The organism is Streptomyces sp. NPDC023541 (assembly GCF_055559995.1).
This window is the reverse complement of record NZ_JBVHJO010000004.1, coordinates 453723-507738: the sequence shown is the minus strand read 5'-3', so window position 1 is coordinate 507738 and position 54016 is coordinate 453723. Positions and strand designations below refer to the sequence as shown.

General features: G+C 71.2%; 56 protein-coding genes and 1 riboswitch. Of the genes, 30 read left to right on the top strand and 26 right to left on the bottom strand.

Annotation, left to right across the window (positions count from 1 at the left end):
- Positions 1–145: 145 nt before the first annotated feature.
- The 6 genes from ACZ3X1_RS12820 (at position 146) to def (ending at position 5966) form a co-directional block, all read left to right on the top strand.
- Positions 146–790: a sigma-70 family RNA polymerase sigma factor gene (locus ACZ3X1_RS12820; protein ID WP_030032333.1), complete on the top strand. Its 645-nt coding sequence runs from the start codon at positions 146–148 to the stop codon at positions 788–790.
- Positions 787–1092, top strand: coding sequence for a mycothiol system anti-sigma-R factor (gene rsrA / locus ACZ3X1_RS12815; RefSeq protein ID WP_030771481.1), 306 nt, complete (start codon positions 787–789; stop codon positions 1090–1092). The genes ACZ3X1_RS12820 and rsrA overlap by 4 nt, the downstream gene beginning before the upstream one ends.
- 199 nt (positions 1093–1291) lie before the next feature.
- A complete protein-coding gene (locus tag ACZ3X1_RS12810) occupies positions 1292–2860 on the top strand; it encodes an HD-GYP domain-containing protein (RefSeq protein ID WP_467279247.1) in 1569 nt (522 codons plus the stop codon).
- Positions 2857–4116: an HD-GYP domain-containing protein gene (locus tag ACZ3X1_RS12805; protein ID WP_362626222.1), complete on the top strand. Its 1260-nt coding sequence runs from the start codon at positions 2857–2859 to the stop codon at positions 4114–4116. The genes ACZ3X1_RS12810 and ACZ3X1_RS12805 overlap by 4 nt, the downstream gene beginning before the upstream one ends.
- Before the next feature lie 120 nt (positions 4117–4236).
- The gene (locus ACZ3X1_RS12800) at positions 4237–5238 is read left to right on the top strand and encodes a tetratricopeptide repeat protein (protein ID WP_326478279.1); all 1002 of its coding nucleotides are present in this window, start codon (positions 4237–4239) and stop codon (positions 5236–5238) included.
- 83 nt (positions 5239–5321) lie between these two features.
- Positions 5322–5966 (top strand): peptide deformylase, encoded by a 645-nt coding sequence (def, locus tag ACZ3X1_RS12795; RefSeq protein WP_356815410.1) that lies wholly within the window; start codon positions 5322–5324, stop codon positions 5964–5966.
- Here the strand turns inward: def and ACZ3X1_RS12790 are convergent.
- The gene (locus ACZ3X1_RS12790) at positions 5963–6934 is read right to left on the bottom strand and encodes a helix-turn-helix domain-containing protein (protein ID WP_467279239.1); all 972 of its coding nucleotides are present in this window, start codon (positions 6932–6934) and stop codon (positions 5963–5965) included. The two genes, def and ACZ3X1_RS12790, sit on opposite strands and share 4 nt — an antisense overlap.
- A gap of 81 nt (positions 6935–7015) precedes the next feature.
- Between ACZ3X1_RS12790 and ACZ3X1_RS12785 the strand changes: the two genes are divergently transcribed.
- Entirely contained in the window at positions 7016–7243 is a 228-nt protein-coding gene (locus ACZ3X1_RS12785; RefSeq protein ID WP_467279235.1) for a hypothetical protein, read from the top strand.
- Between the two features lie 86 nt (positions 7244–7329).
- On the opposite strand, the gene ACZ3X1_RS12780 is transcribed toward ACZ3X1_RS12785, so the two are convergent.
- From ACZ3X1_RS12780 to ACZ3X1_RS12770, 3 genes are all read right to left on the bottom strand, one after another.
- Positions 7330–8346 carry a ribonucleotide-diphosphate reductase subunit beta gene (locus ACZ3X1_RS12780; protein ID WP_356815413.1) on the bottom strand — a complete coding sequence of 339 codons (1017 nt, stop codon included), beginning with the start codon at positions 8344–8346 and terminating at the stop codon, positions 7330–7332.
- The gene (locus ACZ3X1_RS12775; RefSeq protein WP_467279231.1) at positions 8346–10727 is read right to left on the bottom strand and encodes a ribonucleoside-diphosphate reductase subunit alpha; all 2382 of its coding nucleotides are present in this window, start codon (positions 10725–10727) and stop codon (positions 8346–8348) included. Before ACZ3X1_RS12775 ends, ACZ3X1_RS12780 begins: the two co-directional genes overlap by 1 nt.
- A gap of 135 nt (positions 10728–10862) precedes the next feature.
- Positions 10863–10984: riboswitch (cobalamin riboswitch) on the bottom strand.
- 51 nt (positions 10985–11035) lie between these two features.
- Complete coding sequence (locus tag ACZ3X1_RS12770) at positions 11036–11533, bottom strand: GNAT family N-acetyltransferase (RefSeq protein ID WP_467279229.1); 498 nt, start codon at positions 11531–11533, stop codon at positions 11036–11038.
- A gap of 78 nt (positions 11534–11611) precedes the next feature.
- Here ACZ3X1_RS12770 and ACZ3X1_RS12765 point away from each other — a divergent pair, with 78 nt between their 5' ends.
- Positions 11612–12199, top strand: coding sequence for a Uma2 family endonuclease (locus ACZ3X1_RS12765; RefSeq protein WP_467279225.1), 588 nt, complete (start codon positions 11612–11614; stop codon positions 12197–12199).
- Positions 12200–12248: 49 nt separating this feature from the next.
- On the opposite strand, the gene ACZ3X1_RS12760 is transcribed toward ACZ3X1_RS12765, so the two are convergent.
- From ACZ3X1_RS12760 to ACZ3X1_RS12750, 3 genes are all read right to left on the bottom strand, one after another.
- A complete protein-coding gene (locus ACZ3X1_RS12760; protein ID WP_030016682.1) occupies positions 12249–12446 on the bottom strand; it encodes a CstA-like transporter-associated (seleno)protein in 198 nt (65 codons plus the stop codon).
- Positions 12443–14665 carry a carbon starvation CstA family protein gene (locus ACZ3X1_RS12755; RefSeq protein ID WP_467279223.1) on the bottom strand — a complete coding sequence of 741 codons (2223 nt, stop codon included), beginning with the start codon at positions 14663–14665 and terminating at the stop codon, positions 12443–12445. Before ACZ3X1_RS12755 ends, ACZ3X1_RS12760 begins: the two co-directional genes overlap by 4 nt.
- Before the next feature lie 129 nt (positions 14666–14794).
- Entirely contained in the window at positions 14795–15559 is a 765-nt protein-coding gene (locus ACZ3X1_RS12750; protein WP_356815421.1) for a GntR family transcriptional regulator, read from the bottom strand.
- A gap of 289 nt (positions 15560–15848) precedes the next feature.
- Between ACZ3X1_RS12750 and ACZ3X1_RS12745 the strand changes: the two genes are divergently transcribed.
- The 4 genes from ACZ3X1_RS12745 to ACZ3X1_RS12730 all read left to right on the top strand — a co-directional run bounded on the left by ACZ3X1_RS12745 (position 15849) and on the right by ACZ3X1_RS12730 (position 20679).
- Positions 15849–17129 (top strand): extracellular solute-binding protein, encoded by a 1281-nt coding sequence (locus ACZ3X1_RS12745; RefSeq protein ID WP_467279219.1) that lies wholly within the window; start codon positions 15849–15851, stop codon positions 17127–17129.
- 127 nt (positions 17130–17256) lie between these two features.
- Positions 17257–18282: a carbohydrate ABC transporter permease gene (locus tag ACZ3X1_RS12740; RefSeq protein WP_362626200.1), complete on the top strand. Its 1026-nt coding sequence runs from the start codon at positions 17257–17259 to the stop codon at positions 18280–18282.
- Positions 18279–19169, top strand: coding sequence for a carbohydrate ABC transporter permease (locus tag ACZ3X1_RS12735; protein ID WP_390077734.1), 891 nt, complete (start codon positions 18279–18281; stop codon positions 19167–19169). The genes ACZ3X1_RS12740 and ACZ3X1_RS12735 overlap by 4 nt, the downstream gene beginning before the upstream one ends.
- Before the next feature lie 7 nt (positions 19170–19176).
- Entirely contained in the window at positions 19177–20679 is a 1503-nt protein-coding gene (locus tag ACZ3X1_RS12730; protein WP_467279213.1) for a glycoside hydrolase family 3 protein, read from the top strand.
- Positions 20680–20790: 111 nt separating this feature from the next.
- Here ACZ3X1_RS12730 and nagB read toward each other — a convergent pair whose 3' ends face one another.
- A complete protein-coding gene (gene nagB, locus ACZ3X1_RS12725) occupies positions 20791–21576 on the bottom strand; it encodes a glucosamine-6-phosphate deaminase (RefSeq protein WP_467279210.1) in 786 nt (261 codons plus the stop codon).
- Between the two features lie 258 nt (positions 21577–21834).
- Here nagB and ACZ3X1_RS12720 point away from each other — a divergent pair, with 258 nt between their 5' ends.
- The gene (locus ACZ3X1_RS12720) at positions 21835–22716 is read left to right on the top strand and encodes a leishmanolysin-related zinc metalloendopeptidase (protein WP_356815192.1); all 882 of its coding nucleotides are present in this window, start codon (positions 21835–21837) and stop codon (positions 22714–22716) included.
- Positions 22717–22719: 3 nt separating this feature from the next.
- Here ACZ3X1_RS12720 and ACZ3X1_RS12715 read toward each other — a convergent pair whose 3' ends face one another.
- Positions 22720–23481, bottom strand: a complete 762-nt coding sequence (locus ACZ3X1_RS12715; protein ID WP_362626188.1) for an SDR family oxidoreductase — start codon at positions 23479–23481, stop codon at positions 22720–22722.
- 83 nt (positions 23482–23564) lie between these two features.
- On the opposite strand from ACZ3X1_RS12715, the gene ACZ3X1_RS12710 reads away from it, so the two are divergent.
- Positions 23565–24155 (top strand): TetR/AcrR family transcriptional regulator, encoded by a 591-nt coding sequence (locus tag ACZ3X1_RS12710; protein ID WP_467279206.1) that lies wholly within the window; start codon positions 23565–23567, stop codon positions 24153–24155.
- 358 nt (positions 24156–24513) lie between these two features.
- Positions 24514–25983, top strand: coding sequence for a sensor histidine kinase (locus ACZ3X1_RS12705; RefSeq protein ID WP_356815194.1), 1470 nt, complete (start codon positions 24514–24516; stop codon positions 25981–25983).
- Between the two features lie 171 nt (positions 25984–26154).
- Here the strand turns inward: ACZ3X1_RS12705 and ACZ3X1_RS12700 are convergent, their stop codons facing one another.
- Together ACZ3X1_RS12700 and ACZ3X1_RS12695 are read right to left on the bottom strand one after the other, a co-directional pair.
- Positions 26155–26412: a WhiB family transcriptional regulator gene (locus tag ACZ3X1_RS12700; protein WP_003953983.1), complete on the bottom strand. Its 258-nt coding sequence runs from the start codon at positions 26410–26412 to the stop codon at positions 26155–26157.
- A gap of 324 nt (positions 26413–26736) precedes the next feature.
- Entirely contained in the window at positions 26737–27702 is a 966-nt protein-coding gene (locus ACZ3X1_RS12695) for a diacylglycerol/lipid kinase family protein (RefSeq protein ID WP_362626607.1), read from the bottom strand.
- Positions 27703–27786: 84 nt separating this feature from the next.
- Between ACZ3X1_RS12695 and ACZ3X1_RS12690 the strand changes: the two genes are divergently transcribed.
- On the top strand, positions 27787–28233 hold the full coding sequence (locus tag ACZ3X1_RS12690) for a hypothetical protein (RefSeq protein ID WP_356815189.1): 447 nt from the start codon (positions 27787–27789) through the stop codon (positions 28231–28233).
- A 24-nt stretch (positions 28234–28257) separates the two neighbouring features.
- Here ACZ3X1_RS12690 and ACZ3X1_RS12685 read toward each other — a convergent pair whose 3' ends face one another.
- From ACZ3X1_RS12685 to ACZ3X1_RS12675, 3 genes are all read right to left on the bottom strand, one after another.
- Positions 28258–29262, bottom strand: coding sequence for an RNA polymerase sigma factor SigF (locus ACZ3X1_RS12685; protein ID WP_356815188.1), 1005 nt, complete (start codon positions 29260–29262; stop codon positions 28258–28260).
- 17 nt (positions 29263–29279) lie between these two features.
- Positions 29280–29693, bottom strand: coding sequence for an ATP-binding protein (locus tag ACZ3X1_RS12680; RefSeq protein WP_030012703.1), 414 nt, complete (start codon positions 29691–29693; stop codon positions 29280–29282).
- A gap of 205 nt (positions 29694–29898) precedes the next feature.
- The gene (locus ACZ3X1_RS12675) at positions 29899–30159 is read right to left on the bottom strand and encodes a UBP-type zinc finger domain-containing protein (protein WP_356815187.1); all 261 of its coding nucleotides are present in this window, start codon (positions 30157–30159) and stop codon (positions 29899–29901) included.
- A gap of 55 nt (positions 30160–30214) precedes the next feature.
- Here ACZ3X1_RS12675 and ACZ3X1_RS12670 point away from each other — a divergent pair, with 55 nt between their 5' ends.
- Positions 30215–31795: a Na+/H+ antiporter gene (locus ACZ3X1_RS12670; protein WP_356815186.1), complete on the top strand. Its 1581-nt coding sequence runs from the start codon at positions 30215–30217 to the stop codon at positions 31793–31795.
- A gap of 49 nt (positions 31796–31844) precedes the next feature.
- Here the strand turns inward: ACZ3X1_RS12670 and ACZ3X1_RS12665 are convergent, their stop codons facing one another.
- The 4 genes from ACZ3X1_RS12665 to ACZ3X1_RS12650 form a co-directional block, all read right to left on the bottom strand.
- A complete protein-coding gene (locus ACZ3X1_RS12665) occupies positions 31845–32738 on the bottom strand; it encodes a 1-aminocyclopropane-1-carboxylate deaminase/D-cysteine desulfhydrase (protein WP_356815185.1) in 894 nt (297 codons plus the stop codon).
- A 37-nt stretch (positions 32739–32775) separates the two neighbouring features.
- On the bottom strand, positions 32776–33366 hold the full coding sequence (locus ACZ3X1_RS12660; protein WP_356815184.1) for an N-acetylmuramoyl-L-alanine amidase: 591 nt from the start codon (positions 33364–33366) through the stop codon (positions 32776–32778).
- Between the two features lie 128 nt (positions 33367–33494).
- On the bottom strand, positions 33495–34691 hold the full coding sequence (locus tag ACZ3X1_RS12655; RefSeq protein ID WP_467279198.1) for a globin domain-containing protein: 1197 nt from the start codon (positions 34689–34691) through the stop codon (positions 33495–33497).
- Between the two features lie 162 nt (positions 34692–34853).
- A complete protein-coding gene (locus ACZ3X1_RS12650; protein ID WP_467279196.1) occupies positions 34854–35309 on the bottom strand; it encodes an RrF2 family transcriptional regulator in 456 nt (151 codons plus the stop codon).
- A gap of 236 nt (positions 35310–35545) precedes the next feature.
- Here ACZ3X1_RS12650 and ACZ3X1_RS12645 point away from each other — a divergent pair, with 236 nt between their 5' ends.
- The 5 genes from ACZ3X1_RS12645 (at position 35546) to ACZ3X1_RS12625 (ending at position 39674) form a co-directional block, all read left to right on the top strand.
- Positions 35546–36952 (top strand): family 2B encapsulin nanocompartment shell protein, encoded by a 1407-nt coding sequence (locus ACZ3X1_RS12645; protein WP_467279193.1) that lies wholly within the window; start codon positions 35546–35548, stop codon positions 36950–36952.
- Positions 36943–38001, top strand: a complete 1059-nt coding sequence (locus ACZ3X1_RS12640) for a family 2 encapsulin nanocompartment cargo protein polyprenyl transferase (protein ID WP_390077886.1) — start codon at positions 36943–36945, stop codon at positions 37999–38001. The genes ACZ3X1_RS12645 and ACZ3X1_RS12640 overlap by 10 nt, the downstream gene beginning before the upstream one ends.
- A gap of 140 nt (positions 38002–38141) precedes the next feature.
- Positions 38142–38735 (top strand): GNAT family N-acetyltransferase, encoded by a 594-nt coding sequence (locus ACZ3X1_RS12635; RefSeq protein ID WP_356815179.1) that lies wholly within the window; start codon positions 38142–38144, stop codon positions 38733–38735.
- Positions 38736–38836: 101 nt separating this feature from the next.
- Positions 38837–39421, top strand: coding sequence for a dihydrofolate reductase family protein (locus tag ACZ3X1_RS12630; RefSeq protein WP_356815178.1), 585 nt, complete (start codon positions 38837–38839; stop codon positions 39419–39421).
- 37 nt (positions 39422–39458) lie between these two features.
- A complete protein-coding gene (locus tag ACZ3X1_RS12625; protein WP_362626161.1) occupies positions 39459–39674 on the top strand; it encodes a hypothetical protein in 216 nt (71 codons plus the stop codon).
- A gap of 1 nt (position 39675) precedes the next feature.
- On the opposite strand, the gene snpA is transcribed toward ACZ3X1_RS12625, so the two are convergent.
- Complete coding sequence (gene snpA / locus ACZ3X1_RS12620) at positions 39676–40344, bottom strand: snapalysin (RefSeq protein ID WP_356815176.1); 669 nt, start codon at positions 40342–40344, stop codon at positions 39676–39678.
- A gap of 210 nt (positions 40345–40554) precedes the next feature.
- On the opposite strand from snpA, the gene ACZ3X1_RS12615 reads away from it, so the two are divergent.
- On the top strand, positions 40555–41490 hold the full coding sequence (locus ACZ3X1_RS12615) for a LysR family transcriptional regulator (protein WP_356815175.1): 936 nt from the start codon (positions 40555–40557) through the stop codon (positions 41488–41490).
- Positions 41491–41593: 103 nt separating this feature from the next.
- Here ACZ3X1_RS12615 and ACZ3X1_RS12610 read toward each other — a convergent pair whose 3' ends face one another.
- Positions 41594–42427: a hypothetical protein gene (locus ACZ3X1_RS12610; protein ID WP_467279181.1), complete on the bottom strand. Its 834-nt coding sequence runs from the start codon at positions 42425–42427 to the stop codon at positions 41594–41596.
- A gap of 160 nt (positions 42428–42587) precedes the next feature.
- Between ACZ3X1_RS12610 and ACZ3X1_RS12605 the strand changes: the two genes are divergently transcribed.
- Positions 42588–43529, top strand: coding sequence for a DUF4097 family beta strand repeat-containing protein (locus ACZ3X1_RS12605; protein WP_467279177.1), 942 nt, complete (start codon positions 42588–42590; stop codon positions 43527–43529).
- A 1-nt stretch (position 43530) separates the two neighbouring features.
- On the top strand, positions 43531–44412 hold the full coding sequence (locus tag ACZ3X1_RS12600) for a PadR family transcriptional regulator (protein WP_467279173.1): 882 nt from the start codon (positions 43531–43533) through the stop codon (positions 44410–44412).
- 230 nt (positions 44413–44642) lie between these two features.
- Here the strand turns inward: ACZ3X1_RS12600 and ACZ3X1_RS12595 are convergent, their stop codons facing one another.
- The 4 genes from ACZ3X1_RS12595 to ACZ3X1_RS12580 form a co-directional block, all read right to left on the bottom strand.
- Complete coding sequence (locus ACZ3X1_RS12595) at positions 44643–45215, bottom strand: Clp protease N-terminal domain-containing protein (RefSeq protein ID WP_467279170.1); 573 nt, start codon at positions 45213–45215, stop codon at positions 44643–44645.
- Positions 45215–45424, bottom strand: coding sequence for a helix-turn-helix domain-containing protein (locus ACZ3X1_RS12590; protein ID WP_030013034.1), 210 nt, complete (start codon positions 45422–45424; stop codon positions 45215–45217). Before ACZ3X1_RS12590 ends, ACZ3X1_RS12595 begins: the two co-directional genes overlap by 1 nt.
- 67 nt (positions 45425–45491) lie before the next feature.
- Entirely contained in the window at positions 45492–46454 is a 963-nt protein-coding gene (locus ACZ3X1_RS12585; protein WP_467279165.1) for a zinc-binding dehydrogenase, read from the bottom strand.
- A 470-nt stretch (positions 46455–46924) separates the two neighbouring features.
- Complete coding sequence (locus tag ACZ3X1_RS12580; protein WP_356815819.1) at positions 46925–48127, bottom strand: NAD(P)-dependent malic enzyme; 1203 nt, start codon at positions 48125–48127, stop codon at positions 46925–46927.
- A 526-nt stretch (positions 48128–48653) separates the two neighbouring features.
- Here ACZ3X1_RS12580 and ACZ3X1_RS12575 point away from each other — a divergent pair.
- From ACZ3X1_RS12575 to ACZ3X1_RS12565, 3 genes are read left to right on the top strand one after another with little or no spacing between them, the layout of a single operon-like run.
- The gene (locus ACZ3X1_RS12575; protein ID WP_467279160.1) at positions 48654–49616 is read left to right on the top strand and encodes an ABC transporter substrate-binding protein; all 963 of its coding nucleotides are present in this window, start codon (positions 48654–48656) and stop codon (positions 49614–49616) included.
- Positions 49617–49655: 39 nt separating this feature from the next.
- The gene (locus ACZ3X1_RS12570) at positions 49656–50597 is read left to right on the top strand and encodes an amino acid ABC transporter permease (RefSeq protein ID WP_467279158.1); all 942 of its coding nucleotides are present in this window, start codon (positions 49656–49658) and stop codon (positions 50595–50597) included.
- A complete protein-coding gene (locus ACZ3X1_RS12565) occupies positions 50597–51358 on the top strand; it encodes an amino acid ABC transporter ATP-binding protein (RefSeq protein WP_356815816.1) in 762 nt (253 codons plus the stop codon). The genes ACZ3X1_RS12570 and ACZ3X1_RS12565 overlap by 1 nt, the downstream gene beginning before the upstream one ends.
- 106 nt (positions 51359–51464) lie before the next feature.
- On the opposite strand, the gene ACZ3X1_RS12560 is transcribed toward ACZ3X1_RS12565, so the two are convergent.
- The gene (locus ACZ3X1_RS12560; RefSeq protein ID WP_467279155.1) at positions 51465–52283 is read right to left on the bottom strand and encodes a class I SAM-dependent methyltransferase; all 819 of its coding nucleotides are present in this window, start codon (positions 52281–52283) and stop codon (positions 51465–51467) included.
- An 82-nt stretch (positions 52284–52365) separates the two neighbouring features.
- Between ACZ3X1_RS12560 and ACZ3X1_RS12555 the strand changes: the two genes are divergently transcribed.
- On the top strand, positions 52366–52995 hold the full coding sequence (locus tag ACZ3X1_RS12555) for a CGNR zinc finger domain-containing protein (RefSeq protein ID WP_356815815.1): 630 nt from the start codon (positions 52366–52368) through the stop codon (positions 52993–52995).
- Here the strand turns inward: ACZ3X1_RS12555 and sodX are convergent.
- Entirely contained in the window at positions 52899–53321 is a 423-nt protein-coding gene (gene sodX / locus ACZ3X1_RS12550; RefSeq protein WP_356815814.1) for a nickel-type superoxide dismutase maturation protease, read from the bottom strand. The genes ACZ3X1_RS12555 and sodX overlap by 97 nt on opposite strands.
- A 171-nt stretch (positions 53322–53492) precedes the next feature.
- On the opposite strand from sodX, the gene sodN reads away from it, so the two are divergent.
- Complete coding sequence (sodN, locus tag ACZ3X1_RS12545; protein WP_030036761.1) at positions 53493–53888, top strand: superoxide dismutase, Ni; 396 nt, start codon at positions 53493–53495, stop codon at positions 53886–53888.
- Positions 53889–54016 lie beyond the last annotated feature (128 nt).

Genomic DNA, 54016 nt, shown 5'->3' with positions numbered 1-54016 from the left:
GAACCGTCCGCAGGCCGCTGACCTGGACTGGACGGTGCTGCCCGCGCCCAAGCGCAGCCCGCTTCGAGCGGCGGAGGGCCGGGATGGTCGACTATTCTCCGATTCGAGCGGACCCGCTTTCGGAGCCGCCACGCAGTCGGAGGAGGTGGGTCCTGTCGCTGGGACCGACGAAGGCCACGCGGAGGAGACGACCCTGGAGCGCAACGCGCGCTTCGAACGGGACGCCCTCGGCTACCTCGACCAGATGTACTCGGCCGCTCTGCGCATGACGCGCAATCCGGCCGACGCCGAGGACCTGGTCCAGGAGACGTACGCGAAGGCGTACGCGTCCTTCCACCAGTTCCGCGAGGGCACCAACCTGAAGGCGTGGCTGTACCGCATTCTGACCAACACGTTCATCAACTCCTACCGCAAGAAGCAGCGCGAGCCCCAGCGCAGCGCCGCGGAGGAGATCGAGGACTGGCAGCTGGCGCGCGCCGAGTCGCACATGTCGACCGGACTGCGCTCGGCCGAGTCGCAGGCGCTCGACCACCTGCCCGACTCGGATGTCAAGGAAGCCCTGCAAGCCATTCCGGAAGAGTTCCGCATCGCGGTCTATCTTGCCGACGTAGAGGGCTTTGCGTACAAGGAGATCGCGGACATCATGGGTACACCCATCGGGACGGTCATGTCGCGACTGCACCGTGGCCGCCGTCAACTCCGCGGAATGCTGGAGGACTATGCCCGTGAGCGCGGGCTGGTTCCCGCGGGCGCGGGCGAGGCGAACGACCGGAAAGGCTCGGGCTCATGAGTTGCGGAGAGCCGCACGAGACAGAGTGCTCTGAGGTCCTGGACCACCTGTACGAGTTCCTCGACCATGAGATGCCCGACAGCGACTGCACGAAGTTCGAGACCCACTTCGGCGAGTGCAACCCCTGTCTGGAGAAGTACGGGCTGGAACAGGCCGTGAAGAAGCTGGTCAAGCGCTGCTGCGGGTCGGACGACGTGCCGAGCGACCTGCGGTCGAAGGTGATGGGCCGGATCGAGCTGATCCGGTCGGGTCAGGCGGTGCCCGACCACGACGTCACCGCCGACCATCCCGCTCCCGGCTGACCGCTCCCGGTACCGGTCGAACAGTTGAACAGCCGCCCCCGGCAGATCAGTTCATTCACCCGAATGCGCTAATCCGGGGGCGTCCGCACGGCGCAATAAGAAAAAGCGGCCCGCCCCGCTCGGGGCCCCACCTATTCTCCCCAATCGGTACCGGTCGGATTCGGTACCCGGCTTGCCCGGCCCAGGGGAGGAGAGCGCCATGCGGGGTCTTCCGCCGGCCGCACGCGGATTGGTCCTCTGCGCCGTCCTGGCGGCGCTCGCCTGCACCGCCCCGGCCCTCACGGACTCCGCCGTTTCCCGGCCGGCCGTGATCCTGCTCGCCGGGCTCTACCTCGGCTGCGAGCTGGTGAAGAGCTGCCCGCTGCCGGGCCGGCGGGTGCCCGAGGGCATCGGCTCCTTCTTCCCCGTGGTGCTCGCCGCCGTCTTCCTGCTGCCGCCCGCGGCCGCCGCGCTCGTGGCGCTGCCCGGGGCCTTCGCCGCTCCGGTGGTCCAGCGGCCCGCCCTGGTGCGCCGGGTCTGGCACGGCGCCCAGCAGTCCATGGGCGCCTGGGTCGCGGGGCAGGTGTTCGGGCTGCTCGCAGGCCCGGCCGCGCTCGGCGGCGGGCCCTCCGCGCGGGCGGCCGACTTCCCCTACGCGATGCTCCCCGCGACCGCGGCGGCCACTGCCTTCTGCCTGGTGGTCACCGCGCTCGACGGGGCCGTCCTGGCCGCCGCCGAACGCGGGCCCGCCGCCACCGCCCGGCACGGCCTGCTCACCCGCTCCGTCGCCCCGCACTGCGTCCACGGCCTCGCCGGCCTGATGATGGCCGTGATGTGGCGCAGCCCGTACGGGGTCCCGGCCGCACTGCTCGTCCTGCTGCCGATGTACGTCTCCTGCTGGGTCTTCGCCCAGTACCACCGCGAGCGCGCCGCCCACCAGGCCACCATCCGCGCCCTCGTCCAGGCCGTCGACATCAAGGACCGCTACACGCGCGGCCACAGCGAACGGGTCGGCCAGGCCTCCACGATGATCGCCCGCGAGCTGGGGATGGCCGAGGACAGGCTGGAAGTGGTGCGCATCGCCGGCATCCTGCACGACGTCGGCAAGCTCGGCGTCCCGACGCGGCTGCTGCGCAAGGACGGCCCCCTGACCCCGCAGGAGCGCCGGATCATCGAGCTGCACCCCGAGTACGGGCACGAGATGGTGCGCGGCATCGGTTTCCTGGGAGAGGCCAGGTCCGCGATCCTGCACCATCACGAACGGGTGGACGGCTCCGGCTATCCGTACGGGCTGACCGGCGAGCAGATCCCGGTGCTGGCCCGGGTGGTGGCGGTGGCCGACGCCTTCGACGCGATGACCTCGACCCGCTCGTACAGCCGGGCCCGGCCGGTGCCCACCGCCCTGGCGGAGCTGGACCGGTGCGCGGGCGCACAGTTCGATCCGGTGATGGTACGGGCCCTCACCGACGCCATCGGCCGGCACGGCTGGCATCCGGTGGTCACCTCCGACGACGACCTCCAGGTGATCAGCGAAAACGCGCCCGCCGGGGTGGCGGGTGCCGGGGTGCCGGGCCCGGCGGTACCGCTGCCGGGCCACGGCCCGGCCGACGGGAGCGGCGGCCCGCTGCCCGAGCGGGTCCGCACCGCCCGACCGGCCGCGCGGACGGCGCTGCGCGCCCTGTCCGCGCAGGACGCGGCGCCCGCCGGCGCCGACGCCCCCCGGAGCCAGGCCCCGCCCGCCTGGGGGCGGCGCGGTCGCGACGGGGACGGTGCCGGGGCGGGCGGATGAGGGCCGCAGCCGCATGGGCGGTGCGGGGGGCCGCGGCCGTGCTGACCGCCGCCGCCCTCGCCCACACCCTGTGGCACGGGCTGGCCGAGCCCGGCGCCGCTCTGGCCTTCGGCTTCCTGGTCGCCGTCGGCGAGCTCACCCGCAGGGACCGGCCCGGGGCCCCCGACCACCAGAGCGCGCCGCTCGGCTCGGCCGGCGCCCTCGCCTACGCACTGCTCGGCCAGAACGCCGGCCAGCCGACCCACCACGGCGTGCTGGAGACCGTCGCCGTCGTCGTCGCGGCCGCCCTGGCGGGGATCGTCCCGCACGTCGCCCGCGGCCGCGGGCCCGCCCTGGACCACCTGGCCCGCCGGGCGCTCACCGTCGCCTTCGCCGCGGCGTGCTTCCAGCCGCTCTACAACTCCGGCCGGCTGGAGGAGCGGGTGGGCCAGGGCCCGTACCTCGTCGTCTTCCTGCTGCTCCTGCTGGGCCTCACAGCCCTGTGCGACGCCGTACTCGCCGCGGCCCTCGCCGGAGCCCGTACGGGCTGGCCGTACGGGCCCCGGCTGCGCGACGGGCTGCGCGCCCAGCTCGGCATCGGCTCGGCGATCTGCGCCACCGGAGTCGTCATGGCACTCGGCGCGGCCGTCGCGGGCCTGTGGGCCGTCCCCGTCTTCAGCGTGCCGCTGCTGCTGACCCAGCTGTCCTTCCACCGGATCACCGCGATCCGCACCACCTACCGCCAGACCATCACCTCCCTGGCCCGGGCCACCGAGATCGCCGGCTGCACCCCGCCGGGCCACTCCCGCCGGGTCGCGGCCCTCAGCTGCGCCGTCGGCCGGGAGCTGGGCCTGTCGGAGCGGGAGCTCACGGTGCTGGAGTACGCCGCCCTGATGCACGACATCGGCCAGCTCTCCCTGGTCGACCCGGTGCCGGACGGGGCCACCGCCGAGCTGCCCGCCGCCGAGGCCCGCCGGATCGCCGGACTGGGCGGGGAGGTGGCCCGGCAGACCGGGGTGCCCGCCGAGGTGGCGGTGGTGGTGGAGCGGCAGGCGGACCCGTACCGGGAGCAGCCCGCGCTGGCCCGGATCGTGCGCGCGGTGAACGCCTACGACGACCTGGTGGGCGGGAACCGTCACCCGGGCGGCTCACTGGCCGCCCTGGAGCAGCTCCGCCTGGGGACCGGGCGGGATTACCAGCCGGAGGTCGTGGAGTGTCTGGCGAGGGTTCTGGCCAGGGGCGGACGTGGCAGAGTGGTGCCCGTCCCACCTGGGTAACCCATGGGTAATGAGCGGCCGTCCGAGTGGGCATGGTTGGATGCCAGTAAGAGTGTCGGCAAGGCTGCACCGTAGTCCCCCAGCCACCGCTGGGAGGGTGCCCCCAGGCAGGCGGGAATCGTGAGGATCTTCGGGAAGGTACGGCATCGGCCCTCCGCCTCGTGGCGGCAGGCCACCGACCGCGCGTTCACGCTGATCGGCGACGGGCGGTACGAGGACGCCGGAGCGCTGCTGACCAGAGCCGCCGACCTGGAGCCGTGGCTCTCCGAGTCCTGGTTCAACCTGGCCCTGCTGCACAAGTTCCGGCACGACTGGGAGCAGGCGCGGGCCGCCGGACTGCGCGCCGTGGCCCTGCTGGACCGTGAGACCGGAGCCCCCGACTGGTGGAACGTCGGGATCGCCGCCACCGCGCTCCAGGACTGGCCGCTGGCCCGCCGGGCCTGGCAGGCGTACGGGCTGAAGGTGCCCGGAGACCCCCACGGAGCGAACGGCGGCGGGAACGGCGAGCCGGTCGGCATGGAGCTCGGCAGCGCCGCCGTGCGGCTCTCGCCCGAAGGCGAGGCCGAGGTGGTCTGGGGCCGTCGGCTCGATCCGGCCAGGCTGGAGGTCCTCTCGATCCCGCTGCCGTCCTCGGGACGGCGCTGGGGCGAGGTCGTCCTCCACGACGGGGTGCCGCACGGCGAGCGGGTGACCGCGGCGGGACCCTCGTACCCGGTGTTCGACGAGATCGAGCTGTGGGCGCCGTCGCCGGTGCCGACCTGGGTGGTGCTGCTGGAGGCGGCCACCGAGGCGGACCGCGACGCGCTGGAGCAGCTGGCCTCGGACGCGGGCTTCGCCGCCGAGGACTGGTCCTCGTCGGTGCGGCTGCTGTGCCGGACCTGCTCGGAGAGCGAGATGCCGAGCGACGAGGGCGACGGCGAGCACCTGGATCCGCACGACCACAGCGAGCCGGGGCACCCCGGACCGCTGGGGCACCGAACGGCGGGCTCCGGCTCCCTGTGGGTGCCCGAGCGGGAATGCGGCATCGCGGCACCGGCCGGACTCGTGCGCGGACTCCTGGACGGCTGGGTCGCCGACAGCCCCGACAGCCGCGAGTGGCGGGATCTCGAAGAAGTCTGCTGAGCCGGGGCCGTAGGCTGTACGGGCACATCGGTGGCCATCGGCGACCACCGGTGACCGGCACTTACGGAAGGCGTACGGCGGACATGGCGCAGCAGGAGAACCAGGTTGTCGATGGTGGCGAGGTCGTGAACGACGGGTACGTCGTGGACACCGAGGACTGTGAGGCGCGCGAGCTGGCCCACCGGCAGCGCGGCACCGCCCGCCCGATCACGGTCGTCGGCAACCCGGTCCTGCACAGCGAGTGCAAGGACGTCACCGAGTTCGGCGACGAGCTGGCCCAGCTGATCGACGACATGTTCGCCAGCCAGAAGGCGGCCGAGGGCGTGGGCCTGGCCGCGAACCAGATCGGCGTGGACGCCAAGGTCTTCGTCTACGACTGCCCGGACGACGAGGGCGTGCGCCACACCGGTGTCGTGGTCAACCCCAAGCTCGTCGAGCTGCCGGCGGGCTCGCGGGTGCTGGACGACTCCAACGAGGGCTGCCTGTCCGTCCCGACGGCCTACGCCTCGCTGGCCCGCCCGGACTACGCCGAGGTCGAGGGCCAGGACGCCCAGGGCAACCCGATCAAGGTCCGTGGCACCGGCTACTTCGCCCGCTGCCTGCAGCACGAGACCGACCACCTGTACGGCTACCTGTACATCGACCGGCTCTCGAAGCGGGACCGCAAGGACGCCCTGCGCCAGATGGAGGAGGGCACCCCCCGCTACGAGACCGTCCCCAACGCCTAGTTCCAGGCGGCCTGCGGGCCCCGGAAGGCACGCCTGAACGCGTTCGGCGTGGTGCCCAGGGTCCGCAGGAAGTGGTGGCGCAGCGCGGCCGCGTTGCCGAAGCCGGAGCGGCCGGCGATCGCGTCGACCGTGTCGTCGGTGGACTCCAGCAACTCCTGCGCCAGCAGCACCCGCTGGCGCAGTACCCACTTGTACGGGGTGGTGCCGGTCTCCTGCAGGAAGCGGCGGGCGAACGTCCGCGGTGACATGTGCGCGCGCTCCGCGAGCTGCTCGACGGTGATCTCCTCCTCCAGGTGGCGGGCCATCCACCCGATCACCTCCCCCACCGTGTCGCAGGACGTGCGCGGCAGCGGCCGCTGGATGTACTGTGCCTGCCCGCCGTCCCGGTGGGGCGGTACGACCATCCGCCGCGCGACGGCGTTGGCCACCTCGGCGCCGTGCTCCTGGCGGATCAGGTGCAGGCAGGCGTCGATGCCCGAGGCGGTGCCGGCCGAGGTGATCACCGGGCCCTCGTCGACGTAGAGCACGTCCGGGTCGACCAGCGCCCGCGGGAAGCGCCGCGCCAGGGCCGGGGCGTGCATCCAGTGCGTGGTGCAGCGCCGGCCGTCCAGCAGCCCCGCCGCGCCGAGCACGTAGGCCCCGCTGCACACGCTGAACACCCGCGCGCCGCGCTCCACACCGCGGCGCAGCGCGGCCAGCAGCGGCTCCGGGTAAGTGCGTTCGGAAGCGTTGCGGAAGGCGGGCACGCAGATCAGGTCGGCGCTCTCCAGCCGCTCCAGCCCGTGGGCGGGGGCGAACGCGAAACCGGTCCCGGACATGGTCAGCGGGCCGTCCTCCGCCGCGCAGACGGCGTAGTCGTACACCGGCAGCCCGTGGTCGCTGCGGTCGATCCCGAAGACTTCGCAGAAGATCCCGAACTCGAAGGGGGCCACTTCGTCGAGGAGGGCCACGGCCACATTGGTCAGCATGGATCCAGTGTGGCAGTAATTCGCTCTTCCATGACAGTCCTGCCACTGGCCGGGTTTTGTGAACGGGGTGACAGTGGATACATGAACACGTTCCTGAGCTACCTCGCCGTCCTCGCCGTCGCCACCCTGCTCCTCGCCCCCAGCTTCTACGGGGCCCTGCGCGAGCGGCGGATCGACCGGGAGCTGCGGGCCGCCCGGACCCGGCTCGTGTGGCTGCCCCGGCAGAAGGCGGGCGGCATGCCGCCCACGCCGGGCCACCGGCACGGCCTGCGGTCCGCCGCCTGGCGCCGGGGACGCCTCGCCCACTGAGCTTGGCCGGCGCCCTCCCCGCCCCGGTACGCCGAGAGCCGGGACGCGATCGCCTCGCGTCCCGGCTCCCGGTGCACCTGTGGGACTCAGAAGTCCTCGTCCAGGTCGACCGTGCCCTCGACCGCGACCTGGTAGGCCGACGGGCGGCGCTCGAAGAAGTTCGTCAGCTCCTGGACACCCTGGAGCTCCATGAACGAGAACGGGTTCTGCGAGCCGTACACCGGCGGGAAGCCGAGACGGACCAGGCGCTGGTCCGCGACACACTCCAGGTACTCGCGCATCGACTCGGTGTTCATCCCCGGCAGGCCGTCACCGCACAGATCGCGGCCGAACTGCAGCTCCGCCTCCACGGCCTCCTTCAGCATGTCGGTGACCTGCTGCTGGAGCTCGTCGTCGAAGAGTTCGGGCTCCTCCTTGCGGACCGTGTCCACGACCTCGAACGCGAAGTTCATGTGCATGGTCTCGTCACGGAACACCCAGTTGGTGCCGGTGGCCAGGCCGTGCAGCAGACCGCGGGAGCGGAACCAGTACACGTACGCGAAGGCGCCGTAGAAGAACAGGCCCTCGATGCACGCCGCGAAGCAGATCAGGTTCAGCAGGAAGCGCCGGCGGTCGGCCTGCGTCTCCAGCCGCTCGATCTTCTCGACCGAGTCCATCCACTTGAAGCAGAACTGCGCCTTCTCACGGATGGAGGGGATCTCCTCCACCGCGTCGAACGCGGCCGCGCGGTCGTCCGGGTCGGGCAGGTAGGTGTCGAGCAGCGTCAGATAGAACTGGACGTGCACGGCCTCCTCGAACAGCTGGCGCGACAGGTACAGGCGCGCCTCGGGGGAGTTGATGTGCTTGTAGAGCGTCAGCACCAGGTTGTTCGAGACGATCGAGTCGCCCGTCGCGAAGAACGCGACCAGACGGCCGATCATGTGCTGCTCGGCGGGCGTCAGCTTCGCGAGGTCGGCGACGTCCGAGTGGAGGTCGACCTCCTCGACGGTCCAGGTGTTCTTGATCGCGTCCCGGTAGCGCTCGTAGAAGTCCGGGTAGCGCATCGGGCGGAGCGTGAGCTCGAAGCCCGGGTCCAGGAGGTTCTTCTTGTCGGTGGAGCTCATTACTGGCAGGCCTCGCAGGACTCGGGGTTCTCAAGGGAGCAGGCAAGCGCCTCGGCGTCGACGGCCTGCGGGAGCGCCACCGGAGCGGCGGTGGCGGCCTGGGCGGCGCGGGCGATCTTCGTCGCCGGGCGCGAGCGCAGGTAGTACGTGGTCTTCAGGCCCTGCTTCCAGGCGTACGCGTACATCGAGCTGAGCTTGCCGATCGTGGGCGTCTCCAGGAACAGGTTCAGCGACTGCGACTGGTCCAGGAACGGTGTACGGGCCGCCGCCATGTCGATCAGACCGCGCTGCGGGATCTCCCACGCCGTGCGGTACAGCTCGCGGACCTCGGCCGGGATCCAGCCGAAGCCCTGGACCGAGCCGGAGGAGTCGCGCAGCGCCTCACGGGTCTGGGCGTCCCACACGCCGAGCGCCTTCAGCTCCTCCACCAGGTAGCCGTTCACCTGGAGGAACTCCCCCGACAGGGTCTCGCGCTTGAAGAGGTTGGAGACCTGCGGCTCGATGCACTCGTACACGCCGGCGATCGAGGCGATCGTCGCCGTCGGGGCGATGGCAAGGAGCAGGGAGTTGCGCATGCCGGTCTCGGCCACGCGGGCGCGCAGCGCGTCCCAGCGCTCCGGCCAGTTCAGCTCGGTGTCGTAGTGGTCCGGGTGCAGGACACCGCGCGCGGTGCGCGTCTGGTCCCAGGCCGGCAGCGGGCCGCTGCGCTCGGCGAGGTCGCAGGAGGCCTCGTACGCGGCCAGCATGATGCGCTCGGAGAGCTTGGTGGACAGGGCCTTCGCCTCGGAGGAGTCGAAGGGCAGCTTCAGCTTGAAGAAGACGTCCTGGAGGCCCATCGCGCCCAGGCCCACCGGACGCCAGCGGGCGTTGGAGCGGCCGGCCTGCTCGGTCGGGTAGAAGTTGATGTCCACCACGCGGTCGAGGAACGTCACGGCGGTGCGGACGGTCTCGTCGAGGCGCTCCCAGTCGATCTCGCCGTCCACGACGAAGGCACCCAGGTTGACCGAGCCGAGGTTGCAGACGGCCGTCTCGCCGTCGTTGGTGACCTCGATGATCTCGGTGCACAGGTTCGAGGAGTGCACGACCGTGCCCGGCTCGGCGGTCTGGTTCGCCGTGCGGTTGGAGGCGTCCTTGAAGGTCATCCAGCCCTGGCCGGTCTGCGCGAGGGTGCGCATCATCCGGCCGTACAGGTCCCGGGCGGGCATGGTCTTGCGGGCGAGGCCGTCCGCCTCGGCCTTGCGGTAGGCGGCGTCGAACTCGTCGCCCCACAGGTCGACCAGCTCGGGCACGTCGGCCGGGGAGAACAGCGACCACTCGGCGTCGGCGTTCACGCGGCGCATGAACTCGTCCGGGACCCAGTGGGCGAGGTTCAGGTTGTGGGTGCGGCGCTGGTCCTCACCGGTGTTGTCGCGGAGCTCCAGGAACTCCTCGACGTCCGCGTGCCAGGTCTCCAGGTAGACCGCGGCGGCGCCCTTGCGGCGGCCGCCCTGGTTCACGGCGGCGACGGACGCGTCGAGGGTCTTCAGGAACGGCACGATGCCGTTGGAGTGGCCGTTGGTGCCGCGGATCAGGGAACCGCGGGCGCGGATGCGGGAGTACGACAGGCCGATGCCGCCCGCGTGCTTCGACAGGCGTGCGACCTGGTGGTAGCGGTCGTAGATGGAGTCCAGCTCGTCCAGCGGGGAGTCCAGCAGGTAGCAGGAGGACATCTGCGGGTGCCGGGTGCCGGAGTTGAAGAGCGTGGGGGAGGAGGGCAGGTAGTCGAGGCGGCTCATCAGCCGGTACAGCGAGGCCACTTCCTCGACGGCCTGGACGCTCTCGTCCGCGGCGAGGCCGCAGGCCACGCGCAGCATGAAGTACTGCGGGGTCTCGATGACCTGACGGGTGATCGGGTGGCGCAGCAGGTAGCGGCTGTGCAGGGTGCGCAGGCCGAAGAAGCCGAAACGGTCGTCGGCGCCCTCGGCGAGGGTGTGCTCGACCAGCGCGTCCAGGCGGCTCGCGTGCGTGCGCACGAACTCGGCGGTGCGGTCGGCGATGAGGCCCTCGCGGTGGCCGACCTCGACGGAGGCGGAGAAGGATGTGGAGCCCTGGCTCGCGGCCTCGTCACGCACGGCCAGCGTCAGCAGGCGGGCGGCGAGCTTGGAGTACGCGGGGTCCTCGGAGATCAGTCCGGCGGCGGACTCGGTGGCCAGCCCGCGCAGTTCGGCGTCGTCGGCGGCGGAGCTGCGGCCGCGGAGCGCGGCGGCGGCGACGCGGCCGGGGTCGGTGTCGGGGAGGTCCGCCGTAAGTTCGGTGAGGGTACGCAGCAGCGTGGCCCCCGGGCCCTCGGTGTTGTCGCCAGAAACGGACTCGGCGCGCGGTGCGGAAGGCGCGATGGTCACGGCGGGAGCTCTCCCTCGCTCGGCCCGGGGCATCGGCGGGGGGCGCGGGCGCATGCGGGCGTGGCAGGAGGGCACACCGCATGGCGTCCACCGGCCCAACCGCGAGGCCCGGACGTGTCGGCACCCGGGTCGGTCGATCCGGGCGCGCTGACGGCAGGTCATCGGACTTGGTGTCCGGTTGCCGGACACTTCATACCGTTGCGGGACAGTTCCGGATTCCCACCGGATTCCCCTGCGGCGACAGCAGGCATGAGCATACATGTGGGGGCGGCCTTGTGCGGCAACCCCCACATGTAGTGTCGGCGTCGCTACAGCTTGAGTCGGTACGTCAGGAGTGTCAGGCCTTCGACGGGCGCCCAGTCACGCTCCGGAGTGCGTACGAAGCCCAGGCGCGCGTAGATCCGGTGGGCCCCCGCCATGCTGCGCTGGGTGGAGAGGACGACGCCCGTGACGCCCTCGACGGCCCGCGCCCGTTCGATGCACGCCCGCACCAGGGCCTCGCCGGCGCCCTGTCCGCGGGCCGCGTGGGCCACCGCGAGCATCCGGAACTCGGCCTCGTCCGGGCCTGCGATGTCGGCGAGCGGGCTGCCGGGTGCGGCGAAGGTCACCCCGCCGAGCACCTGCCCGTCGCGCTCGGCGACGAGCACCTCGGCCTGCGCGGCCCGGCCGGCCACGTCGCGCAGCACCTTCAGGTAGGCGTCGTCCTCGTTGAAGTCCAGGTGCCCGTCGGCGAGGTAGGCCCGCGCCGTGATCTCGCCCAGATCCGCGTAGTCGGCGGGCACCGCCGTTCTGATCACCATGTCCATGCGGTCGAGTGTGCAGGACGCCCGTCGGCGCCCGGCGCTATCGTCGGAGGCAGCACCGTCGAGGAAGGTGAGCGAGGCATGACCGTGATGGCCGACCGCCCCCACATGCTGACCGAGGACTTCGAGGCCGTGGCGCGCATAGCGGCCCGCGAGAGGGAGGGGACACGGCTGGAGTTCATCGACGGGGTGATCAGGAGTAAGGCAGTGCCGGACGGGGACCACGGGCGGATCATTCAGTGGCTGCTCAAGATCTGCATGCAGTCACGGCCGGATGACCTCTTCCTGCATCCAGGCCAGGGAATCAAGGTGGATCAGTACCGGACCGGTCGGGCCATCCCCGATGCGGTGCTGGCGCATCCGGATGCTTTCGTCGGGCAGGGCGACTGGGTCGACCCCGACCCGATCCTCATGGCTGTCGAGGTGACCTCGTGGGATTCGGACACCCACCGGCGGGATCACGTCGAGAAGCCCCGCGCGTACGCGGAGACCGGCATCCCCCTTTACCTGCTGATCGACCGGGCCAAGTGCGAGGTCTCCGTCTACAGCCAGCCCAACGGCCAGCGGTACGAGAGTATCCACATCGTGCCCTATGGGACGGACATCGCGTTGCCCGACCCCGTCGGCATCACCCTGCAGACCGAAGTCCTCAAGGACTGGGTGCGCTGAGCACACCGTAGGGCCCCGCCGCGTCGTGCGGCGGGGCCCTACGTGTGTGTCAGCAGCAGCGGAAGCCCTCGCGGGGGTCGGCCTCGCGGGCGTCGGTGCGGGCGCGTTCGAAGGCGCGGCGGGTGAGGACCTCCGCGTCCGGGTCGTGGGAGCGGGCATGGGCGACGTACCGGTCGTACGCGGCCTCCCCGGAGAACTCCCGTACGTAGAACCTGGCCCTGGCCAGCACGCTCCGTACGGTGCTCACCCCACCGGCTCCTTGACCTGCCCGCCGCCCAAATCGCGGTCGGCCGCGGCGGCGAGCTGGGCGCGCTCCTCGGCGGTCGCGATCAGGCCCGCCGGGGCGACGATCTTCGACTCGGTCCACGGGACCTCGGAGAGCTTCGCCGACCCCGGGTCGCGTACAGCCTTGAGGCAGGTGCGGAGCGCGTCCGCGAGGACCACGATGATCAGCACCGCGAAGAGGGCGCACAGCACGCCGTCCACCGTGGCGTTGGTGACGATCGTGTGCATGTCGTCCATGTTCTTGGCCGGGGCCAGGACCTTGTCGGCGTCGATGCCCGCCTGGTATTTGTCGCGCTGGGCGAAGAAGCCGACCTTCACGTCCTCGGAGAAGACCTTCTGGTAGCTGGCGGTGAGGGTCACCGTGGCGTCCCAGACCAGCGGGACGCCCGTCACCCAGGCCCACTTGAGCCGGCCGGACTTCACCAGCAGCGTGGTGCAGACGGCCAGCGCGACCGCGGCCAGCAGCTGGTTGGCGATGCCGAAGAGCGGGAAGAGCTGGTTGATGCCGCCCAGCGGGTCCTTGATGCCGACCCACAGGAAGTAGCCCCACGCGCCGACCACGATCGCGCTCGCGAACCACACGCCGGGCTTCCAGCTGACGTCCTTGAAGGACTTGTGGACGTTGCCGAGGGTGTCCTGGAGCATGAACCGGCCCACGCGGGTGCCGGCGTCGAGCGTCGTCAGGATGAAGAGCGCCTCGAACATGATCGCGAAGTGGTACCAGAACGCCTTCATCCCGGTGCCGCCGATGACGGAGGAGAAGATCTCCGACATTCCGAGTGCGAAGGTCGGCGCGCCGCCGGTACGGGACAGCAGGCTGGCTTCCTCGACGTCCTTGGCGGCCTGGGTGAGCGCCTCGGGCGAGATGGCGAAGCCGAAGTTCGTCACCGCCTGAGAGGCGGACTCGACGGTGGTGCCGATGACCCCGCCGGGGGAGTTGACGGCGAAGAAGAGGCCGGGCTCGATGATGCAGGCCGCGATGATCGCCATGACGGCGACGAAGGACTCGGTCAGCATGGCGCCGTAGCCGATCATGCGGACCTGGGTCTCCTTCTGGATCATCTTCGGGGTGGTGCCCGAGGAGACCAGGGCGTGGAAGCCCGAGAGCGCGCCGCACGCGATGGTGATGAAGACGAACGGAAACATCGACCCGGCGAAGACCGGGCCGTCGCCGCGGGCCGCGAAGTCGGTGACCGACGGCATCTTCAGCGTCGGCATCGCGACCACCACGCCGATCGCGAGGAGCGCGATGGTGCCGACCTTCATGAAGGTGGACAGGTAGTCCCGGGGCGCGAGCAGCATCCACACCGGGAGGACCGACGCCAGGAAGCCGTACACCACCATCCAGATGACGAGCGTCTCCTTCTCCAGGGTGAAGGTCCCGGCGAAGGAGGACTCGGCGACCCAGCCGCCCGCGACGATGGCGAGCAGCAGCAGGGCGACGCCGATGAGGGAGACCTCGGTGACCCGGCCCGGCCGCAGGACGCGCAGGTAGAAGCCCATGAAGACGGCGATAGGGATGGTCATGCCGATGGAGAAGACACCCCAGGGGGAGTGCGCCAGGGCGTTGACGATGACCAGTGCCAGCACCGCCAGCAGGATGATCATGATGGCGAACACGGCGACCAGGGCGGCGGCTCCGCCCACGGGGCCGATCTCGTCCCGCGCCATCTGGCCGAGCGAACGGCCGTCGCGGCGGGTGGAGAAGAACAGCGTCACCATGTCCTGGACGGCGCCGGCGAAGATCACGCCCGCGACGATCCAGATGGTCCCGGGCAAGTAGCCCATCTGCGCGGCGAGGACGGGTCCGACGAGCGGTCCGGCGCCGGCGACGGCGGCGAAGTGGTGGCCGAAGAGCACCCGGCGGTCGGTGGGATGGAAGTCGACACCGTTGTCAAGGCGTTCGGCGGGGGTGGCCCGCGTCGCGTCGACCTTCAGCACGCGCTGCGAGATGAAGCGGGCGTAGAAGCGGTAGGCGATGGCGTACGAGCCCAGCGCGGCGGCGAGCAGCCAGGCCGCGGAGATCTCCTCGCCGCGCGAGAGCGCCAGCACGCCCCAGCCGATGGCGCCGACGAGCCCGACGAGCACCCACACGGCGATGGACTTGGGGGAGGGCGAGCCCGATGGGGTCTCCGGACTCGCCGTGTCCCGTTGTGTCCCTGTTGCTTCCGGTTCAGGCATGACCTCTCGTCCCCTCGTCGATCATCTGCGTAAGCAGGCGGAATCTACGGGGGATTGGCTGGTGAACGTAAGACCCCGACCGCATTCCGGTCGCGGGGATCCGCTACGCGGGGGGCCGGGGGAGGTGCCTCAGGCGGCGGGGCGCTTGAGCCTGGCGACGAACTTGTAGCGGTCGCCGCGGTACACCGATCGCACCCACTCCACCGGTTCGCCGTCGGCGTCCAGCGAGTGCCGGGACAGCATCAGCATCGGCAGCCCGACGTCGGTGCCGAGCAGGCCCGCCTCGCGCGGGGTGGCCAGGGAGGTCTCGATGGTCTCCTCGGCCTCCGCGAGGTGGACGTCGTACACCTCGGCGAGGGCCGTGTAGAGGGAGGTGTACTTGGCGAGCGACCGGCGCAGCGCGGGGAAGCGCTTGGCCGAAAGGTGGGTGGTCTCGATGGCCATCGGCTCTCCGCTGGCCAGCCGCAGGCGCTCGATGCGCAGCACCCGCCCACCGGTGTTGATCTTGAGCAGTCCGGCAAGGGTGTCGTCGGCGGTCACGTAGCCGATGTCGAGGAGCTGTGAGGTCGGCTCCAGGCCCTGGGCCCGCATGTCTTCCGTGTAGGAGGTCAGTTGCAGGGCCTGCGAGACCTTGGGCTTGGCGACGAAGGTGCCTTTGCCCTGGATCCGCTCCAGTCGTCCCTCGACGACCAGCTCTTGGAGGGCTTGGCGGACCGTGGTGCGCGAGGTGTCGAATTCGGCCGCGAGCGTGCGCTCCGGCGGTACCGGGGTGCCGGGCGGCAGCGTCTCGGTCATGTCGAGCAAGTGCCGCTTGAGTCGGTAGTACTTGGGTACACGCGCCGTGCGAGTGACTGCCCCGCCGTCCGGCTCCGTGAGTGCCCCTTCGGTGGCCATCGCCGCCCGCCTTCCCGACTCCAGTTTCGCTGCCGTCACCGGCTCCTCCGATATGTGCGGTCACATGGTGACACGGCTGGGGGGACAGGCCTTCTCTCTCCCCAGGTGTCGGTCCGATAACGGACGGGACACCCGTTCATTAGACCCTTGACACCCCTAAAGGTCTAGGCCAAGCTCCAGCTACTGGTCTACACCAATATGGATCAGATCCCAGCCCCACGGCAGTACTTCGCGTATGTCACCGCGGCGGGCAAGGGAAGTGCAGGCAGGCATCCCTGAGGAGGGTGGCGTGAAGCGCAAGCTCATCGCGGCGGTCGGTGTCGCGGGCATGATGGTCGGACTCGCGGCGTGTGGCAATGGGGACGACGACAAGGCCAAGGCCGACGCGGGTCCCAAGGAGATCACCGTCTGGGTCATGGACGGCTCCGCGCCGAAGGCCTGGATCGACGAGGTCAACAAGGAGTTCTCGGCCAAGCACCCCGGTGTGACGGTCAAGGTCGAGGAGCAGAAGTGGACCGGCATCCAGGAGAAGGTCACCACGGCCCTCTCCGAGAACAACCCTCCGGACGTCCTCGAGCTCGGCAACACCCAGACCGCCGGCTACGCGGTCACCGGCGGTCTCGCCGACCTCACCAAGGAGAAGGCCCAGCTCGGCGCTGACGCCTGGCAGAAGAGCATGCTCGCCTCGGCCGAGGTCGACGGCAAGCTCTACTCCGCCCCCTGGTACGCCGCCAACCGCGTCGTCATCTACGACAAGAAGGCCTTCGCGAAGGCCGGCGTCACCCCGCCCACCACCCGCGACGAGTGGATCGCCGGCCTGGAGAAGCTGAAGGCGGCCGACCCGGCCACCCAGCCCATCTACCTGCCCGGCCAGAGCTGGTACGTCCTCGCGGGTCTCATCTGGGACGAGGGCGGCGACCTCGCCGTCAAGGACGGCGCCAAGTGGAAGGGCGGCCTCGGCACCCCGCAGGCCGGCGCCGCGATGGAGTTCTACAAGAAGATCCAGTCCTACTCCACCGCCCCCAAGGACAAGGACGAGGCCAACCCGCAGCAGTCCACCGACATCGTCCCCAAGGGCGGCGTCGCCTCCTGGATCGGTCTCGGCTGGGAGGCCGGCGGTGCCGAGAAGGCCCTGAAGGCCGCGGGCAAGGAAGCCGACTTCGGCTACTTCCCGATCCCGGGCAAGACCGCCGACAAGACCAGCACCGTCTTCCTCGGCGGCTCGAACCTCGCCGTCGCCGAGCGCTCCAAGAACAAGGAGCTCGCCAAGGAGTGGCTGGCCCTCGCCGCAGGCAAGGACCAGATGACCAAGTACGCCGCCGAGACCAAGGGCGCGCTGCTGCCGAACCAGGCCGCCGCCAACTTCACCCCGGCCGCGGGTTCCTTCGCCGAGGCCATGGGCAAGGCCGGCGTCAACGGCAAGATCACCCCGGTCACCGCGGGCTGGGCGAACGTCGAGACCGAGCCGAACCCCATCAAGGAGTTCATGACCAAGGTCCTCAAGGGTGAGGACGCGGCCAAGGCCGGCGCGGACGCGGACGCCGAGATCGCCAAGCGCATCAACAAGTAGTCCCGCCCCGCAGTACCCGCACCACCCAGCAGTGTGAACGCACCGGGGAGCGCGGCAGGTGCCCGGACACCCGCCGCGCCCCCGGTCGCGCATTTGACTCCACAGTCAACCGCGAGGAAGCCAAGCCATGACCGTGCACTCCCAGGGAGCGGTGACCAGCGCTCCACAGGACGCACCACCGAAGTCCGCCGGACTGCCCGAGACGCCGGCCCCAGCAACCGGCCCCGGCCCCGGCGCCAGGCCGCCTCGCGGGAGCGGGAAGTCGCTCCCCACCGGGTGGCTGCCCTACCTGCTGGTCGCGCCCGCGGTGCTCGCCCTCGCGACGCTCCTGCTGTACCCGCTGATCAAGAACGTGATCCTGTCCCTCCAGGACATCAACAAGATCGAGTTCATCCAGCGGAAGTACCCCTTCGCGGGATTCGACAACTACACCGAACTGCTCGGCGACCCGGACTTCTGGACCGTCGTCGTCCGCAGCTTCGCCTTCACCCTGGCCAACGTCGCGCTGATCATGGTGCTGGGCAGCCTCATCGGCATCCTGCTCAACAAGCTCGGCAAGAAGATGCGCCTGGTCCTCTCGATGGCGCTGGTGATGGCCTGGGCCATGCCGATCGTCGCCTCGGTGCAGGTCTTCCGGTGGCTGTTCGACGAGCAGTTCGGCGTCATGAACTGGGTCATGCGCACCGCCGGCTTCTCCGGCTACGAACAGCACAACTGGATGGAGACCGGCCTCTCCACCATGGTGATCGTCACGATCCTGGTGGTCTGGGGCTCCATCCCCTTCGTCGCCCTCAACATGTACGCCGGCCTCACCACGGTCGGCGCCGAGCTGTACGAGGCCGCCCGCATGGACGGCGCCAACGGCTGGCAGACCTTCTGGAAGATCGTCTTCCCGAACCTGAAGCCCTTCTTCCTCATCACCACCTTCCTGGAGGTGATCTGGGTGTTCAAGGCCTTCACCCAGGTCTACGCGATGAACAAGGGCGGCCCGGACCGCGCTTCCGAGATCCTGCCGGTCTTCGCCTACGTCGAGGGCCAGAGCCAGGCCCACTACGGCCTCGCCGCCGCGATCTCCGTCCTGACGATCGTGATCCTCGTGATCGTCATGTCCTTCTACTTCCGCCTGATCCTGAAGCAGGAGGAGGAGCAGTGAGCACGACCACCGCCCCGGAGCCCGCGGCTCCCGAGAGGCCCGCACAGCAGCTCCGCACCCGCCGCCCGGTGCGACCCGCGGCCGTGGCCAAGAACCTCGGCGCCCTTCTGCTGGCCTTGGTCTTCGTCTTCCCCGTGTACTGGATGTTCTCGTCGGCCCTCAAGCCGTCCGACCAGATGCTCACGAAGGACCCGGTCTTCGTCTTCGCGCCGACGCTGGACAACTTCGGCAAGGCCACCGGGGTCCAGAACTTCTGGACGTACGTCACCAACAGCGTCCTGGTCACCGTCGGCGCCGTCCTGCTGGCCCTGCTCGTCGCCCTCGCCGCGAGCTTCGCCATCGCCCGGATGCGGTTCAAGGGACGCAAGGGCCTGGTCCTCACGGTGATGATGGCCCAGATGGCCCCCTGGGAGGTCATGGTCATCGCGATGTACATGATCGCCCGCGACGGGGAGATGCTGAACAGCCTCCCGCTGCTCACGGCCATCTACTTCGTGATGATCCTCCCCTTCACCATCTGGACCCTGCGCGGCTTCATCGCCGCCGTCCCGGTGACCCTGGAGGAGGCCGCCCAGATCGACGGCTGCACCCGCGGCCAGGCCTTCCGCAAGGTGATCTTCCCGCTGCTGGCCCCCGGCCTGATGTCCACCTCGCTCTTCGGCTTCATCACGGCCTGGAACGAGTTCGCCATGGTCCTGATCCTCAACAAGGACAAGACCGCGCAGACCCTGCCCCTGTGGCTGACCGAGTTCATGTCCGCCTTCGGCAACGACTGGGGCGCCACCATGGCCGCCTCCTCGCTCTTCGCGGTCCCGGTCCTGCTGATCTTCATCTTCCTCCAGCGCAAGGCCGTCGGCGGCATGACCGCCGGCGCCGTGAAGGGATGACGCCCCCATGACCGTCCTTGCGCACCGCGCCACCGCCTCCGACGAGGTGACCCGCGACGCCCTCGCCGTCCTCCAGCCCGGCTTCGAGGGCACCACCGCCCCCGCCTGGCTGCTCCGAAGGATCGGCGAAGGCCTCACCTCCGTGGGCCTGTTCGGCCGCAACATCGCCTCGCCCGGACAACTGGCCGCGCTGACAGCGCAGCTGCGCGCCGAACGCGACGACGTCCTCGTCGCCATCGACGAGGAGGGCGGCGACGTCACCCGCCTGGAGGTCCGGGGTGGTTCGTCCTTCCCCGGAAACCTGGCCCTCGGCGCCGTCGACGACACCGGCCTGACCCGGGACGTCGCCCGCGAGCTGGGCCGCCGCCTCGCCGAGTGCGGGGTCAACCTCAACTGGGCCCCCTCCGCCGACGTCAACTCCAACCCGGACAACCCGGTCATCGGCGTACGCTCCTTCGGCGCCGACACCCACCTCGCCGCCCGGCACACCGCCGCCTACGTCGAGGGGCTCCAGGCCGCCGGCGTCGCCGCGTGCACCAAGCACTTCCCGGGTCACGGCGACACCAACGTCGACTCCCACCACGCCCTGCCCCGCATCGACGTCGACCTCGACACCCTCGCCGCGCGGGAACTCGTACCGTTCAAGGCCGCCATCGAGGCCGGGACGAAGGCCGTGATGAGCGCCCACATCCTGGTGCCCGCCCTCGACCCGACCCGGCCGGCCACGCTCAGCCCGCAGATCCTGACCGGCCTGCTGCGCAAGGAGCTCGGCTACGAGGGCCTCATCGTCACCGACGGCATGGAGATGCACGCCATCGCCGGGACGTACGGGATGGAGCGCGGCTCGGTCCTGGCCGTCGCGGCGGGAGCCGACGCCATCTGCGTCGGAGGCGGACTCGCCGACGAGGCCACCGTCCTGCGGCTGCGCGACGCCCTGGTCGCGGCCGTACGGGAGGGCACGCTCCCCCAGGAGCGCCTCGCCGACGCGGCCGCCCGCGTCCGCGCGCTGGCCGCGTGGACCCGGGAGGCCCGGCCCGACGCGCGGCCGGAGGGGAGCCGCGCGTCCGGCATCGGCCTGACCGCCGCCCGCCGGGCCCTCGTCGTCACCGGTGTGGCCGGCCCGCTGACCGGCCCGTACGTCGCGACCCTCACCCCGGTCGCGAACATCGCGGTCGGCGACGAGACCCCGTGGGGCCCGGCCGCCGAGCTGGCCGAGCTGCTGCCGGACACGGTCTCGGACCTCTACCCGCAGGGCGCCACCGCCGCGCAGATCCTGGCGGCGGCGGGGGAGCGCACCGTGGTCGCGGTGGTCCGCGACACGCACCGCCACCCGTGGATGGCCGAGGTGCTGGACGCCCTGGTCGAGGCCCGGCCGGACACGGTGGTGGTCGAGATGGGGCTGCCGCGCGCCGAGCCGCGCGGGGCCCTGCACATCGCCACGCACGGTGCCGCGCGCGTCTGCGGACGCGCCGCCGCCGAGGTCGTCGCGGGGGCCGTCACGGCCATGTGACGCGCCGCGGAACCGGAGCCGGGCACCTGTCACAGGGGTGGTGCCCGGCTCCGCCGCGTACGAGGAAGGGCCGGGCCCCCGAGGGGAGCCCGGCCTTGGCCGTGCGGAGGCCTACAGACCCTGCCAGGACGGCTTGTTGGCGTAGGCGTGGCGGAAGTAGTCGGCCAGCTTGAGCTTCGAGGCGGCGGCCTCGTCCACGACGACGGTGGCGTGCCGGTGCAGTTGCAGCGCGGACGCCGGTACGAGAGCGGACAGCGGACCCTCGACGGTCTGCGCGACGGCCTCGGCCTTGCCCTCGCCGGTGGCCAGCAGCACCAGGTGGCGGGCGTCGAGGATGGTGCCGATGCCCTGGGTGATGACGTGGTGCGGCACCTGCTCCAGGTCGTCGTCGAAGAAGCGCGCGTTGTCCACGCGGGTCTGCTCCGTCAGCGTCTTGATGCGGGTGCGCGAGGCCAGGGACGAGCAGGGCTCGTTGAAGCCGATGTGCCCGTCCGTGCCGATGCCCAGCAGCTGCAGGTCGACGCCGCCGGCCTCGGCGAGGGCCCGGTCGTAGGCCTCGCAGGCGGCGACGAGGTCCTCGGCCGAACCGTCGGGGCCCATGAAGGAGGCCTCCGTCAGGCCGAGGGGCTCGACGACCTCGCGCAGGACGACGGCGCGGTAGGACTCGGGGTGGCCGGCCGGTAGGCCGACGTACTCGTCGAGCTGGCATATCCGGGCCGCGGAGGCGTCGACCGCCCCCGCCCCGACCTTGCGCGCGAGCGCCTCGTAGACGGGCAGCGGGGTAGAGCCGGTCGCCACGCCGAGCAGGGCGTCGGGCTTGCGGCGCACCAGGGCGGCCATGGCCTCCGCGATGAGCTCGCCGCCTGCCTTGGCGTCCGGGACGATGACAACTTCCACGCGGGGCCTGCCGATCTGGAGTGGGTGGTGTGGTATAGACCAATCTAGCAGAGGGGGGCCGGGTGCGGCGGGTCCCGCCGCTTTCCATGGTGATCCCGATCCCGCCCTCCGGCCTCCTGAGGGTCACCCGGGAGGCCGGTGCGGTGCACGGGGCCGCAGCCGGTCTGACCTGCGATTGGTTGCCCTGTCTACAACTCCTTTGTCGCATAGGGTGGCTTTGGTAGGTAAATCGTGCTATTTGCGATCGGAGTGGTAGTCATGGCCAGGAATCCGACCTACACCTTCGAGAGTTACAGAGCCGTGGCGAGCGCCACGCGCGCCGCCGATCTCGCGGAGACCACCTCCCCGTTCCAGATCGAGGTCCGCTTCATCGGAGGGCTGTCGAACAGCCAGAAGGACGTCTTCGCCGAGGCGGCCGAGCGCTGGGCACGGGTCATCGTCGGTGACCTGGAGACCGCGATCATCCGCGACTTCAGCGGCGAGGTGATCGTCGACGACATCCTGATCGACGCAGAAGGAGTGTTCCTCGACGGCGTCTTCGGCGTCCTCGGCGAGGCCGGGCCGCGCGTCTTCCGGCCCCAGACGGCGCTCGCCGGGGCGGGTCTCCCGGTGAAGGCCATCATGCGGTTCGACAAGGCCGACCTCGGCCAGATGGAAGACGACGGCTCACTGCTCGACGTCATCACCCACGAGATGGGTCACTGCCTGGGGGTCAGCGCATTCGTCTGGAGCGCCTTCGGCCTGCTGAAGGACTGGCCCCCGATCGTCATGCCGGGCAACCCCACCTTCGTCGGCCCGGGCGCCATGGCGGAGTTCGGCCTTCTCCGCGGTGAGGGGCAGCCCCTCCCGGTCCCGGTCGCGAACGTCGGCGGCCCGGGCAGCGCGGGCAGTCACTGGCGCGAGACGGTCTTCGGCAACGAGCTGATGTCGCCGACCATCGCCGCGGCAGGAAACCCGCTGAGCCGGCTGACCGCGGCGAGCCTCGGGGACATCGGCTACGAGGTCGACCTCGATGGCGCGGAGCCCTACGAACTGCCCGACCTCATGGCGATCGCGGCGGCCGGCGAAGGGCCGTCCCAGACCCCGCGGGGCATCGTGCTCCCGACCGTCCCCAGCTCCATCCCCTCCGAACGGCCCTGAAGACTAGGTCAGTGCCAACTGCAGGCCGCCCGTGGCGTCCAGGTGCTGGCCGGTGACCCAGCGGGAGTCCGCCGAGGCCAGGAAGGCCACCACGTCCGCCACCTCCTCCGCCGTGCCCACCCGGTGGAAGACCGAACGGGCGGCCAGGTGGGCCCGGGTCGCGGGGTCCCCGAGCAGGACCGCGTTCAGATCCGTCTCGGTGATCCCCGGCCCCACCGAGTTCACGGTGATCCCCCGCGGCGCCAGCTCGGCGGCCAGCGAGCGCGTCATGGCGTTCGCCGCGCCCTTCGCCATGACCGTCGCGAGGATCGCCGGCAGCGCGAGGTCCGGGGTGCCGGTCACGTTCACGATCCGGCCCCCGTCACGCAGCCGCGCCAGCCCGTGCTTGATCACGAAGAACGGCGCCTTGGCGTTCAGCGCGTGCGCCCGGTCGTAGGCCTCCTCGTCGGTGTCCGCGATCCCCGCGAAGGTCGCCGCCCCCGCGTTGTTCACGAGGATGTCCACCGCCTCCGTGTGCGCGGGGTGGGCCTCGTACGCCGCCCAGAGGGCCTGCGCGTCCCCCGGGACCCCCAGCTCGGCACCGATGGCGAAGGCCCGCCCGCCCGCCGCCCCGATCGCCGCGACGGTCTCCCCGGCCGCGGCCGCGTTGCGGCCGTAGTGCACCGCCACCAGTGCCCCGTCCCGCGCCAGCCGCTCCGCCACGGCCCGGCCGATGCCCCGGCTGCCGCCCGTGACCAGTGCCGTCTTTCCTTCGAGCACGCCCATGACGCGCCCCCCTCCACATTTGCTAGTGGTCGCTACAGAAAGGACCGTACCAGATTCCTTAGCGCCCGCTATAGAATGTGGGAATGGTGACCGGACAGCGCGGCAGGCCCCGCTCCTTCGACCGTGACGCCGCCCTGGACAAGGCGATGGCGGCCTTCTGGGAACGTGGCTACGAGGCGACCTCGATCTCCGACCTGACCACGTCGATCGGCATCAGCGCGCCCAGCCTCTACGCGGCCTTCGGCGACAAGCGCAAGCTCTTCGACGAGGTCGTCGTGGTGTACGGGAGCCGCTACGGCGACTTCGCCGCCGTGGCGCTGGCCGAGGAGCCCACCGCCCGCGCCGCCGTCGGGCGCATCCTGCGCGAGGCGGCCGAGGTCTACACCGACCCGGCCCACCCGCCGGGCTGCATGGTGATCAGCGCGGCCACCAACACCACCTCGGAGGAGGTGGCCCAGGCGCTGCGCGATCGCCGCAACGCCAACCTGGAGCTCTTCGAGAGCCGGATCCGCGCCGACATCGCCACCGGCGAGCTGCCCGCGGAGACGGACGCGCGGGCGCTGGCCCGGTACGCCGGAGCCGTGCTCCAGGGGATGTCCCAGCAGTCGCGCGACGGGGCGACCCGGAAAGAGCTGGAGGCGGTGGCGGAGCGCGCCCTGCTGGCCTGGCCGTGAAAAAGGCCCCGTAAATTCCTCTGGGCCACGGTGCAGGACGGGACCCTCAACCCGTCCGGCACCGTAGCCCGGAGTACTAACGGCCGTCAGGTGTGCGGTTCCCGGCGGCCGGTGAGAGGTGTCAGCGCGGTCAGGGCAGAGCGCGCGACCACCTCGATCCGTCCTCCTGTGCGGGGAGGGCGGAGACTCTAAGTCAATTCTGGACTAGACCATTCTGTTCTGTCCATCCAATGACGGTAGCGGGAAACCCGTCACTTCCTCCAACACTACGCGGCCCGCGCCCCTCCTGGATACTCCTGAGTACCGTCGTGGGGAAAGTCATCCTGCGTACCCGGGGTACGCTCGCAACGTGCCCTCCATGAACGACCTCGTACGCCAGCACACCGCTCTCGGAGAAACCGACCTGGAGTGGCTCCACCTGCTGGTCTCGGAGTGGCAGCTGCTCTCCGACCTCTCCTTCGCCGACCTCGTGCTGTGGGTGCCCACCCTCGACGGCAGCCGGTACGTCTCGGTCGCCCAGATGCGCCCCAACACCGGCCCCACCTCGTACCAGGACGACATGGTCGGCCACCTGGTGCCGCGAGGCCGCCGCCCGCTGCTGGACGCCGCGCTCGACGAGGGCCGCATCGTGCGCGAGGGCGACCCGGAGTGGCGCGAGGAGGTGCCGGTCCGCGTCGAGTCGATCCCCGTGCGCCGCGAGGGCCGCGTACTGGGAGTGATCGCCCGTAACACCAACCTGCTCACTGTGCGTACACCGAGCCGGCTGGAGCTGACCTACCTCCAGTCCGCCTCGGACCTCGCGCAGATGATCGCGGCGGGCTCCTTCCCCTTCCCCGGCCAGCAGGTCGACATGGACGCCTCCCCGCGGGTCGGGGACGGCCTGATCCGGCTCGACGCCGACGGCGTGGTCACCTACGCCTCCCCGAACGCGCTCTCCGCCTACCACCGCCTCGGCCTCGCCTCCGACCTGGTCGGCCAGGACCTCGGCGTGACCACCGCCGAACTCGCGCCCTCCCGCGGCCCGGTCGACGAGGCGCTGGTCAAGCTGGCCAGCGGCTGGGCCCCCCGGGAGACCGAGGTCGAGGGGAACGGCGGCGTCATCCAGCTGCGCGCCATCCCGCTGAAGCCGAAGGGCACCCGGATCGGCTCCCTGGTGCTCTGCCGCGACGTCACCGAACTGCGGCGTCGCGAACGTGAACTGATCACCAAGGACGCGACCATCCGGGAGATCCACCACCGGGTGAAGAACAACCTCCAGACCGTGGCCGCGCTGTTGCGGCTCCAGGCCCGCCGAATGGATTCTGCCCAGGGCCGCGAGGCGCTGAACGAGGCCGTGCGCCGCGTCGGTTCGATCGCGATCGTGCACGAGACGCTGTCTCAGAACCTCGACGAGCGGGTCGAGTTCGACGAGATCGCCGACCGCGTCATCGCGATGGTCTCGGAGATCTCGCCGGGCAAGGTCGACTGCCGGCGCACGGGCCGCTTCGGGATCCTCGACGCCGAGGTCGCCACCCCGCTGTCGATGGTGCTGACCGAGATCCTGCAGAACGCCCTGGAGCACGCCTTCACCCAGGGGGAGCGGGGCACCGTGGAAGTGGCCGCGCTGCGCAGCGGGACCGGCCGCAAGGACGGCCGGCTGCTGATCACCGTGCTCGACGACGGCAACGGCCTGCCCGAGGGCTTCGACCCCCAGCGGGCCGGCAACCTCGGACTGCAGATCGTACGGACGCTCGTGGAGGGCGAGCTCGGCGGCACCTTCGACATGGTCCGGGCCGAGCCGCGCGGCACCAAGGTCGTCCTCGACCTGCCGTCCAGCCCGCAGAAGTAGCAGCCGTTCGGTGACTCAGTGTCAAAGGTGGCCTGCGGGCCGCGGGTACGCAGCGTAGTCGCGGCACAGCACTGAGCCCCGGACCGAATGCTTCGGTCCGGGGCTCAAGAGCACGTTGCTGAGCGCTTTTCGGTTACTGCGCGCTGCGCGTCGAGGCTCGAAAGTCGTTTGTCAGGCGCTGGCGTTGCGCGCCCGGTTGCGAGCGGCGCGGCGCTTCATGGCGCGGCGCTCGTCCTCGCTGAGACCGCCCCAGACGCCGGAGTCCTGACCGGACTCGAGCGCCCACTGCAGGCACTGCTCCATGACGGGGCAACGGCGGCAGACGGCCTTGGCTTCCTCGATCTGCAGCAGCGCAGGACCGGTGTTGCCGATGGGGAAGAAGAGTTCCGGGTCTTCCTCGCGGCAAACGGCGTTGTGACGCCAGTCCATGGCTGCTCCATCTCCTTGTATTGCGGGCACTTTGCTTGTGAATGTGAACGCTTTCACGAATCCCCCCGTGAGGGAAGGGCGACCGCCCGGTTTCACGCGGGTGATCAGTCTGAGATTCGTGGAGGGGTTCTGGCGGTCTGTGTGGGTGCCGGGTCTTGCGGGCTGTCCCGATCGCCATGAAGAGATTCGCAAACCTCGGACGGGGATACAACCCCTTCCGGAAAGTTTTTTTTGATTCGTCGGTGTCTACTAGGTCACAGCCCTACATCGTGAGGGTGGACCGGCGTGTAAACGTTCGAGTGAAAGGCCTGCGGGCCCTTCCACTCACACAATCACACGCAGTGCACGGCGTACGCCTGTGAACCGAACGCTGGTGCGCAGTCCGAGGTGATCACCGTCCATCTGGAACGGGAGGGGAACCTTCGAATGCAAGGTGAAGTCGGTCAGATCGTGCAGAGACACCGCATGCTTGCCGTGCGGACCCCGCTCAGGAGTGGAGGTCAGGAGCTGTGTCGCGTACCGAGCGACGGCCGGAGTTGACAAACGGTTGAGTGCCAATACGTCAAGCGCAGTATCGAACGACGCCTCCGGAGAGGCGTAAAGCGGACGATTCCCCAGATACGTCCAAGGTGAGGTGTTGCACACTATCGACAGCACCAGGTCCGTCACCGGATCCGCGCCGGGGCGCTCCAGCGTCACCGTCCCGTGCCGGCGGTTGGGCTCCTCCCAGAACTGGCGCATCAGCTGTCGTACATACAGGGCATGCGTCGAACGCTTGCCGCGCTCGCGCTGCTGCTCGACCCGCCCCACGACACCCGCGTCGAAACCGAAGCCCGCGCAGAAGGTGAACCAGCGCGCCGGCACCGACTCGTCCTCCGTACCCGGAGTCCCCGCCGCCAGACCCAGGCCGACCGTCCGCTCACGCTCCTCACGCATCGCGTCCAGGAGCGCGCCCGTCGCCTCGACCGCGTCGTTCGGCAGCCCCAGGGCGCGGGCGAACACATTCGTGGAGCCGCCGGGGACCACCGCCAGCCGGGGGAGCCGGTCCGGATCGGGCCCGTTGTGCAGGAGCCCGTTCACCACCTCGTTGACCGTGCCGTCGCCGCCCAGGGCGACCACCAGGTCCAGCCCCTCGTGCGCGGCCTTGCGCCCCAGGTCCCGGGCGTGCCCGCGGTACTCGGTCGTGACCGCCTCCAGCTTCATCTCGCTGGCCAGGGCATGGATCAGGACGTCGCGCGTGCGCGCACTGGTGGTCGTCGCTGCTGGGTTGGCCACGAGAAGTGCACGCATGAGCGCCAGACTACCCACCCCTTCGCGAGCCGACCCTACTGCCCGTCCCCTCCGGCCTCCGGAGGGCGCCGCTACCCTGCAAGGGTGAGTAAGAAGCAGCCCGCGAACGCCCCCGCCCGCACCGTCGAAGCGCCCACCGCGCTGCCCCGCCGGCTCACCGCCGCGGCCGCCCTCACCGCCCTGGAGGGCCTGGCGCTCGCCGGCCTCGGCGTGTACATGCTGTTCGTCGGCATCGCCGGGGACCCCGACTCCCCGCAGCAGGCCGAGACGGGCGGCATCACCCTGCTCGCCCTCGCCGCGCTGCCGCTGATCGCCGCCCGCGGACTGCGCCTGGGCCGCCGCTGGAGCCGCGGCCCGGCACTGATCACCCAGCTGATGGCGCTTCCGGTGGCCTGGACGCTCTACACCACCGGCGGTGCCGTGACCGCCGCCGCCGCGGCCCTCGCGGTGGCAGCGGTGGCCGTCGTCGCACTCCTGGTGAACCCGACGGCGACCGAGGCGCTCGGCATCGGAGGGCCTTCCTCCTCCTGAGCCCCGCTCATTCCCGCGGTCCGCTCACTCCTCGACGAGGAGCTTCTCGCGGAGCTGGGCCAGGGTACGGGCCAGCAGACGGGAGACGTGCATCTGGGAGATGCCCACCTCCTGCGCGATCTGCGACTGCGTCATGTTGCCGAAGAACCGAAGCAGCAGGATCCGCTTCTCCCGCGGCGGCAGTCCCTCCAGCAGCGGCTTGAGGGACTCGCGGTACTCGACGCCCTCCAGGGCCTCGTCCTCCGCACCCAGGGTGTCCGCGACCGCCGGCGACTCGTCGTCGGTGTCCGGGACGTCCAGGGAGAGCGTGCTGTAGGCATTGGCCGATTCCAGCCCCTCCAGCACCTCCTCCTCGGAGATGCCCAGCCGCTCGGCCAGCTCGTGCACCGTCGGGGAGCGGCCGTGCTGCTGCGACAGCTCGGCCGTGGCAGTCGTCAGCGAGAGCCGCAGCTCCTGCAGGCGCCGGGGCACCCGCACGGCCCAGCCCTTGTCGCGGAAGTGGCGCTTGATCTCGCCGACCACCGTGGGCGTGGCGTACGTGGAAAACTCGACCCCGCGGTCAGGGTCGAACCGGTCCACCGACTTGATCAGGCCGATCGTCGCCACCTGGGTCAGGTCGTCCAGCGGCTCACCGCGGTTGCGGAAGCGCCGCGCCAGGTGCTCGACCAGGGGCAGGTGCATCCGAACCAGCCGGTTGCGCAGCTCCGCCTTCTCCACCGAGCCGTCGGGCAGCGCCCGCAGCTCGACGAACAGGGCCCGCGCGCTGCTGCGGTCGCGCGGATCGGGCAGCGCCGCAGGCGGCGGAGACACCGGGAACCCCGCCACCGGGGCCGGCGCAGCGGCCTCCGGTGGCTGTACCGGCTGTGATTGGTCCTGCTGGTTCTCGCTCATAGGGCCCGCCCGTCGCTCCGCCGAGTCCAAAAAGCCGTCTTCCGCATCCGCGTCAGCCGGGTGCGGCCGGGCGTGCTGCTGCTCCGGGATGCCGCCGTCGACCTCGTGCCGTACCCGGGGCCGATCCCCGCCCCGCACCGGGATCTCCCCGCCGCTCACGCCGGGCCTGGCCCCGCGCCGCGTTGTTTGTAAAGGCTGATGCTCACCGTCCGGTTCTCCTCGACCGTGGCCTCGACCTTGCCGGCCAGTGCCGACAGGACCGTCCAGGCGAACGTGTCACGCTCCGGCGCGCGTCCGTCCGTGGTCGGTGCCGAGACGGTCACCTCCAGCGAATCGTCGATCAGCCGGAAGACGCAGCTGAGGACGGAGCCCGGCACGGCCTGCTGGAGCAGGATCGCGCAGGCCTCGTCCACCGCGATGCGGAGGTCCTCGATCTCGTCGAGGGTGAAGTCCAAACGTGCCGCGAGGCCGGCCGTGGCCGTCCGCAGCACCGACAGGTAGGCACCCGCAGCGGGCAGCCGGACTTCCACGAAGTCCTGAGTCCCGGGCTCGCCTGCGATCTGGGACACCCTCACCTCCAAGGTGGTACGAGCTCTTTTCGCCGGTGACGCTACCGCGATCCGGGCGATCGTGTCGCGGCACCCCTCGTGACGCCCGCTCTGAGCACCCTGCCCTGCGTCCAGTGACTGATGGTAAGCCCATGGGTACGCACAGTGGCTAGGGGTCTGCGGGGATCAAATCAGGGGAACCGGCGGAGGGTTGAACTACCCCGCCTCACACGATCGAACCGTCCACGAAACACCATCGCCAGGTCTCGCCCGGCTCGAAGCTCCGCATGACCGGATGACCGCTCTCGTGGTGGTGCGCCGTAGCGTGCCGGAAGGGCGAGGAATCGCAGCACGCCACGTGTCCGCAGCCCAGGCACATGCGCAGTTGCACCGGGTGGCTGCCGAGCGCCAGACATTCGGCGCAGGTCTGTGCAGACGGGACCGGCTCGGGGCGCGGCAGTTCGGCAACGTGGGTGCACTCGCTCATGATGGCCAGCGTACGGCCAGGGTGCGGGCGCGCGACGAAGGAGGACGGATCTTCGATGGACGTATTGCAGCTGGTGGCGCTGGTCGCGGGCAGCGCGGCCGTGGCGGGGCTCGCGCGGCGCACACCGGTGCCCGCGCCGCTCCTGCTCGTCGCCGCCGGGCTGGCGGCCTCGTACATCCCCGGCGTGCCCGCCTACACCCTCGACCCGCACATCGTCCTGCCGCTGCTGCTCCCGCCGCTGCTGTACACGGCCGCCGTGGACAGCTCGTACCTGGACCTGCGCGCCAACGTCCGGCCGATCGCGATGCTGTCGGTCGGCTACGTGCTCTTCGCGACCGTCGCCGTCGGGTACGCGGCGTACCTGGTGGTGCCCGGGCTGTCCCTGCCGGTGGCGCTGGTGCTGGGTGCGGTGATCGCGCCGCCCGACGCGGTCGCCGCGACGGCGATCGCCCGCAAGCTGCGGCTGCCGAACCGGCTGACGACCATCCTGCAGGGTGAGTCCCTGGTCAACGACGCCACCGCGATCACCGCGTACAAGGTGGCGCTGGCGGCGGCGGTCGGGGTCAGCGCCGGCTGGGCGGGCGGCATCGCGGAGTTCCTGCTGGCCTCGGTGGGCGGGATCGGCGTCGGCCTGCTGCTGATGGTGCCGATCCACCAGCTGCGCAAGCGGATGCGTGAGCCCCTGCTGCAGAACACCCTCTCGCTGCTGATCCCCTTCGTGGCGTACGCGGCGGCCGAGCGGGTGCACGCGTCCGGCGTGCTGGCCGTGGTCGTCGTCGCGCTGTACCTCGGGCACCGCAACTGGCAGGTCGACTTCGCCACCCGGCTCCAGGAGGAGGCGGTGTGGAAGATGGTCGCCTTCGTCCTGGAGTCGCTCGTCTTCGCGCTGATCGGCCTCCAGCTGCCGGTGGTCCTCAAGGGGCTGGGGGAGTACGAGGGCTCCGCCGCGGCCTGGTACGCGGTCGCGGTGTTCCTCGTGGTGGTGGTGGCCCGCTTCGTGTGGGTGTTCCCGGCGACGTTCGTACCGCGCTGGATGTCGCCTCGGATCCGGACGCGCGAGCCGGAGACCGACTGGAAGTCCCCGGTGATCGTGGGGTGGGCCGGGATGCGGGGGGTCGTCTCGCTGGCGATCGCCTTCTCCGTGCCGATCTCGGTGCCGCACCGGAACCTGATCCTCTTCCTGACCTTCACGACGGTCATCGGGACGCTGGTGGTGCAGGGCCTGACACTGCCGCCGCTGATCAGGGTGCTGAGGCTGCCGCCGAAGGACGTGCAGGCCGAGACGCTGGCGGAGGCGCAGGCGCAGAGCGAGGCCTCGCGGGCGGCGGAGGAACGGCTGGCGGAACTGCTGGAGGAACCGGAGAACGCCACGCTGCCGCCGCCGCTGGTGGACCGGCTGCGGACGGTGCTGGAGCGGCGGCGCAACGCGGTGTGGGAACGGCTGGGCGAGGTCAATCCGCTGACGGGGGAGTCCGCGGACGACATCTACCGGCGGCTCGCGGGGGAGATGATCGAGGCGGAGCGGGAGGTCTTCGTCGCGCTGCGGGACGGCCGGCGGATCGACGACGAGATGCTGCGGGTGCTGCTGCGCAGGCTGGACCTGGAGGAGGCGGCGGCGTACCGGGAGTCGACGTAGCCCGCCGGGGGCCCGGCGGTGTGGGCGGCGGTGCGGGCCGGCACCGCCCCTACGGGCGACCGGTGATGATCGCGGTGACGGTCGTGCCGGGCGGGAAGGCGCCGGTCTCGGTGAGGGCGGTCAGGGCCCAGAGGAGTTTGGCCACGTAGATCCGTTCCACCGGGAAGCCGTGGCGGGAGGCGAAGTCGGCGGCGAAGGACTCCAGGGCCGCCGGGACGCGGGCGTAGCCGCCGTGGTGGAAGTCCTCCGCCAGGGACCAGTCGCCGACCTGGCCGCCGTACGCCTCCGTCTGGAGGGAACGTATCTCCGCCGACAGGAAGCCGCCGGCCAGGACGGGGACGCCCAGCGCCCGCTGCCCGGGGGCGAGTCCCGCGGCCAGGCCCGCAAGGGTGCCGCCGGTGCCGCAGGCCACCGCCGCCACGTCGGTGACGCCGTGGAGCTCGCGCCCCAGCTCCGCGCAGCCCGCCAGGGCGAGGGCGTTGCTGCCGCCCTCGGGGACGACGTACGCCCCGCCCGCGCCCGCCTCGTCCAGCAGCGCGGCGAGTGCCTGCGGATCGGCCTTGGCCCGGTACCGGGACCGGGAGGCGAAGTGCAGCCGCATGCCGTCGGCCGCGCACCGGGCGAGGGAGTCGTTCAGGGGTCGGCCGGCCAGCTCGTCGCCCCGCACGATGCCGACCGTCCCCAGACCCAGCAGCCGCCCCGCGGCCGCGGTGGCCCGCAGGTGGTTCGAGTACGCCCCGCCGAAGGTGACGAGCCTTTCGTGCCCCGCATCCAGGGCCGCCCGCAGGTTCGGCGCGAGCTTGCGCCACTTGTTGCCGGGCAGCTCGGGATGGACGAGGTCGTCCCGCTTCAGCAGCAGCCGCACGCCGTGCCCGGCGAACCGCTCGTCCACCGCCTCGACGAGCGGAGACGGCGGCCGCGACTGCAGTTCGGGGTGGTCCACCAGGCCATTGTCCCCGGACAGGGCCTGGTGGGAGCGGTCACTTCAGGCGTTCCGCGATGCGGTCGCGGAGGGAGTGCATCGTGAAGCCGCGGGGGTCGACCTTGCCCGGCTGCCATTCGCGGTGGCCGATGACCGAGCGGGCCGTCCAGCGGTGGACCCGGCACAGGGCTGCCGCAGCACGGGCGATGGCGTCGATCTGGGCCGCGGGCCAGGGGTCCTCGCCGTCGCCGAGGTTCACGCACTCGAAGCCGTAGAAGTGGCGGTTGCCGTCCGTGGTCGCCTCGTTGTCCGGCGGGAGCCGCCGCTCCGCGATCACCGCCGCCAGTACGTCGGGGTCGCCGAGGCCCGCGTGGTTGGCGCGGCCGTAGCCGACCAGGTGGACGCGGCCGTCCTTCGCGATCACGCCGTGGCAGAGCGGTCCCGGGAGGGCGCTGTGGCCGTCGCGGCAGAGCTCGACGCTGTGGGCGGTGCCGCGCGTGACGGTGTGGTGGATCATCACCCCGTGCATCGGGCCCCAGGGCCCCTTGTGGTTGCGGTTGTGGGTGCGCCAGGCGCCGACCTCGACGACGGTCACGCCTTCGTTCCTCAGTGCGTTGATGAACCGGTCCGCGGACATGGGTGCGGCCATGGCCGCCTCCTTCGTTGCGGTGCGGGTCGGACACCCTGTGTGCCCGACCCATCACGCCAAGGTTTAGTGGAGGCCGGTCTTCCGCGGCTAGTGTTTTCGTACGGTGAGCGAGCCGATCCGGACAGGGCTCAAGCGGAAGCGAGCCACAGGTCGGGGCCGAACACCTCGTAGTGGATGTCGCTCGCCGACACGCCCTTGGCGATCAGCTGCTCGCGCACGGACCGCATGAAGGGCAGCGGCCCGCACAGATACGCCCTGGTGCCCGGGGCCACGCGGACGTCGGTCAGGTCCATGAGCCCCGTGCCGTCGCCCGGCTCCGCATCCTCCTCGTACCAGAAGCGGGCCGAGGCGTCGGCCAGCTTGTGGGTGAGGGCCCGGTGGTCGGCCCGCAGCGGGTGGTCGGCGGGGGAGCGGTCGGCGTGCAGCACCGTCACCGGGGCGGCGTGCCCGGTCTCGGCCAGGTGCTCCAGCATCGAGAGCATCGGCGTGCAGCCGATGCCCGCCGAGGCGAGCAGGACCGGGGCCCCGGAGTCCTCCAGGACCAGGTCCCCGTAAGGGGCGGAGACCCGCAGCGTGTCGCCGGACCGGACGCGGGCGTGCAGGTGGTTGGAGACCTCGCCGTCGGGGCCCCCGGCGGCCGGGCCGTGGACCCGCTTCACGGTGATCGCGCGGACCGGGGAGCCGGGTGAGGAGGAGAGGCTGTACTGGCGGATCTGGCGGGCTCCGTCGGGGAGTTCGACCTGGACGGAGACGTACTGGCCGGGCAGGTGCGCGGGTGCGGGGGCGCCGTCGGCGGGGGCGATGCGGAAGGTGGCGCAGTCGGCCGTCTCCTCCGACCGGCCGGTCACGGTCCACTCGCGCCATACGTCGCCGGCGGCGATCCGGTGTCCGGCGTAGAGGCGCTCCTCGATGGCCGCGAGGGCGTTCGCCATCAGCCAGTAGACCTCGTCCCAGGCCTGGGCGACCTCGGGCGTGACGGCCTCGCCGAGGATTTCGGCGATCGCGGCGAAGAGGTGCCGGTGGACGACCGTGTACTGCTCGCGGGTGACGCCGAGGCTGGCGTGCTTGTGCGCGATACGGCCGAGCATCACGTCGGGGCGGGTCTCCGGGTGCTCGACGAGGTGGGTCGCGAAGGCGGCGATGGAACCGGCGAGCGCCCGCTTCTGCAGGCCCGCGTTCTGGTTGCCCCGGTTGAAGAGGTCGCGGAGCAGCTCAGGGTGGGCCGCGAAGAGCTTCGCGTAGAAGAGCTCCGTTATGTCGCCGATGGCCGCTCCGACGGCGGGCAGGGTGGCTCGGACGGTCTCGGTCGACTGCTCGGACAGCATGTGGAACTCCTCGCGTGGTGGAACCGGTCCATTAATTGGCATCTTAGATGCGCATTTTTGATCGCAGCGGCCCGCCATGGTGCGGACTTCTGTTCGAACTACCGTCGGGGTGAGGCTATGGGGCCCGAGGGGTAGTGGTAACCGGCCATTGGGCCCGGACGGTCAGGGACCTTCGTCCCTCGTGGGCGCCCGGCTCGAAATGCCCAGGAGGAGCGGGCCGGTCGGGGCCGCCACCAGGTCGTTCACCGTCAGCGGGTCCAGTGCGGCGAAGAACGCCTCCTGGGCCCGGCGCAGCGCGCCGCGCAGCACGCACGCCCCGCGCAGCGGGCAGGGTGTGGTGCCGTCGCAGTCCACGACGTCGCCGGCGCCCTCCAGTTCGCGTACCACCGCGCCCACCGAGGCGGCCCGTCCGGCGCCGGTCAGGGCGAGCCCTCCGCCGCGGCCGCGCCGCGCCTCGACCAGGCCGAGATGCTGCAGCCTGGCGACCACTTTGGCCGTGTGGGAGTACGGGACCTCCATCGTCGCCGCCACGTCGCGCGTGGTCGGCAGGTCCGTCTCCTCGACGGCCAGGCGCATCAGGGTGCGCAGGGCCAGGTCGGTGAATCGCGTCAACCGCATGGGGTCACCGTAGAAAATTCGCATCCCGCATACAAATTAAGGCCCGGCCGCGATCACGGCTTGGCCGAAAACAACGGGTGCCGCGGGCCTCGCGCGGCCCGTGGGCGGGGAGTTCGATCCGAGAGAGTGCCCCGTCCCCGGAGGGAGTAGTCCCACCCTTTTGTGTAATGGTCCCATCACGTGGCGTGCTGAAAGGCTGCTCCCGCAGATCCATGGAGTGATCGAAAGGGATAGACATGTCGGTCCAGGCAGGTTCCGAGTCCGAGGCCCAGACACCGCAGCGCAGTCTGGGGACGGCCGCCGCACGGAACTTGGCAACCACGACCAAGTCCGCGCCGCAGATGCAGGAGATCACTTCCCGGTGGCTGCTGAAGATGCTGCCGTGGGTGTCGGTGCAGGGCGGCACCTACCGGGTGAACCGGCGGCTGAGCTACTCGGTCGGCAACGGCATCGTGGAGTTCGTCAAGACCGGCACCCAGGTGCAGGTGATCCCCGCCGAGCTCGGCGAACTCCCGCTGCTGCGCGACTACGAGGCTCTCGACGTCCTCGGTGAACTCGCCCAGCGCTGCCGGCAGATCGACTTCGAGGCCGGCCAGGAGCTGACCTCCTTCGGCAGCCCCTCGGACGAGGTCTTCCTGCTCGCGCACGGCCGCATCGACCAGATCGGCCCCGGCCCCTACGGGGACGACGCCGTCCTGCGGACCGTCGCCGACGGCGCCTACTTCGGCGAGGACGCGCTCGTCGATGAAGAATCGATTTGGGAGTACACCGCCCGCGCCGCCACCCCCGGCACCGCGCTCGCCCTGTCCCGCCAGGACTTCCAGCTGCTGGCCGACCGGGTCCCCTCGCTGCGCGAGCACCTGGACCGCGTACGCTCCATGCCCGCCCAGCGCACCAACAAGTACGGCGAGGCGGAGATCGACCTCTCGGCCGGCCACCAGGGCGAGGCCGTGCTCCCCGGCACCTTCGTGGACTACGAGGCCCGCCCGCGCGAGTACGAGCTCTCCATCGCCCAGACGGTCCTGCGGGTGCACACGCGCGTCGCCGACCTCTACAACCAGCCCATGAACCAGACCGAGCAGCAGCTGCGGCTCACGGTCGAGGCGCTGCGCGAGCGCCAGGAGCACGAGATGCTCAACAACCGCGACTTCGGCCTGCTCCACAACGCCGACTACGACCAGCGCATCCAGCCGCACGACGGCGGCCCCGGCCCGGACGACATGGACCAGCTGCTCAGCATGCGGCGCGGCTCCAAGCTCTTCCTGGCGCACCCCAAGGCCATCGCCGCCTTCGGCCGCGAGTGCAACAAGCGCGGGATCCACCCGGGAAGCGTGGACGTCGACGGCACCCGCGTGACCACCTGGCGCGGGGTGCCGATCTTCCCGAGCAACAAGATCCCGATCAGCGACGCCCGCACCACCTCCATCCTGTGCATGCGCACCGGCGAGGACGAACAGGGCGTGATCGGCCTGCACCAGCCGGGCATCCCGGACGAGATCGAGCCGAGCCTGTCGGTCCGTTTCATGGGGATCAGCGAGCAGGCGATCATCTCGTACCTGGTCACCGCGTACTTCTCCGCCGCGGTGCTGGTGCCGGACGCGATCGGCGTGCTGGAGAACGTCGAGATCGGCCGCTGGCGCTGAGCGAGGTGAACGTGATCGCGACCGGTGAGGGCCAGGAGGCCGCGGCCCTGCTGGAACGTACGAGAGAAACGGTCAACCCCGAACTGCGCCGCACCGTCGAGAGCCTGCCGGGTGGGATGCGGCGCGTGGCGATGTACCACTTCGGCTGGGAGCACGCGGACGGCACCCCGGCCGGGGGCGGCACCGGCAAGGCCATCCGGCCGGCCCTGGTGCTGGCCGCCGCCCGGGCCCTGCAGGGGCCGGGCGGCGGCCCGGTCGACCACGCCGTGCGGGCAGCCGTCGCCGTGGAGCTGGCGCACAACTTCACGCTGCTCCACGACGACGTCATCGACAAGGACGTCCGCCGGCGCGGCCGGGCCACCGCGTGGACCGTGTTCGGGACACCGGACGCGATCATCACGGGCGACGCCATGATGGCGCTCGCGCTGCGACTGCTCGCGGAAGACCCGCACCCCGCCGCCGCGGCGGCCTCGTCCCGGCTCTCGACCTGCACCATCGAGCTGTGTGCGGGCCAGCAGGCCGACTGCGCCTTCGAGCAGCGTCCGGCCGTGTCGCTCGACGAGTGTCTGACCATGGCCACGGCCAAGACGGGGGCGCTGCTGGGCTGCGCGTGCGCGCTGGGCGCGCTGTACGCGGGGGCAGGACCGGACGAGGTCGACGCCATGGACGCCTTCGGCCGGGAGGCGGGCCTGGCCTTCCAGCTGATCGACGACCTGATCGGCATCTGGGGGGACCCCGGGCACACAGGCAAGTCCGCCGGAGCCGATCTGATCGCCCGCAAGAAGTCCCTGCCGGTCGTGGCCGCCCTCACCTCGGGCACCGGGGCGGGCGAGGAGCTGGCCGAGCTGTACGCGGGTCCCATGACCGGGGACGACGTGCTCAGGGCGGCCGACGCGGTGGACCGGGCCGGCGGCCGCGACTGGGCGCAGGCCCACGCCGCGGACCGGATGGGCCGGGCGGTCCAGCAGCTGTCCCGGGCCGTTCCGGACCTCGGGGCGGCGGGCGGGCTGCTGGCGCTGGCGGAGTTCGTGACGCGCCGTACGAGGTGAGTGCCCGGCGCCATGGCGCCTGGCGCTGCGGGGGGAGGCCCGTTCCGGTACCGCACGGTGCCGGAACGGGCCTTACCGCGTCGGTGCGCCAACTCTAGGATCGCTGACGGTTGTTGACACGTGAGCGAAGGGTGTGACCAGTGGCGCTGGAGATACGTCAGGCGGATCAGTCGGACCGGGACGCGGTGGCGGGGCTGCTCGACGAGGCCTTCCGCACCGACCCGGTGAGCAGCTGGGTCTTCCCCGACCCGGAGCACCGGGCCGCCGTGCACGGAAGGTTCCTGGGCGTCTTCGTGGACGTCGCGCTGGCCGAGGGCCGGATCGACTACGCCGTGGACGGCTCGGCTGCGGCGCTGTGGCTGCGGATCCCCGCGGGCGAGCCGGAGGGCGAGGACGAGGTGCCGGCGAGGATGCGGGCCGTGGCCGACCCGGACAACGAGCGGTGCGAGCTGGTCGGGCGGCTGACGGGCGCGGTGCACCCGACCTCGGAGGAGCACGAGTACCTGCTGATGATCGCGGTCGCCCCGGGCCGGCAGGGGGAGGGGCTGGGCACCGAGCTGATGCGGCCGGTGCTGGAGCGCTGCGACCGCGAGGGCGTGCCGGCGTACCTGGAGGCGAGCAGTGAGCGCAGCAAGGGCCTGTACGAGCGGCTCGGCTGGGAGTGCACCGGTGAGGCGGTACGGCTGCCGGACGGGCCCCTGATGTGGCCGATGTGGCGCAAGCCGAGGGGCTGAGCCGTCCCCAGGAGGAACGAGGGCTTGCGTGACCACTTCAGGTGAAGTACTTTACTCGTCGTGCCCCGGTGCGGTGGCACTGTCGGACGGAAGAGAATCGCTTGCGCAAGCTCACGTACTTCATCGCCACCACCGTCGACGGGTTCATCGGTGCCCCGGACGGCGACGGCGACTTCTTCTACAGCCACGTGGACCACGAGTTCACCGAGTACCTCAAGGCCGAGTACCCGGAGACCATCGCCGCCCTCGGCCGCGAGCACCTCGGCATCGCCGCCCTGCCTCCGAAGCGCTTCGACGCGGTCCTCATGGGGCGGCGCACCTACGAGCCGGGCCTCAAGGCCGGCATGACCAGCCCCTACGGCCACCTGCCCGAGCAGTACGTCGTCTCGCGCTCCCTCGCCACTGCGCCCGACCCGCAGGTCCGGCTGATCAGCGGGGACCTGGCGGCCAGGGTCCGTGAGCTCAAGGCCCGCGACGGCCTCGGCATCTGGCTCTGCGGCGGCGCCGATCTCGCCACCCAGCTGATCGACGAGATCGACGAGTTCGTCGTCAAGACCTACCCGGTCTTCGCGGGCACCGGCATGCCGATGTCCCGGGCCGGCTTCGGCGTGCGCCCCCTGGAGCTGACCGGGGTCACGACCCTCGGCGGAGGCCAGATCGTCAGCACCTACGTCCGCAAGGTCTGACCCGACGAACGTGCGAAAACCGGCCTACCGTGGAGGTATGGCCGGTGAAGAGCAGCACGCGCACGCGAGGGTGGCCCCGCAGGCCGGGCACGAACAGCAGACGTGCCCGGCGTGCGGGCGCCGCGTCGACACGGTGGTCAGGCGGCGCAAGTCCCTCGGGGTCTTCGTCCCGGTGTGGAGCCGGGGTCCCTGTCGGAACCCCGACTGCACGGAATACGCGGACGAGGAGCACGAGGAGCACGAGGAGCGGTGACTCAGCCCGTGGGCGCGAGCTCCTTCGTGCCCAGGCCGGAGGCGAAGCCGTTGGCCCACAGCTGGTTGACGCGCGCCCGCTCGGCGGAGTTCGGGGTGGCGTTCTGGCACGAGGTGCCCGGGCCTCCGCCCGACATCAGCTCGCTGCACGGGCCCGAGTAGTGGTCCGGCAGGCCCAGCACGTGGCCGGTCTCGTGCGAGGTCACCCGGGTGGAGTTGTACTGCTGGTTCTGCCGGTAGTCGAGGAAGATGTAGCCCCGGCCGTGCCCGTCGGTGCTCGCGTACGAGCCGCGCGAGTCGTTGCCCTCGCGGTATGAGAAGTTCCCGCCGGAGGACACCTCCTGCAGCTTCACGTTGCTCACGGAGCTGTTCCAGATGCGGGTGGAGTTGGCTATCTGGGTACGGAAGCTCGGCGCGTTGCGGGTGTTGTACGTGACGGTGACGGCGAGGGCGCCCGGATTCGCGGCGCGCTGCTCGGCGACCGAGCGCTGCACGGCCTCGAAGAAGGCCCGGTTGGCGGCCTCGTTCTCCGGCGAACGCTCGTACGCGGCGAAGCTCGCGGCATTGCCGACGGGGGCGGGTGCGGCGGCGGCGGTGGGGACGGCGCCGAGGGTGGCGGCGAGACCGATGCCGACGGCGGTCGCCAGCACGGCCTTACGGGAGTGGCGCATGTGGGGGAGCTCCTACTCATCCGGTGCGGTGGGGGGTGGGTCTTTCGGTACCGGAGTCTGCGGGAGCGGAACTGGCCCGCGGATGATGTCACTGGCCGATAGCGCCGGCCTATCGGGAAGATTTCGACAGCCCAACTAGCGTGAGAATGGCGGGATTCGGGGGGCTATCGGTGGCTGGTGCGGTCCACGGGCCCGGCCTACCCTCGGGGCATGGAGCTTGAGGTCAGGCACCTGCGCGCGCTGTGCGCCATCGCCGACGCCGGCAGTCTGCACAAGGCGGCCCGGCAACTCGGCGTGAGCCAGCCCTCGTTGACGACCCAGTTGCGCCGGATCGAACGGGCCCTGGACGGCGAGCTGTTCCTGCGCGAGCGGACCGGCTGCCGGCCCACCCCTTTCGGTCGCACCGTACTGGGCCGGGCCCGGCCGCTTCTCGCCGACATGGCCGCCCTGGTGGCGGAGGCCCGTGCGCAGGCCCACGGCCCGCGGCTGCGCATCGGATCGACGGCCAGCAGGGCCCTGCCGGGGTGGCTGCGCCGGCTGCACCGGCGACTGCCGGACACCGAGACCTCGCTCCTGGTGGACGTCTCCGCGAACGCGCTGCTCAGGATGGTCGCGGCGGGGCAGCTGGACGTGGCGTTCGTGCACGAGGTGGAGGGCAGCCCGCTGCGGGTGCCCGAGGGGCTCCAGACGCACGTGCTGATGGAGCGCGAGCCGCAGTTCGTCTCGATGCCGAGGGATCACCCCGCGGCGGGGCAGGAGATCGTCTCCTTACGGGACCTGGCCGCCGACCGCTGGGCGGTCGACCCGTCGGTCGACGGTGAATGGGACGGCCTGCGCCGGGTCTTCGCCGGGGCCGGGCTCGACCCGCCGGTACTGCACACCGACTACCACACGGCGACCTCGCTGATCATCTCCGGCGAGGCGGTCGCCCCGTGCCAGCCCACCTCCGGGCCGCGCGAGGACATGGCGATCCGGCCGCTGTGCGGGGACCCCCTCGCCGTGCGGCTGCTGCTGGCCACCCGTCCCGGCGCGCACGCCGAGGTCTACGAGGACCTCCGCGAGGCCTACCGCGAGGCCGCCCTGCGCACACCTCCGTACCGGGCGTGGCTGCACCACCACGCGAGCCCCCTGCTGGAGGCGGCCTGAACCCTGCGGACAGGGCGGGCTCGTCAAGATCCGAAAGACACGCCCTGGGTCGTGTCGTCGAACTCCCGTATGGCCGGCGGCCCCGCCCTTCAGGCGGCCGACGCTACTTTGACGACACTCCCCAGCGGCGCGCGCGTGCCCCGTCGTAGGCCAGTGAGAGGGTCCCCCGGGCCAGCAGGAGGGCGCCCGCCGCGGCGCACGCCGGGCTCCGGCGCCGGGCCGCCCACACCAGCAGCGGAGCCCCCGCCGCGACCTGGGCCGCGCCCAGCAGCCGGGCCTTCGGGCCGTGGAGCCAGGGGCCCAGCGGGCCCGCCTCCACCGCGTCGAGCCGGGCCCGCACGGCGTCGCGCCGGCCCGACCACTCCACCGTCTCGACGCCGGGCGCCTCCCGGGCCGCGCCCCGCAGCCGGTCGGCCGGTTCGCCCGGCGTCAGCCCGGGCGGCAGGGCCAGCCCGGCGCGCGTCAGCAGCGCGACCAGCCCGCGCAGCCGGGTCCCGCCGTCCACGTCCGGCCCGGGGTCGGGGCGGGTGAGCCGCTCCAGCTCCTCCCGGACCAGTACGGGATCCAGTCCGAGCCGCGCCGCCAGGGTCCGCATCGCGTCGGGCTCGCCCGCCGGCCGTCCGGCCGCGTCCCATTCCTGGGCGACGGTCCGCCGGAAGCCGCCGGCCAGCGAGAAGCCGGCACGGCCGCCCTCCCACCACAGACCCAGCACGGGCCAGTCGGTGCCGACCGCGATCGCCGAGCCCCAGCCGGAGAACACCTCGGCCACGCTCTGCCCGCCGCCCAGCCACGGCTTGTCCTCGGGAACGAGCACGGTCCAGTCGCCCGCCGGGGCGAGCAGCAGGCGCACGCGCAGCAGGTGCGCGGGGGAGCGGGCGGCGAGCGGTGCGGTGCGGCAGAGCAGCATCCCGCCGACCGGGGTCCTGGAAATTGACATGCTCACACACTAAGGCAAAACGCCCCCAAATGGCGGATTTCGGTAGCACTGCGACCCCACTCTTGACTTCACAAACCCGCGATATATCGTGTTCTGGAGAAGACGCGATATGTTGCGTGCGTCGAGCCCGATCCGTGAACGCACGAGGAGGATCAGCACCATGGCAGAGCAGTCGTCCCAGCCGTCGCGGTCGACGTGGCACTTCGCAGAACCGCAGAAGCTCATCTTCGAGGCGCCGGTGACCGAGCTCCGCGTGCGCGTCGTCAGCGGAACGGTGAACGTGGTCGCCGCCGAGTCGGGCCCGGCCCGCCTGGAGGTGACCGAGGTCGACGGACCGCCGCTGTACGTCGTGCAGGAGGACGGCGTCCTCACCGTCTCCTACGAGGACCTGCCCTGGAACGGCTCCCAGGGCCTCAAGCAGTGGTTCGAGGACAAGCCCTGGAAGGCCTGGTCCGGTTCCTCCTCCCGCCGCAAGGCGTGGGAGCGCCGCGCGGCGGTGACCCTCACCGTGCCGGCCGCCACCCGCGTCCACGTGGCCACGGTCGACGCCACCGCGTTCGTCTCCGGCATCTCCGCCGCCACCGACGTCAAGGGGGTCTCCGGTGACGCCACGCTCGTCGCACTGTCCGGCCGGGTCAAGGCGCACACCGTCTCGGGCAGCGTCGAGGCCCAGTCCGTCACCGGCGACCTCGGCTTCCACTCCGTCTCCGGCGGCCTGACCGTCGTCGACGGCGCGGGCGTGAGCGTGCGGGCCGACTCGGTCAGCGGCGACATGCTGATCGACCTCGACCCCGGCCCGGGCGCAGCGCGCCCCGTGGACATCGCCCTCAACTCCGTCTCCGGCGAGGTCGCGATCCGCCTCCCGCACCCCGCTGACGCCCGCGTCGAGGCCAACACCGCCACCGGCGGCGTCTCCAACGCCTTCGAGGACCTGCGCGTCTCCGGCCAGCTCGGCACCAAGCGGATCACCGGCACGCTCGGGTCAGGCGCCGGCACCCTGCGGGCCACCACGGTCTCCGGGGCCATCGCGCTGCTGCGCCGCCCGCAGGCCGACGCCGACGCCCCCGCCGCTCCGCTCCCGCTCGACAAGAAGGTGCTCTGACATGCCGCCCGTCTTCGCCCACGGCCGCCTCCGCCTCTACCTCCTCAAACTGCTCGACGAGGCGCCGCGCCACGGGTACGAGGTGATCCGCCTGCTGGAGGAGCGCTTCCAGGGCCTCTACGCCCCCTCCGCGGGCACGGTGTACCCGCGCCTGTCCAAGTTGGAGGCGGAGGGCCTGGTCACCTACGCCACCGAGGGCGGGCGCAAGGTGTACTCCATCACCGAGGCGGGCCGCGCCGAACTGGCCGACCGCAGCGGTGAGCTGGCGGACCTGGAGCTGGAGATCCGCGACTCGGTCACCGAACTGGCCGCCGAGATCCGCAGCGACGTCCGGGGCGCGGCGGGGGACCTGCGGCGCGAGATGCGGGCGGCGGCCTCCGCGTCGGCGACCCAGGTGGGCGAGGACGACTCCTGGCAGGCGGCCAAGGAGGAGCTGCGCAAGGCCAGGCAGGAGTGGAAGGAACAGGCCCGCCGGGCGAAGGACGAGAGCCGCCGGGCCCGTGAGGAGGCGCAGGCGGCTCGCCGCCAGGCGAAGGAGGCCCAGGACCGGGCCCGCGAGGAGGTCCAGCGCATCGCGGGCCAGCTCCAGGAGCAGTTCGCCAAGTCCGGCGGCGTGCTGGGCAGTCTGGCCGGAGCCTGGCTCGGCGGCGCGCACGGCTCGGGCGCGGACCGGCCGTCGGGCCAGCCGTCGGGCTGGGCCGGGGACCTGTCGGCCACCGGTGACCCGGCGCGGGACCTGGACCGGCTGCTGGACCGCTTCCGCGACGAGGTGCGGGACGCTGCGCGGGACCACGGGGTGACCGCGGCCCGGGTGGCCGAGGCCCGCGACCACCTCGCGGCCGCCGCTGCCCGTCTGGGAGCGACGTTCGGCTCCAGGCCCTAACCGGCCCCCGCCACCCCTGCCGGGGCGCCGCCCCGGACCCCCCGACGCCGGCGGGGCCGGCACGGCGCCGCCGCCCTGTCGAGGTTCCTCCTGCCGGGGCGCGGCCCGGACCCGCGCCGGGGATGCCGTTGAGACCGGAATGGTGCCGCGCGGCGAAGAGGCCAGAGGTCGGGGCGCCGCCCCCGGATCCCGCGCCTCAAACGCCGGCGGGGCCGGCACGGCGCCGGCGGCTACGCCGCCAGGGTCGCTTCCGCCGCCGTGTAGGTGATGCCGTGGTCCGTCAGGACCTCGGAGGGCGTGCCGGGGCGGGAGAGCAGGGCCAGGAGGAGGTGCAGGGTGCCGATGTGGTTGTCCTTGCGGCCCAGGGCGATGCGGAGGGACTGCTCCAGGACCTTCTTGGAGCCCTTGGTGAAGGGGACGTGGTGGTGGCCGCCGCGATCGTCCGGCTGCGTACGTCCCAGGGCCGAGCGGAGCGAGGCGCCCAGGGTCCGCGGGCGCGGCGCGGGGGCCGCGAGGACGCCTTCGCCGTGGGCCTCCTCGACCCGGGAGACGATCTCGGTGAGGTCGATGCCGAGTCCGGCCAGCGCCTCCTCGTCCGCCCGGGACATCCCGCCCCGGCGGCGGGCCGCCGCGAGGTCGGCGGCCACCGCCGCGCGGTCGACTCCGAGGGGGTCCAGGGCGCCCAGGGCCAACAGGGACAGCAGCAGGTGCTCCTCGGTGACCGTGGCGGCTCCGGCCTGCCGGGCCTCGGCCACCGCCCCGGTCACGGTGGACCGGGCGTCGCGGGTGAAGCGTTCGAACATCAGAGCCTCCCGTACTTCTTGTGCACGGCCTGCCGGCTCACGCCCAGCTCGGCCGCGATCTCCTGCCAGGACCACCCCTGCGCGCGGGCGCTGCGTACCTGCACGGCCTCCAGCTGCTCCAGCAGTCTGCGGAGGGCGGCCACGGCACGCAGGCCCACGCGTGGGTCCCGGTCACCTGCCCGTTCGGCGAGATCGGTCGCTTCCGTCATGCGTGTCAATGTAGGTTGACGCGGGAGGAATGTCAACCCCGGTTGACATCGGGCCGGGCCCCGGAGGTCAGGGCTTGAGGACGATCTTGCCGAAGAGGTCGCCCGACGCGAGCTTCTCGAACGCCTCCCTCGCCCGGTCCAGCGGCAGCACCTCGTCGATCACCGGCCGCAGCCCGGTCGTGGCGCAGAAGGCGAGGAGGTCCTCCAGCTCGTCCTTCGAGCCCATGGTCGAGCCCACGACCTTCAGCTCCAGGAAGAAGATCCGGGTCAGCTCGGCGTGCGCCGGGCGGTCGCCGCTCGTGGCGCCGGAGATCACCAGGGTGCCGCCGGGGCGCAGGGACTTCACCGAATGGGACCAGGTGGCCGCGCCCACGGTCTCGATCACCGCGTCCACCCGCTGCGGCAGCCGAGCGCCCGGCTCGAACGCCTCCACCGCGCCGAGCTCCACGGCCCGCTTGCGCTTGGCCTCGTCGCGGCTGGTGGCGTAGACCCGCAGGCCCGCCGCCTTGCCGAGGGCGATCGCGGCGGTCGCGACACCGCCGCCGGCGCCCTGGACCAGGACGGAGTCCCCGGGGCGGACCCCGGCGTTGGTGAAGAGCATCCGGTAGGCCGTCAGCCAGGCCGTCGGAAGGCAGGCGGCCTCCTCGAAGGACAGCTCGGCGGGCTTGCGCAGGACGTTCCAGGCGGGGACGGTCACCTGCTCGGCGAAGGTCCCCTGGTAGCGCTCGGTGAGGATGGAGCGGGGCTCGTCCGGCCCGACCCCATGGCCGCTCTGGCCGATCACGGAATGCAGGACGACCTCGTTGCCGTCCTGGTCGGTCCCGGCCGCGTCGCAGCCGAGGATCATCGGGAGGCTCTCCTCGCCGAGGCCGACCCCGCGCAGCGACCACAGGTCGTGGTGGTTGAGGGAGGCGGCCTTGACGTTCACGGTCACCCAGCCGGGGCGGGCCTGCGGGGCGGGGCGATCGCCCAGCACAAGGCCGTTCAGCGGCTGGTCACGGTCGATTCGGGCGGCATAGGCAGCGAACATGCCGCGACGCTACCGCTCGGTAGCCCGCGCAACCACCCCCGTTCCCGTCACACGGCCGCCCGGTCGATCGAGTCCTCGTACGCCGAGAGGGGCTGCTGCCCATGACGAGGCGCCGCGGACGGCGGCCCGACCCACCGCTGCCCGGCGACGCTCCGGGCACAGGGCACCAACGACGCCCGCCGCGTCCTGGACCACCTCATCGAGCACCCGGCGCGCAGGTCACCTCCGCGGAGCTGGACCAGCAGGTGCTCGGCGCCCCGCCCGCGAGGTGAATCCGCACTCATCTCACCTAGTGGGAGCAGGAGGTGGGCGTCGGGGCCCGCTACGCGCTCCGGCCGTCCGTCGCCGCCGTCTTCCCGGCGGCGCGGATCCGGCTCGACCGGGGCGCCGGCCCGAGCCGAAGCGTTTACGCGAGGAGGCCCGGCCGGAGTGGATCCGGTCGGGCCTCCTCGCGCACTGCCGGGTCTCGGTCAGACCAGGCGGGCCACGCCGTCCGCCTTCGCGGCGGCGGCGACCGCCGCGGCCACGGCCGTCGCGACGCGCTCGTCGAACGGCGACGGGATCACGTAGTCGGCGGCGAGCTCGTCACCCACGACGCCGGCGATGGCGTCGGCGGCGGCGATCTTCATGCCCTCGGTGATCCGGGTGGCGCGCACCTTGAAGGCACCCGCGAAGATGCCCGGGAACGCCAGCACGTTGTTGATCTGGTTCGGGAAGTCCGAACGGCCCGTGGCCACGACCGCCGCGTACTTGTGCGCGACGTCCGGGTGGACCTCCGGGGTCGGGTTGGCCATGGCGAAGACGAACGCGTCCTTCGCCATGGTCGCCACCGCCTCCTCGGCGACGGAGCCGCCGGAGACGCCGATGAACACGTCCGCGCCGGACAGGGCCTGCTCCAGCGAGCCGGTCTGGCCCGTCTTGTTGGTCAGGGCCGCGATCTCCGCCTTGACGTCCGTCAGGTCGGAGCGGTCGGCGGACACGACGCCCTTGCGGTCGGTGACGCAGACGTCGCCGATGCCCGCGTCGACCAGGATCTTGGCGATGGCGATGCCCGCCGCGCCCGCGCCCGCGATCACGGCGCGCAGGTCGCCGAGGGTGCGACCGGTGAGCTTCGCGGCGTTGCGCAGCGCGGCCAGCGTCACGATGGCCGTGCCGTGCTGGTCGTCGTGGAAGATCGGGATGTCCAGCGCCTCCTGGAGGCGCCGCTCGATCTCGAAGCAGCGGGGCGCGGAGATGTCCTCCAGGTTCACCCCGCCGAAGGACGGCGCCAGACGGATGACCGTCTCGACGATCTCGTCCGTGTCCTTGGTGGCGAGCGCGATCGGAACCGCGTCCACACCACCGAACTGCTTGAAGAGGATGGCCTTGCCCTCCATCACGGGGAGGGAGGCTTCCGGGCCGATGTCACCGAGGCCGAGCACGGCCGTACCGTCGGTGACGACGGCGACCACGTTCGACTTCCAGGTGTACTCGTTCACCAGCTCCGGCTGCTCGGCGATGGCGGTGCACACCTTCGCCACGCCCGGGGTGTACGCCAGGGACAGGTCGTCCTTGTCATTGACCGGAACCGTGGCCTGGATGGCCATCTTGCCGCCCCGGTGCAGTGCGAACACCGCGTCGGGGTTGTTGTCCGTCGCACTGTCGCTGCGAGGGTTGACGATCTCCGCTGCCACTTCGTGTGACCCCTTAATTCCTTTTGTTCGTTGAGGGTGGCCACTCCTGGTTAAGGGGTGGGCGGGCACCGCGTCCGTACTCCGCATCGACGGTTGGCCCGTCTCCGCGAAGGGGAGGTTCGTACGCGCGGGCGCGCCGCACGCGCGCCCTGAGCCCCGGATGAGGGGTGTAAGGATCTGTTCTACCCGAAGAACGCTCGCTCAGACGAGTCGATTCCGGCTCAACCGTAGGTCACTTGCCCGTCTTTTGGCGAAAAGTCCAAACCTTGCCGTCCGGTGGGCGAGACGCTCCGGAGAAACTGCGCCTAAAAGGCCTGGTCACAGCAGTATCTGCGGCCTTGAACCCCCTTCCCCGCAGTCCTGTTGGCCTACCCCGGGCGCCCGTTATGCGATTTTGACCTGACGGGCAGCCTGAATGTCTCAGTCCGAATGGCAAGATGCCGTAATCACACAAGGTCGCGACACTCGATGGTGCGTGTCCGACCGTTTTTCGATGCTTTTCCACCCCTGTCGGAGGAACGAAGCCATGACCGCAAGCACCACCCGTCGTACGACCGCCGCCCGGTCCCGGATCGCCGCGGTCGGCGCGATCGCGGTCGCCGGCGCCCTGATCCTCACCGGCTGTGGCGACCAGACCGACAAAGCGACCTCGACCCCGTCGGGTGCGGCGAACAACAGCAGCGCGCCGCTCTTCTCGAAGCTCCCGAAGAAGATCCAGGACGCCGGTGTGATCAAGGTCGGCACCGACGCGACCTACGCGCCGATGGAGTTCACCGAGGGCGGCAAGATCGTCGGCGTCGACCCCGACGTCGCGGCGGCCCTGAGCAAGCAGCTCGGCGTCCAGTTCAAGTTCGAGTCGGGCACCTTCGACACGCTGATCGGCAGCATGCAGACCGGCCGCAGCGACCTGGTCATGTCCTCCCTCACCGACACCAAGGCCCGTCAGGAGGGCCTGGACGACAAGGGCGCCAAGACCGGTGCCGGTGTCGACTTCGTCGACTACTTCTCCGCCTCGACCGGCATCCTGGTCAAGAAGGGCAACCCGGAGGGCATCAAGACCCTCGACGACCTGTGCGGCAAGACGGTCGCCGTGCAGCGCGGCACCACGTACGAGGACTCCGCGAAGACCCAGGCCGAGAAGTGCAAGACGGACGGCAAGGGCGAGCTGAAGATCGAGTCCTTCCCGACCGACGCCGAGGCCCAGACCCGCGTGAAGGCCGGTGGCGCCGCCGCCGACCTGAACGACTCCCCGGTCGCCGCGTACATCGCGCAGACCGCCGGCGGCGGCAACGACTTCGAGGCCATCGCCAACCCGACCGACGCCGGCCTCTTCGGCATCGCGGTGGACAAGAAGAACACCGAGCTGCGTGACGCGCTCAAGGAAGCCCTCGACGCGATCATCAAGGACGGCACCTACAAGGCCGCCCTGGACAAGTGGAACGCTGGTTCCGGCGCCGTGACCGAGGCCAAGATCAACGCCGGTTCCTGACCTCCGCGTACCACCGCAGCACACTGAAGGGCAGTCACTGTGACTGACAAGCTCGACAAGGACCCGGGTCCGGCGGACACCCCGCCGGCCGGGGCCGTACCCCCCGAGGCGATCCGTGCCATCCCGGTCCGCCACTACGGCCGCTGGATCAGTGCCGTGGTCGTCATCGGTCTGGTCGGGGCGCTCATCGTCGCCTTCTCCCAGGGCAACGTGCGCTGGGAGACCGTGCCGGAGAAGCTGTTCGACCCCTCGATCCTGCGAGGAGTCGTCAACACGATCTGGATCAGCGTCACCGCCATGGCCCTGGGCCTGGCGCTCGGCGTCCTGTTCGCCGTCATGCGCCTCTCGAAGAACCCGGTGACCAGCACCATCGCCTGGTTCTACATCTGGCTCTTCCGCGGCACCCCGGTGTACGTGCAGCTCCTCATCTGGTTCAACCTCGCCCTGATCTTCCCGATCCTGAACCTCGGGTTCTACAAGGACGAGATGACCCAGGTCATGACGCCGTTCCTGGCGGCGCTGCTGGGTCTCGGCCTCAACGAGGGCGCCTACATGGCGGAGATCGTCCGTGCCGGCATCCAGTCGGTCGACGAGGGCCAGACCGAGGCCTCGCACGCGCTGGGCATGACCCGGACGCAGACCATGCGCCGCGTCGTCCTGCCGCAGGCCATGCGGGTGATCGTGCCGCCGACGGGCAACGAGTTCATCAACATGCTCAAGACCTCGTCGCTGGTCGTGGCCGTGCAGTACTTCGACCTGCTGCGCGCGGCCCAGGACATCGCCTCGACCTCGTTCGCGGTGATGGAGATGTTCTTCGTCGCCTCGATCTGGTACCTCGCCCTGACCAGCGTGTTCAGCGTCGGCCAGTACTACCTGGAGCGCCGCTACGCCCGCGGTGCGCTCCGTTCGCTGCCGCCGACGCCGCTGCAGAAGATCAAGGCGAAGCTGTCCAGCTTCTCGAACAGCAAGGCGGTGGCCTGATGACTGCCATGGTGAAGGCCGAGGGCGTCCACAAGTCCTACGGTGCGGCGCACATCCTCAAGGGCATCGACCTGGAGGTCGCCCCGCGTGAGGTCTTCTGCCTGGTCGGCCCGTCCGGCTCCGGCAAGTCGACGTTCCTGCGGTGCATCAACCACCTGGAGCAGATCAACGCCGGCCGGCTGTACGTCGACGGGGACCTCGTCGGCTACCGCCAGAAGGGCGACAAGCTCTACGAGCTCAAGGACAGCGAGGTCGCGGCGCAGCGCCGGGACATCGGCATGGTCTTCCAACGCTTCAACCTGTTCCCGCACATGACGGCCATAGAGAACGTCATGGAAGCCCCCGTCATGGTCAAGGGCGAGTCCAAGGCGGTGGCGCGCGAGCGGGCCGTCCGGCTGCTGGACCGGGTCGGCCTGGGGGACAAGGGCGGGAACTACCCCACCCAGCTCTCCGGCGGCCAGCAGCAGCGTGTGGCGATCGCCCGCGCGCTGGCCATGGAGCCGAAGCTGATGCTCTTCGACGAGCCCACCTCCGCCCTCGACCCGGAGCTGGTCGGTGACGTCCTGGACGTCATGCGAGACCTCGCCGACTCGGGCATGACCATGATCGTGGTCACGCACGAGATGGGCTTCGCCCGCGAGGTCGGCGACAACCTCGTCTTCATGGACGGCGGCGTCGTCGTGGAGTCGGGCCACCCGCGCGACGTCCTGGGCAACCCCCAGCACGACCGGACGAAGGCATTCCTCTCCAAGGTGCTGTAGTCGGCGGCGCCGGGCGCCGCACGTGGACACGGCCGAGGGGCGGTACGGGAATCCGTACCGCCCCTCGGCCTTTCCGCCACTGTTCTTCCCGGGTCCTCCGGATTCCCTACTTCAGACCTAGGACCAGTGCGTCCGAGGGCGAGCGCCAGACCGTACGGGCCTCCGCGAAACCCGCGGCGCGCAGCGCCTCGGCGTGCCAGGCCGCGGAGGGGGTGTCGCCGTCGGCGTGCTCCCCGTAGATCTCGAAGCGGCGGGCGGTGGGCTCGGCCAGCGCCGGCTCGGCGGCGGCCAAGGCCCACCACTCGCGCCAGTCCACCGCCCCGGCCGTCTTGGCCCGGTCCATGCCGGCGTGCCGGTGGGCGCGCTCGGCGGCGTTGATGCGCGGGGTGGCCGGGTCGGGCATGTGGTCGGCGTTCATGAACACCCCGCCGGGGGCCAGCAGCGGGGCGAGCTGCCCGTACAGCACGGCCAGCTCCTCGCTGTGCAGCCAGTGCAGGGCGGTGGCGGTCAGGACCGCGTCGTAGGTGGCGTGGGGGAGGGCCGCACGCCAGTCGGGGTCCTTGAGGTCGGCGGTCACGAAGGTGACCCGCTCGTCGTCGGCGAAGTGGCCCCTGGCGATGGTCAACAGCGCGGGGTCGAGATCGACGCCCGTACTGGTGGCTCCCGGGAACCGCTTGAGGACGCGGTCCGTAATACTTCCCGTACCGCATGCGAGATCCAGCACCCGGGGGGTGGGTCCCACCAGTGCCTCGACCATGTCCAGCATCACCCGGAACCGCTCCTCGCGGTCGGGCATGTACCACTCCTGCTGGCGGTCCCAGCTGTCCTGCCAGGCCTGCCAGTCGGTACCGGTCCGTCCCGCGTCGGCCGTGTCGGTCGTGTCCGCCGTGTCCGCCGTGTCCGCCGTGTCCGTCGCATCCGCCATCCCGAACCCCTCCCTACGTAATACCCTCGAAGACGTCTCAGCCGTTACGAGAGACATTAATCCGCAGCCGTAAGGACTACAAGTGGAACTGGCCCATTACTCGGACTTCGCCGTGCGCCTGGTCAACACCGAGGAGCCGGCCCGCAACAAGGACGTGCTCACTTCGGTGGACGCCGTCCGCGCCCTGTTCGGCGCCAGCCAGCAGATGGCCCGCCGCGTCACGGACACCGACATCACCCGCTTCCGCAACGTCCGCGGCCGGCTGCGGGCCGTCTTCGAGGCCGCTGACGGCGGCGACCACGTCCTCGCGGTCGACCTGCTGAACTCGCTGCTCATGGAGTTCCCGGTCAGCCCCCAGGTCTCCGGCCACCAGACCCTCGACGACGACGGCCGCCCCGACTGGCACATCCACCTCGCCGAACACCCCTCCAACGCCTCGGCCGGCTACGCCGCCATGGCCGCCATGGGTCTGGCCTTCGCCCTCACCGAGCACGGCCCCGACCGCCTCGGCCTGTGCCAGGCCGCGCCCTGCCGCAACGCCTACCTCGACACCTCCACCAACCGCTCCCGGCGCTACTGCTCCGACCGCTGCGCCACCCGGGCGAACGTGGCCGCCTACCGCGCGCGCAAGCGCCTGGAGGCCGAGGCGTCGGCCCGCAGCACGCGCAGCGACGAGGCCGCCCAGGACAACCGGGCCCTCAGCGAGCGCTGATCCTCCTCGCGCGGCCGGAACCGCAGGACCGCCGTCGCCAGCACCAGCTCGCCGGGCACCGGCCCGTAGTCGGTGCTGTCGCCGGTCTCGTTGTACGGGTTGTCGCCGAGCACCCACCACGAGCCGCCGGGCCGCCGCTCCACCGCGCGCTTGACCACGAGCAGGTCCTGCTGGAAGGGGTGGCGCAGCACCACGATGTCGCCCGGCCGGACGGCGGCCCCGTACCGGACCACGAGCCGGTCTCCGTCCAGCAGCGTGGGCACCATCGACGGGCCCGTCACCTCCACCACCTCGAACCGCCTGCGCGGGCGCGCGTTCTCCACCATGCGTGTCCTCCTCGTCCCTCCCGCATGCTGCCGCACGGTCCCGTACATTCGCTCACCGGTCCGGCCGTGACCCTGGACTTTTGTCCTAAGCCCATGGGGGCGCCCGCGAAATCCGGTTCCCCAGCGAGTAATGTCCCCCTTGAGAAGACGATCACGAGGAGGACAAACTCCATGCTTTCCCGCCTCTTCGCCCCCAAGGCGAAGGTCTCCGCCCACTGCGACCTGCCGTGTGGCGTGTACGACCCTGCCCAGGCCCGCATCGAGGCCGAGTCCGTCAAGGCCGTCCAGGAGAAGTACCAGGCCAACGACGACGCCGACTTCCGCGCGCGCGCCATCACCATCAAGGAGCAGCGCGCCGAGCTCGCCAAGCACCACGTCTCGGTGCTGTGGAGCGACTACTTCAAGCCGCCGCACTTCGAGAAGTACCCGCAGCTGCACACCCTGGTCAACGACACCCTGAAGGCCCTCTCGGCCGCCAAGGCGTCGAACGACCCGGCGACCGGTCAGAAGGCCCTCGACCTCATCGCCGAGATCGACCGCATCTTCTGGGAGACCAAGGCCGCCTGAGCCTCCCTGCCATGCGCAGAGGGGCGCGGCCGCGGGCGCGGGCGGGGCCCGCGGGGGGGGAAGTACGAGGGGTGATCTGCAGGCGGGCGGCCGCGGCCGACGGGGCCGGGGGCGACCCCCCCGGCCCG

What these genes read in the sequence shown, in the direction of transcription:
- ACZ3X1_RS12790 (WP_467279239.1), bottom strand. Translation starts at nt 6,934, where the DNA reads ATGCTGACCAATGTGGCCGTGGCCCTCCTCGACGAAGTGGCCCCCTTC.
- ACZ3X1_RS12770 (WP_467279229.1), bottom strand. Translation starts at nt 11,533, where the DNA reads ATGGACATGGTGATCAGAACGGCGGTGCCCGCCGACTACGCGGATCTG.
- ACZ3X1_RS12565 (WP_356815816.1), top strand. Translation starts at nt 50,597, where the DNA reads ATGACTGCCATGGTGAAGGCCGAGGGCGTCCACAAGTCCTACGGTGCG.
- sodN (WP_030036761.1), top strand. Translation starts at nt 53,493, where the DNA reads ATGCTTTCCCGCCTCTTCGCCCCCAAGGCGAAGGTCTCCGCCCACTGC.
- ACZ3X1_RS12610 (WP_467279181.1), bottom strand. Translation starts at nt 42,427, where the DNA reads ATGTCAATTTCCAGGACCCCGGTCGGCGGGATGCTGCTCTGCCGCACC.
- def (WP_356815410.1), top strand. Translation starts at nt 5,322, where the DNA reads ATGGCGCAGCAGGAGAACCAGGTTGTCGATGGTGGCGAGGTCGTGAAC.
- ACZ3X1_RS12625 (WP_362626161.1), top strand. Translation starts at nt 39,459, where the DNA reads ATGGCCGGTGAAGAGCAGCACGCGCACGCGAGGGTGGCCCCGCAGGCC.
- ACZ3X1_RS12605 (WP_467279177.1), top strand. Translation starts at nt 42,588, where the DNA reads ATGGCAGAGCAGTCGTCCCAGCCGTCGCGGTCGACGTGGCACTTCGCA.
- ACZ3X1_RS12785 (WP_467279235.1), top strand. Translation starts at nt 7,016, where the DNA reads ATGAACACGTTCCTGAGCTACCTCGCCGTCCTCGCCGTCGCCACCCTG.
- ACZ3X1_RS12765 (WP_467279225.1), top strand. Translation starts at nt 11,612, where the DNA reads ATGACCGTGATGGCCGACCGCCCCCACATGCTGACCGAGGACTTCGAG.
- ACZ3X1_RS12810 (WP_467279247.1), top strand. Translation starts at nt 1,292, where the DNA reads ATGCGGGGTCTTCCGCCGGCCGCACGCGGATTGGTCCTCTGCGCCGTC.
- ACZ3X1_RS12650 (WP_467279196.1), bottom strand. Translation starts at nt 35,309, where the DNA reads ATGCGGTTGACGCGATTCACCGACCTGGCCCTGCGCACCCTGATGCGC.
- ACZ3X1_RS12615 (WP_356815175.1), top strand. Translation starts at nt 40,555, where the DNA reads ATGGAGCTTGAGGTCAGGCACCTGCGCGCGCTGTGCGCCATCGCCGAC.
- ACZ3X1_RS12560 (WP_467279155.1), bottom strand. Translation starts at nt 52,283, where the DNA reads ATGGCGGATGCGACGGACACGGCGGACACGGCGGACACGGCGGACACG.
- ACZ3X1_RS12600 (WP_467279173.1), top strand. Translation starts at nt 43,531, where the DNA reads ATGCCGCCCGTCTTCGCCCACGGCCGCCTCCGCCTCTACCTCCTCAAA.
- ACZ3X1_RS12705 (WP_356815194.1), top strand. Translation starts at nt 24,514, where the DNA reads ATGAACGACCTCGTACGCCAGCACACCGCTCTCGGAGAAACCGACCTG.
- ACZ3X1_RS12670 (WP_356815186.1), top strand. Translation starts at nt 30,215, where the DNA reads ATGGACGTATTGCAGCTGGTGGCGCTGGTCGCGGGCAGCGCGGCCGTG.
- ACZ3X1_RS12715 (WP_362626188.1), bottom strand. Translation starts at nt 23,481, where the DNA reads ATGGGCGTGCTCGAAGGAAAGACGGCACTGGTCACGGGCGGCAGCCGG.
- ACZ3X1_RS12700 (WP_003953983.1), bottom strand. Translation starts at nt 26,412, where the DNA reads ATGGACTGGCGTCACAACGCCGTTTGCCGCGAGGAAGACCCGGAACTC.
- ACZ3X1_RS12575 (WP_467279160.1), top strand. Translation starts at nt 48,654, where the DNA reads ATGACCGCAAGCACCACCCGTCGTACGACCGCCGCCCGGTCCCGGATC.
- rsrA (WP_030771481.1), top strand. Translation starts at nt 787, where the DNA reads ATGAGTTGCGGAGAGCCGCACGAGACAGAGTGCTCTGAGGTCCTGGAC.
- ACZ3X1_RS12645 (WP_467279193.1), top strand. Translation starts at nt 35,546, where the DNA reads ATGTCGGTCCAGGCAGGTTCCGAGTCCGAGGCCCAGACACCGCAGCGC.
- ACZ3X1_RS12740 (WP_362626200.1), top strand. Translation starts at nt 17,257, where the DNA reads ATGACCGTGCACTCCCAGGGAGCGGTGACCAGCGCTCCACAGGACGCA.
- ACZ3X1_RS12805 (WP_362626222.1), top strand. Translation starts at nt 2,857, where the DNA reads ATGAGGGCCGCAGCCGCATGGGCGGTGCGGGGGGCCGCGGCCGTGCTG.
- ACZ3X1_RS12750 (WP_356815421.1), bottom strand. Translation starts at nt 15,559, where the DNA reads ATGGCCACCGAAGGGGCACTCACGGAGCCGGACGGCGGGGCAGTCACT.
- ACZ3X1_RS12585 (WP_467279165.1), bottom strand. Translation starts at nt 46,454, where the DNA reads ATGTTCGCTGCCTATGCCGCCCGAATCGACCGTGACCAGCCGCTGAAC.
- ACZ3X1_RS12675 (WP_356815187.1), bottom strand. Translation starts at nt 30,159, where the DNA reads ATGAGCGAGTGCACCCACGTTGCCGAACTGCCGCGCCCCGAGCCGGTC.
- ACZ3X1_RS12595 (WP_467279170.1), bottom strand. Translation starts at nt 45,215, where the DNA reads ATGTTCGAACGCTTCACCCGCGACGCCCGGTCCACCGTGACCGGGGCG.
- ACZ3X1_RS12590 (WP_030013034.1), bottom strand. Translation starts at nt 45,424, where the DNA reads ATGACGGAAGCGACCGATCTCGCCGAACGGGCAGGTGACCGGGACCCA.
- ACZ3X1_RS12755 (WP_467279223.1), bottom strand. Translation starts at nt 14,665, where the DNA reads ATGCCTGAACCGGAAGCAACAGGGACACAACGGGACACGGCGAGTCCG.
- ACZ3X1_RS12720 (WP_356815192.1), top strand. Translation starts at nt 21,835, where the DNA reads ATGGCCAGGAATCCGACCTACACCTTCGAGAGTTACAGAGCCGTGGCG.
- ACZ3X1_RS12730 (WP_467279213.1), top strand. Translation starts at nt 19,177, where the DNA reads ATGACCGTCCTTGCGCACCGCGCCACCGCCTCCGACGAGGTGACCCGC.
- ACZ3X1_RS12655 (WP_467279198.1), bottom strand. Translation starts at nt 34,691, where the DNA reads ATGCTGTCCGAGCAGTCGACCGAGACCGTCCGAGCCACCCTGCCCGCC.
- ACZ3X1_RS12695 (WP_362626607.1), bottom strand. Translation starts at nt 27,702, where the DNA reads ATGCGTGCACTTCTCGTGGCCAACCCAGCAGCGACGACCACCAGTGCG.
- ACZ3X1_RS12660 (WP_356815184.1), bottom strand. Translation starts at nt 33,366, where the DNA reads ATGGCCGCACCCATGTCCGCGGACCGGTTCATCAACGCACTGAGGAAC.
- ACZ3X1_RS12780 (WP_356815413.1), bottom strand. Translation starts at nt 8,346, where the DNA reads ATGAGCTCCACCGACAAGAAGAACCTCCTGGACCCGGGCTTCGAGCTC.
- ACZ3X1_RS12710 (WP_467279206.1), top strand. Translation starts at nt 23,565, where the DNA reads ATGGTGACCGGACAGCGCGGCAGGCCCCGCTCCTTCGACCGTGACGCC.
- snpA (WP_356815176.1), bottom strand. Translation starts at nt 40,344, where the DNA reads ATGCGCCACTCCCGTAAGGCCGTGCTGGCGACCGCCGTCGGCATCGGT.
- sodX (WP_356815814.1), bottom strand. Translation starts at nt 53,321, where the DNA reads ATGGTGGAGAACGCGCGCCCGCGCAGGCGGTTCGAGGTGGTGGAGGTG.